Here is a 54639-nt window from a genome sequence, read left to right on the forward strand (position 1 = left end):
ACGGAACTGCGGAAGCAGGGGATGTCATGAGCCGCCCGGAGCAGGACCGGCACCACCGCCTCTCCCCCGCGCGCGTGCTCGACCTCGATCCGCTGCTCGACGACCCGGCCACCCGGATCGTGGTGTGCTGCGGCTCGGGCGGCGTCGGCAAGACCACCACGGCGGCGGCGCTGGGCCTGAGGGCCGCCGAGCGGGGCCGGAAGGTGGTCGTGCTGACCATCGACCCGGCCCGCCGGCTCGCCCAGTCCATGGGCATCGACTCGCTCGACAACACCCCACGCCGCGTGAAGGGCGTCGAGGGCGAGGGCGAGCTGCACGCGATGATGCTCGACATGAAGCGCACCTTCGACGAGATCGTCGAGGCGCACGCGGACCCCGGCCGGGCCTCCGCGATCCTGGGCAACCCCTTCTACCAGTCGCTTTCGGCGGGCTTCGCGGGCACGCAGGAGTACATGGCGATGGAGAAGCTGGGGCAGCTGCGGGCCCGTGACGAGTGGGACCTCATCGTCGTCGACACCCCGCCGTCCCGGTCCGCGCTGGACTTCCTGGACGCGCCCAAGCGGCTCGGGTCCTTCCTCGACGGCAAGCTGATCCGCGTCCTGCTGGCGCCCGCGAAGGTCGGCGGCCGGGCGGGGATGAAGTTCCTGAACGTCGGGATGTCGATGATGACCGGCGCGCTGGGCAAGCTGCTCGGCGGCCAGCTCCTCAAGGACGTCCAGACGTTCGTGGCCGCCATGGACTCGATGTTCGGCGGGTTCCGCACGCGCGCGGACGCGACGTACAAGCTGCTTCAGGCGCCGGGGACGGCGTTCCTGGTGGTGGCGGCGCCGGAGCGGGACGCGCTGCGGGAGGCCGCGTACTTCGTGGAGCGGCTCGCCGCGGAGCGGATGCCGCTCGCGGGGCTGGTCCTCAACCGGGTCCACGGCAGCGGCGCCGCCCGGCTGTCGGCCGAGCGGGCACTCGCCGCCGCGGAAAATCTTGAGGAAGCCCGCATTGTCGATCAGGAGGGCGGGAAAGCTGGAGTTCGTAACTCTCCCGACACAGACGGCAGTTCAGGTTCCCCCACCTCGGACCAGGCCGTCGGACAACTCACCGCAGGCCTGTTGAGGCTGCATGCCGAGCGTATGCAGCTGCTCTCCCGCGAGCAGCGCACGCGTGACCGCTTCACCGCGCTCCACCCCGAGGTGGCGGTGGCAGAGGTGGCCGCGCTGCCCGGCGACGTCCATGACCTCGCGGGGCTGCGTGACATCGGCACCCGGCTCGCGGCCGGCAGGCCGGAGTTGCCCGAGACGCCCGAGACGGCGGAGGAATGACCCCGAGGGGCCCCGAAGGGCCATGACCCCAGGGGTTCAGCTCACCGCCGCGTAGTTCTCGTACACCTCGTCGTCGTCGAGGGGCAGGATGCCGACCCCTCGCTCGTACTCGATACGCGCCGTCTCCAGGAGCCGGCGCCAAGAAGTCACGGTGGGCCGCCTGCGCAGCAGTGCGCGGCGCTCCCGCTCCGTCATGCCTCCCCACACGCCGAACTCGACGCGGTTGTCCAGCGCGTCGGCCAGGCACTCGGTCCGCACCGGGCATCCGGTGCACACCGCCTTGGCCCTGTTCTGCGCTGCTCCTTGAACGAACAGTTCATCCGGATCGGTAGTGCGGCAGGCCGCCTGCGCACTCCAGTCGGTTACCCAGCCCATACCGGCGCCGTCCTCTCCCGAATCGAGGCTCCCCCACGGCGGCAGCGGCATATTCACCGCCGCCAGTTGAGGACGTTACGGAAGGTGGGCACAGCGCAACACCCCCTTCGGGCCCAATCTTGAATGGCCCGAACGGACTATGCGTAAGCGGCAGATCACCCGGGGGAGTGAGGCTGCGACATGCGTGATCATCCCGGCAAAGCGGGACAGTTCAGTTGAGTCACAACGGGCACCAGGTGACACACAAGGCGGATTCGGACACGCTCCCACCAGAAAGTCGGGAACCTCCGGAACGATTCGGGGTCGCCGGACGTATTGATACGTGACCGCACTGCTGTGACAGTTGAGAGCAGCTTAGGCCAAGGCCTGCGCGCGTGTCCGGCGAACGAGAAGGTAGGCGCTCTCTTTGCCGTGCGCTCGAAACGGCTTGCTGTGCGCTCGAAACGGCCACGGGCCGTCCGAAACGGCCCTTGGACTTCGTCGAACGCTCATGAGTACGGATTAGGCTGCCCCCTATGTCGAAGAAGCGCTCCGGTGGTGGTCTGTCCCCCGCCCAGCAGGCCGCGAAGTTCCTCGGTGTCAGCGTGCTCGCGGGTGCGGTGCTGGCAGGCATCGCGCTGCCCGCCTTCGGCGCGCTCGGACTCGCGGCCAAGGGATCGGTGGAGAGCTTCGACGAGCTCCCGGCCAATCTGAAGACCCCGCCGCTGAGCCAGCGCACCACCATCCTGGACGCCAAGGGCGGCACGATCGCCACCGTGTACTCGCGCGACCGCACGGTCGTCGAGCTCAAGGACGTCTCGCCCTACATGCAGAAGGCGATCGTCGCGATCGAGGACTCGCGCTTCTACCAGCACGGCGCGGTGGACCTGAAGGGCGTGCTGCGCGCCCTCAACAAGAACGTGCAGAGCAGCGGGGTCGCCGAGGGCGCCTCCACGCTCACCCAGCAGTACGTGAAGAACGTCTTCGTGGAGGAGGCCGGCGACGACCCGACGAAGGTCGCCCAGGCCACCCAGCAGACCCTCGGCCGCAAGATCCGCGAACTGAAGTACGCGATCCAGGTCGAGGAGGAGCTCGGCAAGAAGAAGATCCTCGAGAACTACCTGAACATCACGTTCTTCGGCCAGCAGGCCTACGGCGTCGAGGCCGCCGCCGAGCGCTACTTCTCCAAGTCCGCCAAGGACCTCACGCTCCCCCAGGCCGCGCTGCTCGCCGGCATCGTCCAGTCGCCGAGCCGCTACGACCCGGTCAACGACGAGGCCGAGGCCACCAAGCGGCGCAACACCGTGCTCCAGCGCATGGCCGAGGTCGGTGACATCTCCCGCGCGGAGGCCGCCAAGGCACAGGAGGCACCGCTCGGCCTGAAGGTCAGCCAGCCCAAGAACGGCTGCATCACGGCCGTGAAGGGCGCCAGCTTCTTCTGCAAGTACGTCGAGTACGTCTTCAAGAGCGACCCGGTCTTCGGCAAGACCAAGGAGGACCGCGCCAAGCTCTGGAACCAGGGCGGTCTGACCATCAAGACCACCCTCGACCCGCAGGCGCAGGAGTCGGTCCAGGCCTCGCTCAAGGAACACGTCAACAAGTCGGACAAGGTCGCCGCCGCGGCCACCCTCGTCGAGCCCGGCACCGGCAAGATCGTCGGCATGGGCCAGTCGAAGCCGTACGGCTACGGCAAGAACGAGACCGAGATCAACTACTCGGTCGGCTACAGCATGGGCGGCTCCAACTTCGGCTTCCCGACCGGTTCGACGTTCAAGCCGTTCGTCGCGGCGGCCGCGCTGGAGGAGGGCCGGCCGGCGAACCAGGAGTACTCGTCGCCGTACCAGATGGACTACCCGAGCCCGGTGCAGACCTGCGACAGCAAGCCGTGGGTCAACCTCAACGGCGAGTCGCTGGAGAACGAGTCGGAGTCGGAGAAGGGCCCCTACCGCCTGCGCAAGGCGATGGAGCTGTCGGTCAACACCTACTTCGTGCAGATGATCTCCGACATCGGCCTGTGCCCGGTGGTCAGCATGACCAACAAGCTCCAGGTCGTGCAGGGCAACGGCGACAAGCTCCCCGAGGTCCCCGCCATCGCGCTGGGCTCCAAGGGCATCTCCCCGCTGACGATGGCGACCGCGTACGCCGCCTTCGCCGCCCGCGGCATGTACTGCACGCCGATCGCCATCGAGTCGATCTCCCAGAAGGTCGGCCAGCAGCAGAAGTCCCTCGAAGTCCCCAAGTCGACCTGCTCGCGCGCCATGTCCGAGACCACCGCGGACACCATCAACCAGCTCCTCAAGGGCGTGGTCGACTCCGGCACCGGCCAGACCGCGGGCCTCACCGACCGCGAGAACGCCGGTAAGACGGGTACGACCGACTCCCGCAAGAACGCCTGGTTCGTCGGCTACACCCCGAACCTCTCCGGCGCGGTCTGGGTCGGCAGCGCCAAGCAGAACGTCGAGATGAAGCGGATCTACATCGGCGGCGAGTACTACGACCTCGTCTACGGCGGCAAGGTCCCGGGCCCGATCTGGAAGGACGCCATGACCGGCGCTCTGGAGGGCAAGGACTCCCCGAACTTCAACTACATCGCCCTCCCGGAGGACAACCCGAGCCGCGGCGACGGCAACGGGAACGGGAACGGCAATGGGAACGGCAACGGCAACGGCAACGGAGACGGGGACAACGGCGACGACAACGGGGGCACGGGCGACGGGGACACCACGTTCCCGGATCCGACGATCTCGATCCCGGAGAACCTGTTCCAGGGGAACAACGGGAATGGTGGGCGGAACGGCTGAGCGGTCGGGCCGGCCAGCTGAGTGGTCGGCGGTCGGCTGAGGCACCTGTCCTTCGACAGCAACGGCCCCTTCACCGTCGTACAGATCTCTCTGTACGACGGTGAAGGGGCCGAACGCTTTGCGAGGTGGCCGTCGGTCAGCCGGCGAGCAGCTTCTTCACGGTCGCGGCGACGCGGCCGCCCTCGGCGAGGCCCGCGACCTTCGGGTTCACGATCTTCATGACGGCGCCCATGGCCCGCGGCCCCTCGGCGCCCGCCGCCTTCGCCTCGGCGACGGCCTGGGCGACGATGTCGTTCAGCTCGTCGTCGGACAGCTGCTTGGGCAGGTACGTGGCGAGGAGCTCGCCCTCCGCCTTCTCCCGCTCAGCGCTCTCGGCGCGACCACCCTGCGCGAAGGCGTCCGCGGCCTCGCGGCGCTTCTTCGCCTCCTTGGCGATCACCTTGAGGACGTCGTCGTCGGAGAGCTCGCGCTTCTCCGTACCCGCGACCTCTTCCTTGGTGATCGCGGTGAGCGTCAGCCGGAGCGTCGAGGAGCGGAGCTCGTCGCGCTCCTTGATCGCGGCGTTGAGGTCTTCCTGCAGCTTCGACTTGAGCGTGGTGGTCATGGGTTTGATTCTCGCAGGTGTACGGCGGGAGGCGCCCGCGCATTTAGCCGCTCAGCCGCGGCTGTACGCGACGGCGGGCGTCTGGTCAAGCACGCGCCCGCGATCTGACACGATGGAGGCATGCGCGCGCGATACGGAGTTCCCTTGGGAATGGCGGCGGTTGGCGCCGCCGGAGTGCTGTACTCGGCGGGATTCGAGGCCCGTTCCTTCCGTCTGCGACGGGTCACGGTCCCCGTCCTGCCCGCCGGGATGCGCCCACTGCGCGTCCTCCAGGTCTCCGACATCCACATGGTCGGCGGCCAGCGCAAGAAGCAGCGCTGGCTGCGCTCGCTGGCGGGACTGCGCCCCGACTTCGTGATCAACACCGGTGACAACCTGTCGGACCCGGAGGGCGTACCGGAGGTCCTGGACGCGCTGGGTCCGCTGATGGAGTTCCCGGGGGCGTACGTCTTCGGCTCCAACGACTACTACGGTCCCCGCTTCCGCAACCCCGCCCGCTATCTCCTGGAGAAGGCGAGCGGCCGTCACGGCCTGAACGGCAACCCCGCCGCCGTGGGCGTCCTCCACAACCCGTGGGAGGACCTGCGGGACGGTTTCGACGCGGCGGGCTGGCAGAACCTGACCAACACGCGCGGTGTCCTGAAGGTCGAGGGCGTCTCGGTCGAGCTGACCGGCCTGGACGACCCGCACATCAAGCGGGACCGGTACGCGGAGGTGGCGGGCGGTCCGTCCTCGTCCGTGGACTTCTCGATGGGGGTCGTGCACGCGCCGTACCTGCGGGTGCTGGACGCGTACGCGGCCGACGCCTACCCCTTGATCCTCGCCGGGCACACGCATGGCGGGCAGCTCTGCATCCCCTTCTACGGGGCGCTGGTGACCAACTGCGACCTCGACACGGAGCGGGTGAAGGGGCTGTCGACGCATACGGCGGAGGGACGGACGTCGTATCTGCATGTGTCGGCGGGGTGCGGGACGAACCGGTTCACGCCGGTGCGGTTCGCTTGTCCGCCGGAGGTTACGTTGTTGACGTTGGTGGGGCGGGAGTAGGGGCGTAGGTAGGTGATGGGGTCGGCGGAGGTGGTCGGGCCGACTGAGCCAGCCGATCCGCTGACCCGTTAACCCGAACGAACCGCCCGTATCGCCCCTTTTGTCGGGCCTGCTTAGCGTGAGGGCATGACCGCCCCGATACCCAGGGACATCCCGGACCTTCCCGCGGTCCCGGGCGTACCCGCGCTGCTGCCCTCCCCCGTCCCCGCCACGGCGGTGGTGGCCCCCGTACGCCGCCCGCTGACCGCCACGTACCGCCTGCTGGTGGCCCTCGCGGCCGCCGCGGCCGTGACGATCGAGCTGATCCTGGGCAGCCCGGCCCGCGTACTGAGCTACTTCTCCATCCAGAGCGCGATCCTGCTGGCGCTGGTGTTCACGGCGTCGGCGAAGCGCGCGTGGAGCGCCCGCCGCCCCCTCCCGGCCGCCCTGACGGGCGCGACACTGCTGTACGCCCTGATCGCGGGCTCGGTGTACCACCTGCTCCTGGCCGACGGGACGACCCCGTTCTCGATGACGGGCGGGACGACGCCCCCGACCGGCTGGCAGTCCCTGGCGAACCACGCCCTGCACACGGCTCTCCCGATCGCGGCGGCGCTGGACTGGCTGTTCCTGACCGCACCCGGCCGCTTCCACCTCCGCCGGGTGGCGACCTGGCTCCTCTACCCCCTGGCCTATCTCGCCTTCTCCTTCACCCGAGGCGAACTCCTCCTCCCCGGCACGCCGGCCCGCTACCTCTACCCCTTCCTCGACGTCGACCTCCACGGCTACAAGAGCGTCCTCGGCAACGCCCTCCTCCTCGGCCTCTCCTTCTACGCCCTCGCCGTCCTCCTCGTCGCCCTCGACCACGCCCGCCCCAACCCGATCCGCCATCGCGCCCACCACCGCGCCAAAACCGGATTTCGTCTCCAGCCACCAGTGGGCTAAAGTAAACGTCGTCGCCGCGACAAGCAGGACAAGCAGCGACATCGGGGTGTAGCGCAGCTTGGCAGCGCGCTTCGTTCGGGACGAAGAGGTCGTGGGTTCAAATCCCGCCACCCCGACAGCCAAAACAGCAGGTGAGGCCCTTACCGAGTCGGTAAGGGCCTCACCTGTTTTTGCGTGCGTGTCTATCTGCGTGACTACGGCTTTGGGTCGCGCTCGAAGATGCTGTCCATGACCACGGCGCCGGTTTGGATCACGGGTCGGATCTGCTTCCGGTAGACCTCCTCCGTGACTGCTGTACCGGAGTGCCCGACAAGCCGGGAGATCTCCTCCAGCGGGACGCCGCGGTCGGAGAGCAGCGACACGAAGCTGTGGCGGAGCTCCCGGGGCGTCCACTCCGCAGCGTCGACCCCGTCGACATCCTTGAGCGCCTGGCGGAAGGCGCGGCGGACGTTGGCGGCGTCGAGCGGCTTGCCGACGGCCGAGGAGAAGACGAGGCCGTGTTCCTCCCAGTCGTCACCGGCGGCGAGCCGACCCCAGCCCTGGTCTTCGAACTGCTGCCAGAGAGCTTCGACGCAGCGCGCCGGCAGGGCGAGGGTGCGCCGGGACTTGCGCGTCTTGGTATCTCCGGTGCGCCGGACCGAGCGCCAGACGGCGATGTGCGGAGGCTGCGGCGGATCGAACTCGGGGCGCCCCTTCAGGAAGACGTGATCCCAAGTGAGGGCGCGCAGTTCCTCGGTACGGGCCCCGGTCAGCAGCGCGACGACGATGTACGCGTACATCGAGGTTCCTGCGGCCCCTTTGAGTACCGCCTCCGCTTGGGCGAAGGTGAGCGCCTTGGACGGGCGACCGGCCTGCCCTTGGGGCACCGAACAGAGCTCGACGACGTTGCGCTTCACCTTGTCCCGCGCCATGGCCCGCTTGACCGAGCGGTTGAGGCAGGAGTGCAGCGACTGGAGGGTGCGCGTGCTCAGCGTCTTGGACTTGGTGGCGAGCCAGCGGTCTACGTCCTCCGCGCTGAGGTCACGGAGCTTGCGAGCGCCCAGCGACGGGATGACATGCTTCTGGCTCAGGAGGGTCGTGGTCTCGACTGTGGTGGGGTCCAGGCCGGCCAGGCCATAGGTGAGCCAGTCCGTCACCGCGTCCTTGACGGTGTAGTTGGTGGGTGCGATGGCGAGGCCGTCTTCGTGGTCCCGCAGCACCTCCTTGAGCTTGTTCTTCGCCTCCGTCTTGGTCTTGCCACTCCCCCGCTTCACGATTCGCTTGCCGCTCGGGTCGAAGCCGAGGTTCGCCGTGGCGATCCAACGCTGTCTCTTCTCGTCCCAGTGCAGGCCGCCGTCACCGCGGCTACGGCGCTTCGTCATCAGGCCGCTTCTCCCATCTGGCCCCGGATGAAGGCGCGTACGGCGGTGTCCGGGATGCGGCGGCAGCCGTCGACCTTGATGGAGGCGAGGCGCCGGGTTCGGATCAGGTCGTAGACCTTGGTGCGGCCGAGCTTGAGCCGCCTCATGACCTCAGGAACGGTGAGCAGTTCGGGCGCGGCTGTGGTCATGCAACGGTTCCTTCCTGGTCGGGGCGGTTGGAGTGGGGTGCTGGGGCAGCCGCTTCGGCGTGGAGACTCGCGGCAAGCCAGGCTTCGGTAGCGGAGAGGCCGGTGCCGGCGAAGACCCAGTGGGCGAGGACGTATGTCGTCTCGGTGCCGGGGTTGTTGACTGCGGCTTGTGCGCGGCGCCATTCGGCGCGGGCGTCTCGGAGGGCGCCGAGGGTGGTGGAGTAGCGGCGGGACTTGGTGGAGAAGTGGCCGCGGAAGCCGAGCATGTGGGCCCAGGCGCGGAGGCGTAGGTGTTCGAGGCTCTTTCGGGCGCCGAGAGTCCAGGCGGTTCGGATGAGGCGGCGGGCGTGGTCGCTGATGTCGAGCTGGGCCAGTTCGGCGGCGAACTTCAGCGGGCGGTCGAGAGCGCCTGTTGCTGTCTCGGCTCCCTTGGTCGCGTACTTGGCGATGTACGCGGCTACGGCTCGTTCGGTCAGTTCCTGGCCGTCGTTGAAGTCGGCGGATCGGATGGTGCGGACGTCGAGTTGGCGGCCGAAGGTGAAGGTGTGGGGGCGGCCGTCGATGGTCGGGCCGTCGACGCGGACCTTGGTTGCGGCGGCCTCTATGGCGTCGGTGAGCAGTTCGGCGGTGGCCCAGGGCGGGGGTGGGGTGTCTCCGCCGCCGGGGCCGTCGAGGCGGATGACTGCGTGGAAGTGGACGGCGCCGCGTTTCTGGTACTCGGCGACCTTGGCGAAGGAGACGCGGGCGTGGTCGCGGAGCCTGCGCTGTGAGAGGCCCGCGCGCTTGGCGACTTCCCGGCGCAGGTAGGTCGAGAAGCGGCGCCAGAGCTGTCCGGCGTGTGCGTTCCAGAGGACGGCTGCTTCGTAGTCGTAGGTGTCGGGGTTGAGGGGGGTGCCGAGTGCTTCGTCGTCCTGGTCGTGGTGGGTGCCGCAGCGGCAGGGGCGGCCGTCGGTGCGGCGGTTGTGGACCGGGCCGAAGCCGGGGGCGGTGAAGGTGGCGAACACGCGCGGATGGACGGCGACTTGTTCGGGGGTGCCCTTGCCGCCGCGTAGTCCGGCGGTGATCAGGTGGAAGGTGTCGCGGCGGTAGACCTCGGCGCAGGCTGGGCAGCGGGTGGTGCGGCGGTTGTTGCAGCGGACGAGGAGTTGGCCGGCGGGGAGGCTGGTGGAGTCGAGGTGGTGGAGGACGGCGCCGATTTCGCCGGTGGTGGTGTCGACGTCGTATTCGGTGCGGTGGCCGTCGAGGCGGATGGGGTGGGTGCAGCCGCCGAGGGTGGAGAGTTGGCGGAGGGTACCGGGGAGGGTGCCCTGTGCGGCCAGGTTCGCGAGTTCCGGGAGTGGGGCCGGAGTGGTGCGGGTGAAGATGGCGATTCTCCTTCTGGCTGACTCGGTCGGGAGGAACAGGCCCCGGGGCGGCGTGATGCTTAGTCGAGCGACGCCGCCCCGGAGGTCAGGCGGGGTTCAGCGCCGGTGCTGGTCGCGGAGCATCGAGCGCAGGACGACGGCGGCCACGGCTACGGAGATGGCCGTGACGGCGACGGCGGCCAGGAGCGCGGTGAGGACGACACCGCCGACGAGGACGGCCGCGACCGTTCCGCTGTTGATGGAGAGCGGCGGGAGCGAGCGGCGTACGGGCGCCGGGTCGGCCGGGGCGTGGGTGTGTGCGGGCGGCGGGGTCGGGTTGTCGGGGTACTTGGGCAGCAGCACGGACGATCTCTCCTCATCTACTCGTCTAGGTATGTGACCCGTTTATGACGTCCACGCCGGTGCGCGTCCCGGACTCGATGGCGGGGGCGAAGAAGGTCTGCGAGAGCCAGAAGCCGAAGAGGGCGATCAGTACGACGACCCAGGTGCGGACGCCGAGGAACTTGACCGCTCCCCAGGCGAAGAGGCCGAGGACGACGACGAGCGGCAGGCTGACGGTCACGGGGTTTCGGGTCCTTTCAGCGGACGGGGCAGCGGTGGGTGCGGGCGGCCAGTTCGGCGGCGGCGCGGCTGTCGTAGTCGGTGGAGAAGCCGCAGCGCGGGGCGGTGCAGGCGGCGGTGTGTTTCTCGCGGCCCCGGCCGTCGTACGAGGTGGCGACCTGGACCGGGCCGATGCGGACGACGTTGCGGAAGCGGCGTTTGGCAGTCATGGGCCTCTCCTTTCAGAGCTGGGCGGCGATGGCTTCGGCCATGGGCGCGGGCACGCCGAGGCGGGCGCGGAGGGTGGGGGTGTCGATCGGTGTGCCGGTGCGGGTGTGGTGGTCGGTGGCGACCTTGCGGGCGTGGTCGACCAGTGCCGCCGGGACCGTGACGGCGGGGCGTTCGGGTGTTGTCTCGATGGCGGGTTGGGTGAGGGGTTCGGGGCCAGGTTCGGGCGCGTCCTCCGGGTCCTCGGTGGCCGTGTCCGGCTGCGGCCGGGTGTGGGCGAGGAGCGTTCCCCCGAGGAAGGCGACCGCGGGCCAGCCCGCGACGAGGATGCGGAGCCAGGCCGGCACCTGGTTGAGGTCAAGGAGTCCGGCGGTGGCGATGTTCGCGCCGAGGGATGCGGCGAGTGCGATGACGAACCAGCACCACGCGGCAGCTTTCGCCGTACCGGTCCGCAGTCGGCGCCAGGCCGCTACCAGCAGCAGGTCGACGCTGATCGGATAGGCCCACGCCTTCCATCCGTCCTGTCCGGCCGCCGCAGCGATGTCGTGGAGGTGGGCGAAGGAAAGAGCTCCAGCGATAACGGCCTGGACCAGGACCGCGTCGACGCGGAGGGGCGGGCGAGCCATCAGGAGTCCGTGCCCGGGTAGCGGGGGCCGGAGTTGGGGTCGTAGCCGGGCGGGAAGAAGCCGGGCGGCGGCTCCGGCAGCGAGGCCGCCAGGGACGGTCCGGCGACGTCGATGAAGTCGTTGTCGGCGTCGAGGGTGGCGGCGTACAGGGCGAGTTGGCCGAGCATCACGACGGTGCGCACGAAGTCATCGCGGGCGGTGCTGCTCATCGGGACCTTCCTGTTTCGGGCATGGGCGGGGTAGGGACGTGGCGCGAGACGGTCACGCCGACCGGGGCGGGGTGGAGGTCAGTCAGTCATCGGGTACGGCCGGAGGGCGGGAGTCGGCGCCTCAACCGGTCGTACGGGCGCGTCGGGCCGGAAGGGCTTGAGCGCCGCCAGGTCAGGCACCAGGTGCGCGGTGTCCTGGCAGATCTCGGCGGCGTCGCCGAGGGAGAGGTACGGCGTGCGGATGCGGGACCAGCCGCCGGAGGTGTCACCGGCGACGGCCAGGCCGGGGCGTTCGGGGGCGATGGCGCAGGCGGCCATGACCGCTTCCGGGGCGATGTCGCCGAGGGCCATCTTGGCGGAGGCTTCGTCGTTGACGCGGTGGCAGACGCGGCCGGTCAGCTGGGCGCGCAGCATGGTGGCGCCCTTGCCGAGTTCGGCGCCGAAGCGCTGCCCGCAGACTTCGAGGTAGATGCCGGCGGCGCGGCCCAGCTGGGCGAGGCGGATGAGTTGGGTGACCATCTCGTCCCGCCGTTCCTCGTCCTTCCTGGTGGCGACGAGGAAGAGTTCGGCGACCTCGTCGACGAACAGCACGATCGGGGTGGGGCGTTGCTGCTCGGGCAGGCCCCAGATGTCGGAGGTGATCTCCTCGTCGGGGATGTCCGGGGCGATGCCCTGCCGGGCCTTGATCAGGTCGTAGCGGTCCTCCATTTCCTGGACAAGCACGGGAAGCAGCTCGGCAGCCTGATCCGGATCGGTGGCGAGGGCCGAGAGCCGGGACGCGAAGGGCGCCAGCTCCACGCCGCGCTTGCAGTCGATGCCGACCAGGGCGACCGGTTGTGGGGCGAGTCCGGTGATCAGGTGGCGTAGGTACATGGACTTGCCGGACAGGGTTGCGCCGAGGGTGAGTTGGTGGGGGATGGTGCGGTAGTCGCGTACGAAGGGGGTGGCGTCCTCGCGGAGGGCGACCGGGATGCGCAGGTGGCCGCTGTCGACCTTGCGGGGCATTCGTACGCGGCGCAGGACGTCGTAGCCGACGAGCCGGAGTTCGACGACACCGGGCTTGACGGTGGTGACATACACGGCGTGAACGCCCCAGGCGTGCCGCAGCCGTTCGGCGGAGGCGGCGACGTCGGCGGGTTCCTGGCCAGGGGCGAGCCGGAGCCGTATGCGCAGGCCGGTCGTGGTGGGCCGGATGACGCCCCGGCGGGGCGGGACGGGCCGTATCTCTCGGTTCGTGGTGGCCCTGACCGCGAGGACCCGCAGACGGGACGGCGCGACAGTCAGGCCGCATGCCTCCATGACGGAGGCGTACGAGCCGAGCAGCCGGGCGGTCGAGACCGGTAGGCCGACGGTGGACCAGTAGACGGCCGGGTGCTTGGCCCGGGCGTAGGCGGCCCCGCCGCCGAGTGCGGCGACAGGACCACCCACCTCCAGGAGCGTTGCTATGTCGGTCATCAGGCAGCGGCCCCGGTCGCGGCAGCCGGGAAGGCGGCCGGGGTGATGGCGGCGGCGCGGTAGGCGATGCCGTGGCGCTGCTGGCCGTTGAAGACGCTTTCCCACGGCCGGGCGATGAGGCCCGGCAGGGAGACGGGCGAGCCGAGGGCCAGCCCGTCCGAGATGCCGCCCTCGGGGATGGTGACCCTAATGAGCGAGGATTCGCCGTCCTCGATGTAGACGACGCCGACGGTCATCAGCGGCTCACCGCTGACGGCGTCGGTGGCCCGCTCGCCGGTCTGACGGTCGCGGACCTTCGGCTCGGGAGCCTCGGTCAGCAGGATCGTCGCGGCGGCGGTCTCAACGCGGATGGTACGCAAGGCAGTTGTCCTATCTACTCGTCTATACATGATGCGTCCTGCGAACCCGATTTCCGGGTTCGCGTGGATCACTCTGCCACTCAACTTGCCCACTCGTCTATACGAGTATGCCTGTTGAGGTGTACGAGTCCGAGAACCGACCCCGCGCACCACCGCAAACCATGACGATCAGGTCGCGGGAAGCTGGTACGACAGCACGTATGCGTCAGCGGCCATCACGGTGTCGCAGACCTCCACGGCGCGCCCCTCGGTGTCGAAGGCGGTCCGGATGAGGTGGATGACGGGTACACCGGAGGCCAGTCGGAGGGTCTTCACTTCGGCCGGCGAGGGCATCCGGGCGCGGATCTCCTCTTCGAAGTGGTCGAGGCGGTGGCCGAGTTCTTCGAGGCGGGCGTAGATGCCGCCGGGGCCGGGGTTGGGTTCGGCGATCTGGGTCCCGCGGGCGATGTCGAGGGGCAGGTAGGAGGTGGCGAACTCGACCGGGCGTCCGTCGAGGAGGTAGCGGCGGCGCCGGGCGAGCACGCGCCGTACGGAGCCGAGCCGGGTGGAGATGTCCTGGCTGGCCTTCTCTTCCTTGACCTCAAGGCTGTCGACCTGGGGGTGACTGCCGACCGTGTCGGCTTCGACGATGAAGGCCGACTTGCCCTGCTCGCGGTGGCGCCGGGCGAACCGGTCGGAGGCGAGGCGTCGCACGGGCGGGCGGGGCCGCACGAAGACGCCCTTGCCGTGCTCGGCGTGCACGAGTCCTTCCCCCTGGAGGATGGAGAAGGAGTTTCGGACCGTCATACGGGATACCCCGTAATGCTCGACAAGGTCTGCTTCCGAGGGCAGCTTCTCGCCTTCCCGGAATCGCCCACGGTCGATGGCCTCACGCAGTTGGTCGGCGATCTGGCGGAAGACCGCACGATCACTCGTGGGGTCGAGATCACCGAGAAGGCCCGAAGAAAGAGGGCTCACGTGTACTCCTTTAGGTATCTAGACGTGTGGGCGAGTCTTGTTGCTACGGTGGAGAGCCTAGCCAGCCGGGAGGGCCGAGGAACGTGAGCATGGACCGTCCGCACTCCGTGAGCGTCGCTGGAGTGATCGTCGACGCCCAGAACCGCGCCCTCCTGATCCAGCGCCGCGACAACGGCAAGTGGGAACCGCCGGGCGGTGTCCTCGAACGCGAGGAGACCATCCCCGAGGCTCTCCAGCGCGAAGTCCTCGAAGAGACCGGCATCAAGATCGCGCTTCCGGCGACCCTGACTGGCGTCTACAAGAACATGACGGGCCTGATCGTCTCCCTGGTCTTCCGCTGCCAGGCCGCCGACGGCACACCCACCACCGGTTCCGAGACCCGCGCGCTGCGCTGGGTCACCCGCGAAGAAGTCTCCGAACTCGCCGACGAGGCGTACGCGATCCGCGTCCTGGACGCACTCGACTCCACCGACGGGACATCCCCGCCGGCCATCCGCGCCCACGACGGCGTGAGACTCGTCTAGCCCGAACCCGCTGCACATGGCGGCCTACCAGCACGAAGGAACTTGTATGCACGAGTATACGAGTAGCGCCCGGGTCTGGGGGCTCACTTGCCCAGGATTTCCGGAAGAGGTGAGCCGGGCTCGCCGCTGGACCCGCGACATCCTGCGAGGGTCGCCGCTCGCGGAGGACGCCGAACTGATCGTGAGCGAGCTGAGCGCGAACGCGATCCTGCACACCGCCAGCGGCCATGAGTCGGGCAGCTTTCACCTGGCCGTGGCGGTATCGGCGCAGGTGGTCGCGGTGTCGGTGACGGATGACGGCTGCACCGGGACGGCCCCGAAGGTCGAGCACCAGGACCAGGAGGCAGAGCATGGCCGGGGCCTGGGCATGGTCAGCGTCATCGCTCACCGGGTGGTGGTCCACGACAGCGACGGTGGCCACACGGTCACCGCGGAACTGTTCACCGACGCACGTATGGGAGGGCACCCGTGCTGACGACGCCCGGACCCCGACGCGGCTTTTGGTGCGAGTGCTGGACACAGGACCTCGCCGAGGAGGAGCGGCCGGCGCTGCTGGCATCCTTCGACGCCTACTCGGCTCCCGAGGCGGACAGATGGGTGGCGGTCACGCTCCGCACGATCTCCCCTGCACTGGATTCTGACGCCTCGGACGTGGCGTGGGCCTGGCTCTCCCAGGGCCGCATCGCAACCCGGCAAGCTCTCTTACGCTGCGAGCCCTGCGCGGTCACGATCACCCAGGACCAGACCCGCATCACATGGACGATTCGACCAGCGATCTTCCTGCCGCTCACGCATCGCCAGGGCGCCGAACTCCCTGCATGCGCCTACAACTTCACGCCCCATGCGACCGAGTGATTTACAGCCCTCTCGATCCACCACCCAAACAGCCCGCCACTGAATCCGCCCTGCCCCAACTCAACCAGCTCAAGGCAGAGACTCAACGGCGCTAGTTCAGGTGCAGTTGTGTCGCATCCAGTCTGCGCAACCCGACCAGGAGCCTTCTAGCATGATTTAGTGTGTATTGAGTCCCTACGGACTGACACTGAATCGACTGGTCTCACACCATCTGCCCACGTACCGCTTGCAAGGTCATAGGTGGATACGTCCGTGGCTCCACGCAGCCAATCGGCCTGCTTCTTGCTCACGATGACAACCACGAGCTGTCGACTCTGGTTCACATCTGTATCTCGACCAACATTCACCGGCGTTGCGTAAACGCCAGGTGAGCTCACCTGCTCTTCTAAAGCGACCACAACCGCCTTGCGTTTGCCAAGGATGCTGCCTACCCACAGCTCCGCGCCCTCGGGAAGATCGCCAGAGACCTTCACTTCAACCCGTGTGCAACGTGGGATCACCGCTGGTCGGCCGTCGCTTCTCGGTATAGGCGAGGTGATCTTGTATGTCGTGGGTCCTGAGGCGTTAGGCATGTGCCGACCCGCCCACGGGACAATGTCGTCCTTGATCGTGTAACCCGTGGCAGACGATGCCAATCCAAAAGCGGCCAAAACAGCGATGATCGGTGTGGATGTCTTACGAACCCGTGCCCACCGGGTCCGCCCGGCAGCATCTGTGCCGCCATCCGGCTCATCGGGCACAGGTCGTGCCTCTGGCTCCTCAGTCGTTGTCACGCTGAACTCCCCCGATACGTGTGGCGAGTTGCAGCGTACGTACCCTGTTCACTCAAGTGACGGAGTGCTCTCCGGATCTAAGACTCGTCTACGCAGATTGCCGGTGCTCCCACTAGATCGGCGTCTTAGACGCTGCCCGACCCTCCCATGACACGCCAAGCGATGCCCATGACTAGGCCGACAAGCAGTGTTAAGCACCAAGCGAGACAAGACACAGCCCCAGCGACCGACTGAGTTACAACTTTCTCTACTAGTTCAAGGCGGCTCGCTCCGCTCCCCGCGCGCGGCCCGGCCCCCGGCCGGGCCTGCGCTCCTGTCTCCGCCCCGCTCCAGCCCGGCCGGCGCCCGTGCCGCGCTCAAAGCCTGCAGCCGCCTGGTGTCAGAGAAGGGGGTACATCGTGGCTGGGGCGGTCGGCTCCACGGCTTTACGGAGCCACTTTGGCGCGAGCCTCGAAGATCACGGCCCCAACGTCGTGCTTCACCGGGCAGGTCCACAGACTGCCCGACGCGCCGGAAGCTTACGGGGCCATGATCACTCGCGCCAAAGCAGCGCCACCCCAAAGCCGCTACGCCGACCTCTGGAGTGCCAGCGTCGCCAGCCATGATGCGAAATCATCGAATCGAGGCAGCTAGATAACTGCTTGCTGGCCCTGTTGAGGCTGGTCCAGCTGTTGCTCTCGCATGCGCTGTTCCGCTCGAAGTCCTTCAACAGCGGTGGCAAACGACTCCATATTCACTTCATCATCGACATTGTTATACGGAGCGATACCCAATTCAAGGGCTGTAATATGCTGCTCCATGCTATCTGCCGTCTGCTGCAGATTGAAAGCCCTCTCGCGAGGCTTAAAGTAACCAGAAGCGGCTGTTACCACAGTGACAATAGCCCCCAGAGCAATCAGAATACCTTTTGCAGGCTGGGGCGGATCATACCATGCCGTGACACCAGAAACGGCCGCCGATCCCATAAAAAGCAACCACTGCATGAAGAGATGCAAACGGCGATAGTGGGCAGACTCAACCCGCAGCCGGGCAATCTCTCCAGGCAAGCGCTCCCTGTATGAGGACTGCCTCTCGATGGCAGCAGGAGTCAATCTCCGAGCTTCGAGAATGCGGCGCTCTTCGGCCAATTCAAGATCGAGCTTGAGACTCCTCAGTGACCTTTTGGCATCCTTCCATGGTGTCTCTAAGCTGAACTCGGCATAGAACTGCACTGCGGTAGCAATCGCAAAGAACATCAGCACGCCACCGAAGATGTTAACGATTGCAGAAGGCACTTCACTGTGCAGCCAGAAGTAGACCTTCCCGATACCCCCCACAGTGACCCAAGAGACTAAGAGAATCGGAGTCCCATAAAGGCCAAATACCTGCAATCTACGGTTCTTTATTCGCTGGGTAAGATCGGCAACATCTCGGCGATGCTGAATTAGCGCGTCGGTGACGCTCACTTCATTAGAGGGAACCTCGATAGCCATATAGAGAACCCTTCCTATGCGTACCGCGAAGACCGAGTGAAGATGATATGCAGTCATCGGTCTCGCCGTGGCAGTTGGCTGAAGGTTGGCTATCCGCGGACAGTGAGGGGCCGCGCGAGGCCCCGCGTTTCGCTGCAAGGCCTCGCCATGAGGTGAACTGACGCGAGGCCTATGACCCCTCGTTGTTCCCACAGCGCGTGAGTACTAGGCACGAGCCGGTGCGTGCCTGCGTCTGAGGCCTGCGAGTCACAACCTAAGTGAGGTGCAAAGGAGCAACCGCGGACAGCGGCAGCTCGTTGGGGACCTTGGCCGCACGAGGCCACCGAGGTCGTCCAATGTCTCGACCCAAGCGCCCCCACACCTCCACCATCCCGCTGCACTCCGGATCGTGGATCTAGAGCTAGGTGCCGACCGTAACTACTCTGCACCCGGCTGACGCCTAGGCGAAGGTGCAATCCTTTGCCGGTTCCGAAGCTTCGGAGTCGAAGAAGCTTTTGACTCTTGCCCTCGCTCAAGGTGGCGTAGCTCATCATCTGGAGCCCAACTTGCAGGTTCGCGCACCTGAAAGAGAACTCTAGAAGCGAGTTTAGAAATCTTACTCAGCCCGGATGAGTCACGAAGGTAGAAGCTTCTTGGCTTGGAATCCAACTCCACGGCCAACCACTCCCGTGCACCCCGATCGCCGAGCGCATCAACCAATGCACTCACGAAAGCATGCGCCTCGAAGAGATTGAGTGTTGTAGCGTCATACGGCTGGACCCCCTTAATCCAGTTATAGTAAGAACGCCTATAACCTCCAGCCATCTCGGCGGCCTTTGAGTCTGTAACTCCAAGCCAACTGGCCAAATCAGAGACAGCCTGAAGCGCCCTCTCAGCCCGACTTTCCTCCCTTTGCCGAGAATTATCGATGTCTAGAGTTCGAATGGAGCGTGCGAGCTCACGATAGATTCTCTCGGAGGATTCGAGTGCAGCCCGGGTCCACCGCTCAGCATCCGGGTGTGGATCTTCCCAAGAAAGAAGTGGAGCCGCCGTAAACCGCATTCTAAATGCTTCCAGGTCACTGAGTGTGCCTACTCCAAGCAGGGAGGGGAACACATCCAGAACCTTTTGAAGGTTCTCCCGGACTGTCACCACAGCAGAAATTGCGGGCGCCAATCCCCTTCTGGGCTCAATTGGGAAACTCCCCATTGCCAGAGGAGTCTGATCGATACCCCAGTCTCGCGCGTAGCTATCCAAGATCTCCGATACGTTGCTCATTTGCCCCCCTAAGCAAAGTGATCGCGCAGAGTCTCGGTGGTTCCCATTTCAAATGCTCGAAGAGAATCCAGATGCAATTGGTCGACAGTATTCATGATTGATTCAACGTCAAATTGACGCGACCCCTGTCGAGCCGAGTCATTATCCAAAACGTATGTGAGCTCACTGCCCTGACCGAGCTGCAATCCGTGACGAATCACCAAGCTGTGATGCGCCGACGGGATCGCTTCTACAACCTGCATCGCCGCACGGAAGGAATCGCCCAGATCCGCATACAGTCTTTCCTGGAACAGCTCCTCGCTGATGAAATTGCGCCAATCAACAGGCGATAGGACATCAGGATGGCTGATCTGATTCACGTATCTCAGGCCGACTCGATGCTCAAGAGCAGGAGCAACATGCTCACCCACCGCTTTCGCGAGTTGAGTCAATCGGTCGCGGAATTGGCTCCACCCGCCATATCGCGTTGTCTCAAGAGAAAAGTGGTCGGGCTGTAGTGATACCGTCCAGGTACCGTCTTGACTCTTAAGCTGCCAAGTCCTCATAGCAGGCGTTTGCGATGCGGAGAACCCAGTGAATTGTCCGACAGCGACGTTAACGCCTTGGACAAGATTCTCTGTCAACTCTGTGGGCCAGTCGAGAGCGCCCTTGATTCTTAGAGCTCGCGATGCGTCGCTTGCTGCATACTCCGTCTCGTGTCTGACCTGGCATACGACCAGGGCCACAGGAGGACTGCTCAGGTGACGGTCCTCCGGTTCGCGCGTGAGCCATCCAGACACTGGCTTCACCTCTGCACCCTTCATCGCGCCTCCACCAGGCCCCCCAGGCTAACTTTCACAAACCTGCACACCTTGACTGTCGCGTCCTGGGTCGCTGGCTGTCAACCGCTAAGGCAATGCATCGCGGTAACTTTCTGTGAATGTTCGTCACTCGTTGCTGAACTTTTGATGAGGCTTAGCCAACGCTGTGAGTCGCCGGTAGTCACTCACAGGCATCTGATCGAGACGTTCGAAGCGGGGGCCAAGGATGACGAGCCCATCGCCGGCGCCCTCTCTCAGTCGATCCACAGCGTTGCGCCACCAGGCCTGGGATGTCGCGCTCGGCGTGCTCCCCTCCGAGAGCAAGACGATCTCCACCCGCCGTGGCTCCAGCCTGCTATCGATCGAGACGGCCCACTCGGCGATCTCGCTGTCCATGAGGTCAGCAGCTCCTCGATCGGCTGTACGCAGATCGCCGAGCATCGTGCGCAACGGGATGGCCACGAACTGGATGAAAGGCGCCCCCATGGCTGGCCGTTCACGTAGCCAGGCGACGGCGCGTCCCACCGCCTCTTGGTCCCTCTCGCTTTCGAAACCTTTCAGGCGCTCTTGCTTTGCAAGCCATCCCTTCTCGACTGGATATTCAAACCTGAGATCTGCAGCCCAGAAGCCTGGTTCATACGTAGACAAAAGGGGAACATGTAGCAGATAGTTATACCTTCCCTGACGTATGAGTCTCCTCTTACCTCCGTCCAAATCGGCGAGGTTAACAATGGGGGACACCTGCACGAAGGGCTTCAACGGGAGCGGAGCATCGGCTTCCGCCAAGTCGCATGTGCCCGTTGTGATCAAGGCCCAGCGAGGGACATCGTCGGCATGCAACTCCATCGGCATCTCGTCTTCGTAGTCCAGGCCGTAGTCACGCGCCGTTTGTGTGATGGCGCAGGCCGGGTCGCCATGAAAAACGAGGGGAGGGCATGGCACTACGTCGCCTTGTGTGAACTCCTCCAGTGCATTCAGCACACCGTGAGGCCATCCCTCGCGCGCTGCTGGCAACCCATCATCGACGAAGCTAGCCATCTAGCCCCCCGGCCTATCAGGCAACTCCAGGCAGGAGTTGAATCACGACCACTTGGCACCCCAAGAGGCACAGAACGTTACGATACTGGACCGACGGGCACACCTGACTCTCCGCCAGTTACACGAGTTGGAGGCAGGGTTAGCAAAAGATCAAGGCGGTGTCTGGCACTCGCGCAGGCCATCCCGAGGCACCTAGAGCGTTGTACAGCTCAGCCAGGATTGTCCTGAGCAGCTTCCCCTGCACCGGCAATCTGCGCATCATCCCCGCACCGGATCGAGCGGCGAACAGCGGGGAATCACGGGGAAGGCAGCCGAGTCCGACGAGGACACGGCTCGGCCGTTCACCGAGGTCAGCGCCCAAACCGGCCGTGAATGATCGCAGCTTCCCAAGCTGATGGATCCACCTGCGAGACTCGTTAGTTCTCGCAGCAGTTGACCCGTCGCCGCCCCGTGCCCTCGCAGGCTCTGCCAGACTCGCTTCATGGGGCGATGTACGGGGGTGACACGGCAAGGACGACCGTGCGGAAACCCGGCTGGATGGAACGGCTACTGCCACCTGCACGGTGGTGGAGGTCGAAGAAGCCGAAGGCCACGTGTCGCGCCTCCTCCAAGGCTTCCGCGAGTACCGGCGCGTTCGGAACCGCAGCCACGAGGTAGGCGGAGAGGCTTGTTCTGGTGGCTGAGGTGGTACTTCATGGCTTGGTTCGAGGCGCTACGTAACGCGGTAAACCGGCACCCATAACCGCGTCGGTTGGGCCGTCCATGGATCGTCCGACGTCGCTCAATAGCGGCCAATGACGACAACTACGACCACCAGGCGCACGGGTCCACCGCACCGGAGCAGCAAAAACTCAGCTCCCCAAGATCTCCGAGCGGTCAGCACGTGTCGTTTAAGTCAGGCCGTTAAGTCAGGCCGTGTGGCGCTGGCGAATGCGGAGCCAGCGCACACCCTTCACGGCGTACGCCGCGGCCATGAGCACGAAGCCAGCGCAGGTGAGCCAGAACCAGGATTCCGCGACTGCGAGACTCAGCACCAGGCCGGCGAAGAGCAGCAGGGAGGATACGACGTCCGGCAGGTTAAGGCGCGCCTCGAAACGCACCGCCGAATCGGATCCGTGTAGTCGGCGGATGACCGGAACGAGGCCGAGGGCCTGCAAGGCGGCCAGACCGAGAGCGAGCCAGACGAACCAGCCGGGTATGTACACGGCGCGCACTGTATCGCCCCCGGAAACGTTGAGTGTCTAACTGCGTGACAACGCCGACGAACAACAGCGGACGCCCGCGAACGTCAGCGGACCATCAAGGCAGGTAAGAGGCGCACCAGTCCATGGCGGAGCGCGTACCCAAGTTTGCTTCGGGACGAAGAGGTCGTGGGTTCAAATCCCGCCACCCCGACAGGGAAGTACTCCTCAGGGGCCTGATCCGCTTAGCGGGTCGGGCCCCTGAGGGGTTTCTGTAGGTCGTTGGGGAGAAGGCTGGGAGAAGATCTTGGGCGGCCTCTCCCAGGGGGTGTCGACGTCACCAACGCCATGCCCTTCTGCCTCAATGGTCATGAGGAGCACGGCACGTGGCGGGCACGCCTGGGCTCTGGCTTGTGTCCGAGGTCGCGCCGGCCGGTCAACTGGATCTCTTCGAGCAGGACTTGGTTCCAGTGGAATGGGTGCCGTGTCGTCGACTCCGCTTCTTCGTAGGCGGTAGCGCGGCCCACCCCAAGGCGTACCGGTCGCGTCCCCTATGTACCTGTGCTGTGCTGGAAGCAGTCGCAGGAGAGTACGCCGATGCGTCACAGCCGGACTTTCGTCGCCGCATCCGCTTCGTCGGTCGGGCCGACCGGAGCGGGGGGAGGGTTGTTGCCGGCGCGGGATCTGGCGGCTTCGTGGTTGCTCGTGGTGTTGATCGCGGTGCCTGCGTGGGTGCTGACGATCGGGCAGGCCCGGGATATGGGGGTCGAGCCGGGGACGATGGGGATGGCGTTGCCGCTGTTCCTGTTGCTGTGGGTGACGATGATGGCGGCGATGATGCTGCCGTCCATGGCGCCGGTGGCGATCACGTGGGTGAGGGGGATCGGGCGGCAGTCCTCCGGGGGGGCCCGCACCGGCCGTACCGTCGAGTTCGTCGCCGGGTATTTGGTGGTGTGGACGGGGTTCGGGCTGCTCGCCTACGGGGCGCTCGCTCTCAGCGGCGGTCTTGTGGACGACCATCCGACCGCCGGGCGCTGGATCGGGTCGGGCGCCTTCCTGCTCGCTGGCCTCTATCAGCTGGGCCCCCTGAAGTACGTCTGCCTGCGGCACTGCCGCGACCCGCTCGGGCACCTCGTGCACTACGCCGGCTTCCGCGGGCCGGTCCGTGATCTGCGGGTGGGTCTGCATCACGGCGCCTACTGCGTCGGCTGCTGTGCCGGGCTGATGGTCGTCCTGGTGCCGCTGGGCGTGATGAACGTGGCGGCGATGGCCGGGCTGGCCGTGGTGATCTTCCTGGAGAAGCTGTCGCCCCGGGGTGTGCTGTTGGGGCGGGTCGTGGGCGTGGCGTTTCTCGTCCTGGCCGTGCTTGCGCCCTTCCAGGACTGGCTCCTGCCGGGGCTGACGGACTCCATGCCGTCGATGGACGATATGTGATCCTCTGGACACGGACACGGCGTCCACCGTCACCAACAGGCCCGGCGGCGACTCAGCTCACGGGACGGGGACGGCCCATCCGGTTCAGGCCCGGCCCTGTGCGGCTCCCTCCGTCTCCTCGCCGCTGAAGACGTACTGCGCCGTCTCCCTGTAGGACGCCTCGTAGTTCAGCCCGAAGGCGTCGGAGCGGCCGCTGGTCCCGCCGACCTCGAATTCGGGCGCGAAGCCGAACATCGCGTTCTTGATCTTCGTTGTGCTGCCGTCCGGGCCGGTCAGCGGCTCGTACGACAGGTCTGTGCGGCCTTCGACCGTGAAGCCGGGCTTGTCGCCGTCCGTGAGCGAGACGCCGGCGCGCTCCATGCCGAGGTACTCGCCGTAGAACTGCGAGAGCCGGCCGAACGGGCCGCCCTCCCGGCCGACAAGGATGCGCTCCAGGGCATCGGCGCCGGCCTGCTCGTCACTGGCCGCAGAGAGGTGAGACGGGAACTGGTTGTAGAACGCGAAGTCCACGCCGGACAGGTCCAGGCCGTCGAGATTGCCGTCGGCCACGTGGAACACGGCCGTGCCCAGGCACTCCGTACCGCCCTTGGTGTCCCGCGGCTGGCTGTCGTACGGGCAACTGCCCAGCGCCGCGCAGGAGCAACCGGCCGTGGGGTGGTCGTAGCCTTTGGCGGCAGGATCTGTTCCGGAAAGGACCCCCCTCGTGATCATCTTTGGTACCAAGGGCTACCTCTACCAGCTCGCCATACTCACGCTCGTCTGCGGGCGGTGCGGCAATCCCGCCGCGCACACGCTGCGCAAGCGGGTCACCAAATTCACGTTGTTCTTCGTGCCGCTGTTCCCGTTCTCGACGAAGTACGCGACGCAGTGCACGTTCTGCGGGGCGGAAGTGAAGGTCGAGAAGGAGCAGGCGGAGCGGTTGCAGGCGCAGGCCGTGGGTGGGCAGCAGGCGTACGGGCAGGCTCAGCAGCAGCCCTACCAGCAGTGAGGGTCACTGACATTGAGCGTCACTGACCTCGTCTGACCGTCACTTGTTCCACGTCTCGTCGTACGGGTCCGCCGGTGTCGCCACCGGGCGTGCGGACGTGACCTTCAGGTACGGGATCGGGCCGTTGTTGACCGGGTCCTTGGTCCGCTGGGGCGTGTACGCGCCGGTGACCTCCAGCCAGGCGTCCGGGCGCAGGACCGGGGGGATCGTGCCGGTCAGGGCGATCTTCACCGGCTGGGCGTCCGCGGCGCAGCAGTTGAGGGCCATGCGGACCAGATAGGGGTGGCCGGCCTGGTCCACGGCCACGAAGCCGGTGATCTTGAGCTCTCGGCCCTTGATCGAGCGGCCGGCGTCGTACACCGCCCGGCCCGCGTAGTCGGCCACCCCCAGTCGCAGCGGGCCCTTCGCGGGCAGGTCCTCATAGCCGTACGGCTGCTGCAGAGCCGTACCCGTGCGCAGGGCGCTGTACGAGCCGAGGGCGGGCGGGGCCACCAGGACCAGGGCGAGGAGGGGGAGGACGAGGAGCCAGGAGACTCGGGGTTCGCGGTGGTGATCGTCGTGAGCAGCATGGCCATCGTGGTCGTCTTGGTTGTCTTCGTTGTCTTGATCCTGCTTCTGGATCGTTTTCCTCTCGTACCACAGCGTCGCTGCCGCCGCCGCGATCAGGACCGCGCCGGACAGCAGGAGCAGCGGGCGCAGGCCTGACTTGACGTAGCGGAGGTAGAGGTCGGTGCTGCCCGCGTGCAGGAGGGCCGCGCCCAGCAGGAACATCACCGCTGACTGTGCGTGCCGGTTCACAGGAGCACCGTCCCGACCGCCACCGACACCAGGACCGCCAGGGTGAAGGTGGCGGGGGCGAAGCGGAGGGCGAAGCCTCGGCCGAAGGTGCCTGCCTGCATCGCGAAGAGTTTGAGGTCGATCATCGGGCCCACTACCAGGAACGCGAGCCGTGCCGTCAGGGAGAACTGGGACAGGGAGGCCGCGACGAACGCGTCCGCCTCCGAGCAGATCGACAGCAAGACCGCCAGTACGGCCAGGGCCAGCACGGAGACGAACGGGTTGCCCGCCGCCGTACGCAGCCACTGCTCCGGTACGACCGCCTTCAGCGTCGCCGCCGCCATCGCGCCGATGACCAGGAAACCGCCGGCGTGCATCACGTCGTGCCGGACCGAGCCCCAGAACGCCGCTCCCCTGCCCTGACCGTCGTACGAGGAACGGGCGGGTGCGCGCAGCCAGTCGGTGCGGCCCAGGCGTAGCCAGAGCCAGCCCATCGCGCAGGCCACGAGGAGGCTCGCGACCAGGCGGGCCAGGACCATCTCGGGGTTGTTGGGGAACGCCACCGCCGTGGCCGTCAGCACGATCGGGTTGATCGCCGGGGCGGAGAGGAGGAAGGCGAGGGCGGCGGCGGGGGTGACGCCTCGGCGGACCAGGGCGCCTGCCACCGGGACCGAGGCGCATTCGCAGCCCGGCAGCACCACGCCTGCCGCGCCCGCCACCGGGACCGCCAGCGCCGGGTTCTTCGGGAGGGCCCGGGCGAAGAACGACGGGGGTACGAAGACCGCGATCGCCGCCGAGAGCAGGACCCCCAGGACCAGGAAGGGAAACGCCTGGACGACCACGGCCACGAACACCGTCATCCAGCTCTGCATCACGGGCGTGGCGAGCGCTCCGCGGATGGGGCCCTGGATCAGGAGCACCAGGAGGAGCGACATGGTGAGCAGGAGGGGGGAGTTGAGGTGGCGGGCCTGTTGTTGGTCGGTGGCCGGGGGCGCGGAGGCCGAGGGGGCCGAGGTCGAGGGGGCGGCCGCCTCGGATGCCGATCCCTCGGATGCCGACGGCTCTGATGCCGATGGCTCGGGTGCCGGTGTCCGCGGCGGCGCGGGCTTGGTGATGGCCACGGGCGCGGTACCTCCCGGCTCGATGTGCGGTGCCTTTCCTCCCATACGAGGATTCTGGCGTCGTTGCTCAACTCGGCGCGGGATCATGGGCCGGAACGGTACGGGCGAGACGGGCTCGGGGGCGGGACATGGCCGACGGCGCCAAGCAGCGGTTCTTCATCAGTTACGCGGGTGTGGACCGGCCCTGGGCGGAGTGGGTGGGCTGGTATCTCAAGGCGGCCGGGCACGATGTCGAACTCGACGTCTGGGACTGGCGGCCCGGGGACGACTTCGTCGACCGGATGGACCGGGCGCTCCGGCACGCCGACGCGGTCGTCGCGCTGTTCTCCAAGGCGTACTTCGATCCGAAGCGGTGGACGCGGGGCGAGAAGAACGCGGCGCTCGCGGGTGAGCGGCGGATCATTCCGCTGGTGGTGGAGGAGCTGGCCGACACCGACCTGCCGCCTCTGCTGTCGTCGCTGGTCAGCAGGGCGATCCACGGGCTGGGTGAGGCGGCCGCGCGGGAGGCGCTGCGGGAGGCCGTGGAGGGGGCTCGGCTTCCGGACGCGCCGCCGGTGTTTCCCGGAGGCGCCACGGAGGGGGCTCCGGCCACGGACGCGGCCTCGGTCGAGGACGGTACGCGGCCCAGGCTCCCCGGCTCCCCCGCCGGGACCGCGCTCGTGTCGAACCTGGGCCGCCGCAACCCCGACTTCTCCGGCCGGGAGAGCGAGATAGCCCGGCTGCGCGACGAACTGCTCAGCGACCGGCAGGCGGTGGTGCGGGCGCTGCACGGCATGGGCGGTATCGGCAAGACACAGCTCGCGCTGGAGTACGCGCACCGGTTCAGCGGGCAGTACGACGTGGTGTGGTGGATCGACGCCGAACAGGCCGGGCATCTGCCCGTTCACTACACGGAGTTGGCCGGCCGGCTCGGTCTTGCCCGGTCCGAGGCGGGTTCCGAGGCCAACGCCCGTGCGCTGCTGGCCGAGTTGCGGGGGCGGCAGCGGTGGCTGATCGTCCTCGACAACGCCGAGCGGCCCGAACTGATCGGGCCCTGGCTCCCCGACGGTCCCGGCCATGTCCTGATCACCTCGCGCAACCCCGACTGGCGCGGTGTCGCCGGCCAGACCGGGCTCGACGTCTTCGACCGCGCCGACTCCGTGTCGTACCTGCGTAGTCAGATCCCCGCCCTCAGTGTCGAGGACGCGGGGCTGCTCGCGCACGACCTGGGGGATCTTCCGCTCGCCCTCGCGCAGGCGGCGGGGGTCGTGGGGAGCGGGATGACCGTGGAGCGGTATCGCGGGATGCTTGCCACGGACGCCGAGCGGATACTCCGGGTGGACCGGGCGCCCGGCTATCCGGTGTCGCTGGCCGCGGCGACCGGGATCGCGCTCGGTCGGCTGGAGGATGAACACCCGGGCGCGGTTGACGTGTTGCGGCTGGGGGCGTTTCTCGGGCCCGAGCCGATCCCGATCAGCTGGCTGGAGACGGCCGGGCCGCGGCTCGTCACGGTCTCCGGCGTCGCCGACGACGTCCTGTGGCCGCGCAGCGCCCTTCAGCCGTTGCGGCGGGCAGGGCTCGCACGGGTCGACCACGAGACCTTCCAGATCCATCGGCTCACCCAGTCCGTACTGCGGGACCGCACCGGGGTGGAGCACGTCGCGGCGGTACGGGACGATGCCGGGACGGTGCTGGAAGGGGCGGTGCCGGGCGATCCGGAGACCACACCGAACTGGCCTGCCTGGGCCACCCTGGCGTCCCATCTCGCCGTGGCCCGTATCGATCGCGTCGGGCGCGCCGAGCTGCGGTCGCTCCTGCTGGACGCAGCCCTCTTCCTCACCCAGAGCGGGCAGGCGCCCAACTCGCGAGAACTGACCGGCGGACTGAGCGCATCCTGGACCGAGGCGCTGGGGGCCGATCATCCCGACACCCTCAGGTGTATGCAGTACCACGCCCACGCGGCCACCGAGGCCGGCGATCCCAACGCGGCCGTGGTGCTGATCCACGACACCTTGGCCCGCCGTCGGCGCCTGCTCGGCGACGACCATCCCGACACCCTCCAGTCCGCCAACGACCTGGCGTACAGCCTGGGACAGCTGCACAGGTTCACGGAGGCGCACGAGATCATGGAGGACACATACCGGCGTCGCCGACGTGTTCTCGGTGAGCACCATCCGCACACCCTTCAGGCCGCGTACAACCTCGCCGCCGCGCTCAGCGACCTTGAGGAGTACGAGGAATCCGGTCGTATGTGCGAGGACCTTTTCCAGCTCTGGCAGCGCGACCTGGGCGACGACCACCCGGACACCCTGCGGGCCCGTAACGGCATCGCCAGCGCGATGATCAACCTGGGCCGGATCCACGAGGGACGGGACATCCTCGAAGACGTGAACAGGCGCCTGAGCCGAGCCCTCGGGGACAACCACGTGTTCGCCCTCAGCGCCGCCGACAACCTCGCCCAGGCCCTGACCAAGCTCGGCGACCATGAGCGGGCCCGCGGCCTGCTCGAAGCCGTGCTCCGGCGCTCGCAGGAGAGCCTCGGTCCCAGCCACCCCAACACCATCGTGACGACCAACAACCTGGCCCACTGCCTCTTCCGACTGCGCAAGTACGCCGAGGCAGTCGAATTGTTCGAAAGGGCACGCAACGACGGGCGCCGGGTGCTCGGTGACGACACCGAATTCGTGCGGTCGATCACCCGGGGCCTGGCCAACACGCTCACGGCCATGGGCAAGTCCTTCCAGGCCCAACGCCTCCTGTCGGCCCAGCGAAAGCAGTCCCAACGCGCCTCTCCCGGCAGGAAGAAGAACAGGAACTGACCCCCGCCCGGCGGAGCCCGTCCTGGAACCACCCTCCCCGGTAAGGCACTCTTTCCCCTTGTGGCGAGCGTTCCTGGGCAAGGTCAGCAGAGTGACACGGCCGCGCACATGGTGGTCTGCGGTGACGACGGGCTCGCGCATCGGCTGGCCGCCGAGCTGCGGGGGGTGTACGGGGAGCAGGTGACGCTCGTCGTGCCGCCCTCGGAGCGGACGGTGCGGCCGCCGGTGGTGGGGCGGGCGCGGGCGGCTTCCGCGGCGTTGCTCGACCGGGTGGTGAGTGCCGCCGCCGGGCGCGCGGGAGTGACCGAACCCGTTGGTGGGGAGCGGGTGTTGGAGGCCGCCGAGGCCACCGAGGCCGTGCTCGCCGACGCGGGGGTGGAGCGGGCCGCCGCGCTCGCGCTCGTGTATGACGACGACGAGACCAACATCCGTGCCGCGCTGACCGCCCGTCGGCTCAATCCCCGGCTGCGGCTCGTGCTGCGGCTGTACAACCGGCGGTTGGGGCAGCACATCGAGGAACTTCTGGATCAGGCCGCCGCGTTGGCCGCCGGCGGTGGCGCGGACTCCTCGGGCTCCTCCTCCGGTTCCGGTTCCGGTTCTGGGTCCGGTTCCGGCCCCGGCTCCGGGTTCGATGCCTCTACGACCGTCCTGTCCGACGCCGACACCGCCGCGCCGGCGCTGGTGGCCAGTGCCGTCGCCGGGACCAGCAAGGTCGTGCAGACCGATGGGCTGTTACTGCGGGCGGTGGAGCGGCCTCCGGGATCCACCGGGGGCGGTGGACTGGCCACGTTGGCCCTGCTCTCCCCCACCGGGAACGGGACCGGTGGGCCCGACGGGGCCGAGCCGGCTGGGGGCGAGCCGGGGCCCGAGCTGCTGCCGGACGCGGCGGCGGTACGGGATGCCGGTGGGCGCGGGACCGTCGTGCTGGAGCAGGTGTCGTACTCGGGGCCGCCGTTGTCCGCCGGGCGCGGTGTCGTGCCGCCGTTCGCCTCGCTGTTCTCGCGGCGGCTGCGGTGGTCGCTGGCCGGGCTGGCGGGGTGCGTGGCCGCGCTCGCCGTCGCGCTGTCGGTGGTCACCGGGGACCATCCGCTCTTCGCCACGTACGAGGTCCTGCTCGACCTCTTCGCCATCAACGACCCCGCCCTGAATCAGCCTCTCGGGCGGCAGATTCTTCAACTCCTCGCCGGGCTCGTCGGGTTGCTGCTGCTGCCGGTGCTGCTGGCCGCCGTGCTGGAGGCGCTGGGCACCTTCCGGAGCGCGTCCGCGTTGCGCAAGCCGCCTCGGGGGCTGGGTGGGCATGTCGTCCTCCTCGGGCTGGGCAAGATCGGTACGCGGGTGCTGACCCGGTTGCGGGAGCTGAACATCCCCGTGGTGTGTGTCGAGTCCGATCCCGAGGCACGGGGGTTGGCCACGGCTCGGCGGTTGCGGGTGCCGGTGGTGCTCGGGGATGTCACCCAGGAAGGGGTGCTGGAGGCCGCGAAGATCCATCGGGCGCATGCGCTGCTGTCGGTGACCAGCGCGGACACGACCAATCTGGAGGCCGTGCTGTACGCCCGGTCCGTGCGGCCCGATCTCCGGGTCGTGCTGCGGTTGTACGACGACGACTTCGCCACCGCCGTGTACCGGACGCTGCGGGCCGCCCATCCGCAGGCCTCCACGCGGAGTCGGAGCGTGTCGCATCTGGCGGCGCCCGCGTTCGCCGGGGCGATGATGGGGCGGCAGATTCTCGGGGCGATTCCTGTGGAGCGGCGGGTGCTGCTGTTCGCGGCGCTTGAGGTGGGCGGGCATCCGCAGTTGGAGGGGAAGACGGTCGGGGAGGCGTTCCGGGCGGGGGCCTGGCGGGTGTTGGCCCTGGACACCGCCGCGGTGGGGGCGGGGCGGCGGGAGGAGTCGGCGGTGGAGGGGGCGTACGAGGAGGTGGGGCAGGCCGGGGCCGGGTCCGGGCTGGTCTGGGATCTGCCCGACACGTATGTGCTGAAGGGGGAGGACCGGGTGGTGCTGGCGGCTACCCGGCGGGGGTTGGCGGAGCTGCTGGGGCGGCGGGCTCGGGAGCGGGCGGGGGCGTAGGGGGCGGCGAGAATTTCCTCGCCCCCGCCGCCCCTACCCGTCCCATCCTCCAGGGGCTGCCGCCCCTTCAACCCCGCCTTATCGGCCCTTGAGGGGCCTCGTCCTCAAACGCCGGACGGGCCCGCAGCCGTTCCCCCAGCTAGCCCCTCGGCGGCAGATGCCGTGCCGCGAAGTCCAGTTCCAGGCGGACCTGCTTGATGCGTTCGTCGACGACGAGGGAGCCGTGGCCCGCGTCGTAGCGGTAGACCTCGTGGGTGGCGCCGCGGGTCTCCAGGCGCTTGACGTAGTTGTCGATCTGGCGGATGGGGCAGCGGGGGTCGTTGACGCCGGCCGAGATGTAGACCGGGGACTTGACCTGGTCCACGTAGGTCAGGGGGGAGGAGGCCTCGAAGCGTTCCGGGACCTCTTCCGGGGTGCCGCCCAGGAGGGTGCGGTCCATGGCCTTCAGGGCCTCCATCTCGTCGTGGTACGCGGTGACGTAGTCCGCCACCGGGACCGCTGCGATGCCGAGGCTCCAGGAGTCCGGCTGGGTGCCGAGGCCGAGGAGGGTGAGGTAGCCGCCCCAGGAGCCGCCGGTCAGGATCAGGCGGTCGGGGTCGGCCAGACCCGTGCTCACCGCCCATTCCCGCACCGCCGCGATGTCCTCCAGCTCGATCAGGCCCACCCGGTGCTTCAGGGCGTCGGTCCAGGCGCGGCCATAGCCCGTGGAGCCCCGGTAGTTGACTCTGACGACCGCGTAGCCGTGGTCGACCCAGGCCGCCGGGCCCGCCGCGAAGGCGTCGCTGTCGTGCCAGGTCGGGCCGCCGTGGATGTCGAAGACCGTGGGGAGGGGGCCGGAGACTCCCTGCGGCTTCTGGACCAGGGCGTGGATGCGGCCGCCGGGGCCCTCGACCCAGACGTCCTCCACCGGGACCGAGCCCGGGGACTTCAGACCGGGCGGGTCCAGGACGACGCGGCCGGTCGTCGAGCGGACCGTCGACGGTTCGGCGGCCGAGGACCAGAGGTACTCGACGCTGCCGTCGGGGCGGGCGGTGGCGCCGGAGACCGAGCCGGGCGGGGTGGGGATCCCGACGAGCTCGCGGGTCGTGAGGTCGTAGCGGAACAGCTCGCTGCGGGCCTCGAAGCTGTGGGCGATGAGCAGGCCGGTGCCGTCCGGGTACCACTCGGCACTCACATCGCCGGGCAGGTCGAGGGCGAGGTCGCTCTCCTCGCCCGTCGCCACGTCCCAGACCAGGGGCTCCCAGCGGCCCCGGCGCTGGTGGCCGATGAGGAGACGGGTGTCGCCCTCCACGGGGGCGAAGCCGAGGACCTCCAGGCCGAGCTCCTCCGTGCCGTCCTTCGTGTCGTCGAGCTCGGCGACCGCCGTGCCGTCGAGGCGGACGACCCGCAGCGCCGAGTGCATCGCGTCGCCGTGCTCGGTGTGCTCCAGGGCGATCAGCGAGCCGTCGTGGGAGAGGTCGCCGACGCCCGCGGACTCGCGGTGGCGGTAGATCTCGACCGGGTTCTCGTCGGCGCGGGCGACGTAGATCGTCGTGCCGTCCTCGTCGGTCGAGCGACCCACGACCGCCGTACGACCGTCTCTGGACAGGGCCAGGCCCGCCGGGTAGGAGGCGTCCAGGCCGGGGGCGGCCAGTTCGCCCTCGCCGCCCGTGAACGGCTGGCGGCGCCAGACGCCGAACTCGTCGCCGTCCTTGTCGTCGAACCACCAGATCCACGCGCCGTCCGGGGAGAGCACGCCGTCCGTCGTGCCGTTCGGCCGGTCGGTGACCTGGCGTTGCCCGCCCGTGGAGCGGTCCCAGGCGTACAGCTCGTACGTCCCCGTCGCGTTCGACACGAACAGGGCGTGGTCCGGTGCGTCCTCCGCCCAGTCGGGCAGGGACACCCGGGGCGCCCGGAAGCGCTTCTCCCAGACCGGCGTCGTTTCGTTCTGCTCGGGCGAGACGGACCCGTTGCTCTCAGTCATGGCCCCATAGTGCCTGGCCCGACCGACAATTCGCTGGCGGGGTCCTCAGCCTGTGGATAACCTCCACCGGTACCCCTTCCCCAGCAGGTCAGGCGGCTTCACATCATGGCCCTCTCCCACCCCTCCGACTGGCGCGACGCCAACCGCGCCAACTGGGACGAGCGCGCCGCCGTCCACGCCGCGAGCGACTTCTACGACCTCGACGGCTTCCGCGCCGGCGCGGAAGCCCTGCGCCACTTCGAGCTGGCCGAGGTCGGGGACGTCACCGGAAAGTCCCTGCTGCATCTCCAGTGCCACATGGGCCTCGACACCCTGTCCTGGGCCCGGCACGGCGCCGCCCGCGTCGTCGGTCTCGACTTCTCCGAGCCCGCGGTGGAGACGGCCCGTGGCCTCGCCGGCGATCTCGGGTTCGGGCCGGACCGGGCGGCGTTCGTCACGGCCGACGTGTACGACGCCGCGCAGGCGGTGCCCGACCCGTCGTACGACATCGTCTACACCGGTGTCGGGGCGCTGTGCTGGCTGCCCGACATCCGGCGCTGGGCCGAGACGGCGGCGGCGCTGGTGGCGCCGGGCGGGTTCCTCTATCTCGCCGAGTTCCATCCGATCACCGACGTCCTCGACGACGAGACCGGCTCACGGGTCGTGCACGACTACTTCGACCCCGACGCCCAGGTGTACGAGCTCTCCGGCACCTACACCGACGGGGGCTCCGGCCTCCTCCACAACCGGACCGTGGAGTGGCGGCACCCGCTCGGCGAGGTCGTCACCGCGCTCGCGACGGCGGGGCTGCGGATCGAGTTCCTGCACGAGCACGACGTCTCGCTGTTCCCGCGGTTCGGGTCGTTCGAAGTGCGGGACGGGTACCACCGGTTCCCGGCGGACCGGCCGCGGATCCCCCTCATGTACTCCCTGCGCGCACGCAAGGACTGACGGGACGGACCGGGCTGCCAGGACCGATTGTCAGTGGCGGGGTGCAGACTCTGTCGCATGACCGATCTGCGCAAGACAGTCGAGACCTTCTGGGCCACCGCGGAGGCGCGGGACTGGGACGCGTTCGCGGGCACGCTGACCGAGGACGTGGTGTACACGCTGCCGCAGACACGCGAGCGGATCAGCGGACGGGAGCGGTATGTGCGGTTCAACCGGGAGTATCCGGGTGACTGGCATCTGCGGATCGAGCGGATCATCGCCGAGCCGGGGCAGGTGGTCACCTGGAGCCACGTCACGGTGGGGCTGGAGGAGATGTACGCCATCTCGTTCTTCACGGGGGACGAGAGCGGGCGGATAGCCGCCGTCACGGACTTCTGGCCGGAGCCTTACGAGCCGCCGGTCGGGCGGGAGCATCTCGTCGAGCGGTACTGACCCCGCGGGCGGGACCGTTCGGGGTGACCCGTACCGTTGAGGTGTGTACCGGTTTCTGCTGACGCCCCGTTGGTGGGGGATCAACGTCTTCGTGCTGATCGCCATCCCCTTCTGTGTGTTCATGGGGTCATGGCAGCTGAGCCGGTTCGAGGAGCGGATGGCCGCGCACGACCGGGCGACGACTCAGGTCGCCACGGACCGGCGGGAGGCCGCGCGGCCGCTCGCCGAGTTGCTCCCCGTGGATCAGGAGACCTCGGGCAAGCAGGTCACCGCGACCGGGCGGTACGGGAAGCAGTTGCTGGTGCCGGGGCGGGACCTGGACGGGAAGCGCGGGTACTACGTGCTGACGTTGCTGATGACCGACGAGGGCAAGGCGCTGCCGGTCGTGCGGGGGTGGCTGCCGGGGGACGCGGACGCCTCCAAGGCTCCTGCCGCGCCCACCGGCGAGGTCACCGTCACGGGGGCTCTTCAGGCTTCCGAGCAGCCCGGGGAGAACGGGGTCAGTGCGCAGGGGGGGCTGCCGGACGGGCAGGTCTCCGCGATCAGTGCGGCTTCGCTGGTGAACCTGGTGTCGTACGACGTGTATCCCGCCTGGGTCACGCTCAACACCGGGGACTCCGGGATGAAGGCCGTGCCCGCGGCGGCGCCTTCGGACTCGGGGCTGAATCTGAAGGCGTTCCAGAACCTCGGCTACACCGGTGAGTGGTTCGTGTTCGCCGGGTTCGTGGTGTTCATGTGGTTCCGGTTGCTGCGGCGCGAGGTGGAGTTCCTGAAGGACGCGGAACTCGGGCTGCTGCCGGAGGAACACGAGGAGCGGGCAACCGTCTGACGGGCGACCGTCTGACGGGCGACCGTCTGACGGGCGGCTGGGGGCGCGAAGCCCCCAGAGGCGGCCCGTGCTACGACGTCGCCAGTACGCCCGTCCAGTACACCGTCCCCGCGCACGCGTTGCTGACCGTCGTCGTCGCCGTCGCCGCGCCGCCCTCGGCGGTGTTGGTGATGGTGACGCTGCCGTCCGCCGTGCCGTCCTCCGTCAGGAGCTGGGTGGAGGTGCCGGTGTCGCCGCCCGTGGAGGTGCCATCCGTGGTGCCGGAGTTCTCCGTGGGGGTCGGGGTGGGGGTGGAGCCGGTGTCGCCGCCGCTGTCGCCGCTGGACGTGGGGCAGGTCTCCGAGGGGACCCAGGCGAAGCGCACGGTGTAGGAGGCGCCGGGCTGGAGGACCAGGGAGGCGAGTTCGAGGGTCGGGTCGGGCAGGGAGGCCGCCGCGTCGCCGGAGACGTGCCGGGCGGAGGAGACCTTGCTCGCGTCCGCCGCGCCCGCCGTCGAGGTGGCCAGCGCGCCCGGGCCCGTGACCGTACAGGCCGCGGTGGAGGAGTTGGTGAAGGTGAACGTGCCGTACACCGCGCCGCTGGTGTCGACCGGGTCGGTGCTGGACGTCCCCGTGCCGAGCTCGGTCGCCGTGCACGCGGGGACGCCGGCCGTGCTGGAGGCCGAGGGACCCGAGGTGTCGCTGCTGCCGTTGCCGGAGCCGGTCCCCTTGTCCTTGTCGTCGCCCTTGGAGTCGCCCTTGCCCTTGTCCTCGACCTTGCCGGAGGTGCCGCCGGAGGTGCTCTCGCCGCCGTCCGGGTCCTTGCCCTGGGTGGCGCCGCCCTGGGCCTCCGAGTAGTGCCCGGCGACCGAAGGGTTGGCGTCGGAGCCGGTGGCGCCGGAGACGTGCAGCAGGGCGGGGACGGCGGTGCCGACGAAGAGCGCGGCGGCCGCCATGCCGACCATGGCCTGCCGCTTGCGGGCCCGGCGAGCGGGTACGGCGGTCCGTAGATGGTCGAGCGTGCCGTCCCGGGGTTCGATCTCCTGGACCGCCTGGTGGAGCATGCGGCGCAGTGCCAGCTCGTCCGAGTCGAGCCCTCCCGAGGGGCTCTGGTCGTCGAGGCCGTGGTTCACAGTTCCGTTCCCAGCAGTTGATTGCGTCGGCTTGTGCTGCGCGTCCGCGCCGCCCGGCTCGTGCCATGAGTACGGCTCGTGTTCGTGCTCGTGCGGGACGTGCAGATGGCGGCGCCCGTCGTTCTCCCGTGACCCGCTCATGCCGTGGCCTCCATGGCGACCCGGAGGGCGGCGATGCCGCGGGAGCCGTACGCCTTCACCGAGCCCAGGGATATCCCGAGGGTCTCGGCGACCTGCGCCTCGGTCATGTCCGCGAAGTACCGCAGGACGAGGACCTCGCGCTGGCGGCGCTGGAGCCCCTTCATCGCCTTGATGAGCGAGTCGCGCTCCAGCTGGTCGTACGCCCCCTCCTCCGCGCTCGCCATGTCCGGCATCGGCTTGGACAGCAGCTTGAGTCCGAGGATGCGGCGGCGCAGGGCCGAGCGGGAGAGGTTGACGACGGTCTGGCGCAGATAGGCCAGCGTCTTCTCCCGGTCGCGGACCCGCTTGCGGGCGGAGTGGACGCGGATGAACGCCTCCTGGACGACGTCCTCGCAGGAGGCGGTGTCGTCGAGGAGGAGGGCGGCGAGACGCAGCAGCGAGCTGTAGTGCGCGCGGTACGTCTCGGTGAGGTGGTCGACGGTGGTTCCGGCGGCTGCCGCGTCCTCGGCGCCGTCACGCTGACTGGGTATGCGGGCCGGCCGCGCTGCGGGCATGGGCGCGATCACCGGCATGCCACCGGGCGTACCGGCCATGCGGGGTCGTACGGCCGCAGGGCGCGGCGGCCGTAGGGCCGTACCGCGCGAGACCGCTGTGAAGTCGAGAACCTCTGCCACGCCAGTTGGACACGGCTACCCCCGTAAGGGTTGTACGCGCCGGGCGTCACTTTTGTGTCGGACGACGAAATACCGAACGCGACGGCCTCCCGTCTTGTGTCAGGCAGCACAACTGACCGTGCGTCAAGCGCCCTCATGCCTACCCGCTCTTCCCCTATGTCCTGAAATGTTTCGGGGCGTCCCCACGCCCCTTCACGCATCCCCGCACCCCCTGAAGGGCGTTCGCAAAGACGCTCCCCGCCCTTCGCGCGGTTGCGGAGAGCGGGGAGGCAAATTTTCGGACGCCGAGGTGGCTCGGATCAAGTGGTCCGGACCATCATCCGCACCACGAGTCGCTCACAGATCCTACAAAGCATCAGACCGCAGGCCAGGGGTTTTCCGGCTCCTTGACCAGCACCCGGGCAACGTCACACGAACTCGGCCGCGACCAGTTCGGCGATCTGCGCGGTGTTGAGGGCGGCGCCTTTACGCAGGTTGTCGCCGCAAACAAAGAGTTCGAGGGCGGTCGGGTCGTCCAGCGCCCGGCGCACCCGGCCCACCCAGGTGGGGTCGGTGCCCACCACGTCGGCGGGGGTCGGGAACTCCCCCGCGGCCGGGTTGTCGAACAGCACGACGCCCGGCGCAGTGGCGAGAATCTCACGTGCCTTGGCCACCGTGACCTCGCCCTCGAAGCGGGCGTGGACGGTCAGCGAGTGCGTGGTGACGACCGGAACGCGCACACAGGTGACCGCGACGGGCAGCTCCGGCAGCCCGAGGATCTTGCGGGACTCGTCCCGCACCTTCATCTCCTCCGACGACCAGCCGTCCTCACGCAGCGAACCGGCCCACGGTACGACGTTCAGCGCGACCGGCTCCGGGAACGGCCCCGTGTTGTCGCCCACGGCCCGCCGTACGTCTCCCGGATGCGTCCCGAGTTCCGTGCCGGCGACCAGGGACAGCTGCTGGCGCAGCGTCTCCACCCCGGCCCGGCCCGCCCCGCTCACCGCCTGGTAGCTGGAGACCACCAGCTCGCGCAGCCCGAACTCGGCGTGCAGCGCGCCGAGCGCCACGATCATCGAGAGGGTCGTGCAGTTGGGGTTGGCGATGATCCCGCGCGGCCGGACCCGGGCCGCGTGCGGATTGACCTCGGGGACGACGAGGGGTACCTCCGGGTCCATCCGGAAGGCGCCCGAGTTGTCCACGACGATCGCGCCGCGCGCCGCGGCGATCGGCGCCCACTGCGCGGAGACCTCGTCGGGTACGTCGAACATGGCGACGTCGACCCCGTCGAAGGCCTCCTCCGACAGGGCCACGACCTCGGCCTCGGCACCGCGCACGGCCAGCTTGCGGCCGGCCGAGCGCGGTGAGGCGATCAGCCGGATCTCGCCCCAGATGTCCGCGTGCTGGGACAGGATCTGGAGCATGACCGTGCCGACGGCTCCGGTCGCGCCCACGACCGCGAGGGTCGGGCGCCGTCCTTCGAGGGCCATCAGCGCCCGGTGCCTCCGTAGACGACGGCCTCGTCGCTGTCGGAGTCGAGCCCGAAGGCCGTGTGCACGGCGCGGACGGCCTCGGGGACGTCGTCGGCCCGGGTGACGACCGAGATACGGATCTCGGAGGTCGAGATCAGCTCGATGTTCACGCCCGCGTCGGACAGCGCCTCGAAGAAGGAGGCGGTGACGCCCGGGTTGGTCTTCATGCCCGCGCCGACCAGGGAGATCTTGCCGATCTGGTCGTCGTAGCGCAGCGAGTCGAAGCCGATGCCCGCCTTGTGCTTCTCCAGGGCGTCGATGGCCTTGCGGCCCTCGGTCTTGGGAAGCGTGAAGGAGATGTCCGTCAGCCCGGTGGAGGCGGCGGACACGTTCTGCACGATCATGTCGATGTTGATCTCGGCGTCCGAGATCGCGCGGAAGATCGTGGCGGCCTCGCCCGGCTTGTCCGGCACGCCGACGACCGTGACCTTGGCCTCGGAGGTGTCGTGCGCGACACCGGAGATGATGGCCTGCTCCACCTTCTTGTCCCCTTGCTCGATGGGCTCGCTGCTGACCCAGGTGCCCTGAAGCCCGCTGAAGCTGGACCGGACGTGGATCGGGATGTTGTAGCGGCGGGCGTACTCCACACAGCGGTGGAGCAGCACCTTGGAGCCGGAGGCCGCGAGCTCCAGCATGTCCTCGAAGGCGATCCAGTCGATCTTCTTCGCCTTCTTCACCACGCGCGGGTCGGCGGTGAACACGCCGTCCACGTCGGTGTAGATCTCGCAGACCTCGGCGTCGAGGGCGGCGGCCAGCGCGACGGCGGTCGTGTCGGAGCCACCGCGGCCCAGCGTGGTGATGTCCTTCTTGTCCTGGCTGACGCCCTGGAAGCCCGCGACGATGGCGATGTTGCCCTTGTCGAGGGACTCCCGGATCCGGCCGGGCGTGACATCGATGATCCGGGCTTTGTTGTGGACCGAGTCGGTGATGACGCCTGCCTGGCTACCGGTGAACGACTGGGCCTCATGCCCCAGGTTTTTGATCGCCATGGCCAGCAGTGCCATGGAGATACGCTCTCCGGCGGTCAGCAGCATGTCGAACTCACGCCCGGCAGGCATCGGGGATACCTGCTCGGCGAGATCGATCAGCTCGTCCGTCGTGTCGCCCATCGCGGAAACGACGACGACCACCTGGTGGCCGTTCTTCTTCGCTTCCACGATCCGCTTGGCGACGCGCTTGATGCCCTCGGCATCGGCTACGGAGGAGCCTCCGTACTTCTGCACGACAAGGCCCACGTGCGCTCCTCGCTCAGTCCCGTATTTGTCGGCTCAGTCTAACGAGCGTCCGAATTTCACTTCCGTAGTACCGCATGCTGAGATTCCGGACACCCAGGTCAGCGCATGCCCACCCGGAGGCCCCGGGAAAAGTGCAGCGCGTCACATGCGATACGTGTGAATTAAATTTCAAGCATTAGGGTGCGGCTGTGCGCGTACTGCTGGTGGAAGACGATGAGCCGGTCGCGGAATCGCTCCGGCGCGGACTGCTGCGCTACGGCTTCGAGGTGGCCTGGGTCACCACGGGCGGGGCGGCACTCAGGCATGAGGAGCCCTACGACGTCGTACTCCTCGATCTCGGCCTGCCCGACACCGACGGACTCGATGTCTGCAAGGCGCTGCGCGAGCGCGGGGACGTGCCGATCATCGTGATCAGCGCGCGCAGCGACGAGACGGACCGGGTGGTGGGCCTGGAGCTCGGCGCGGACGACTACGTCTCCAAGCCGTTCGGGGTGCGGGAGGTCATCGCCCGGATAAGGGCGGTCATGCGGCGCGCCCAGCCCCGTACGGCGTCGGCGGAGCCCGCGGGGCCCGACCGCTACGGCGACCGGCTCACCGTCGACCGCAAGGCCGCGCGGGTCCATCTGGACGGCGTGGAGGTCGCGTTGGCCCCCAAGGAGTACGACCTGCTGGCCTTCCTCACCGAGGAGCCGGGCGCGCTGATGTCGCGCGAGCAGATCATGGAGGCGGTCTGGGACGCGAACTGGTTCGGGCCGACGAAGACACTGGACGTGCATGTGGCGGCGCTGCGGCGGAAGTTGGCCGGGGCGATCAGCATCGAGGCGGTCCGGGGCGTCGGCTTCCGGCTGGAGATCGTCAAGGGCGACAGGACTGACGGGGCTGACGGGGCCTCATGAACCGGCAGCTCATCCGGAGTTACATCCTGCTCGTCGCGGTCGCGATCCTGCTGTTCACCGTGCCGGTCGCCTTCACCCTGACCGACCAGCTGCGGGGCGACACCCGGCTGTCCGTCCTGCGCGAGGCGAACACCATGGCGCTGCTGCTGGGCAACGGCGACAGCACCTCGTGCGAGGCGCTGCACAAGGTGGCCACGGCGTACGACCAGGAGACCCCCGGCATCGTCCAGGTGACCCCGACCAGCACCTGCGACCCGGACCTGCCGGTGCCGAGCTCGGACGCCGCCCTCGACCTGGCCGTGCACCACGAGCAGCAGACGACCGACTGGGGTTCCGCCTTCGTCTGGGGCAAGCACCTGACGGTGACCGTGCCCGCCCAGGGCGACGCGGCCGTACGGATCGTCTACTCGACCTCGGACATGACCACGCGGCTCTGGCAGATCTGGGGCTTCCGCGCCGGTCTCGCGGTGTTCGTGCTGGCGGCGGCCGCCGCGATCGGCGCGATCGCCGCCCGCCGCATCACCGCCCCGCTGCGCGAACTCAACGCCATGGCGAGCAAGTTCAGCGACGGGGACCTGACCGCCCGCTCCCCCGTTACCGGCCCGCCGGAGACCCAGACCCTCGCGCGCACCCTCAACCAGGGTGCGGAGCGCCTGGACACGCTGGTGGCCTCGCAGCGGATCTTCGTCGCGGACGCCTCGCACCAACTCCGTACCCCGCTCACGGCGTTGCGCCTGTCGCTGGACAACATCGCGGACGGGGTGGACGACGAGTTCGTACGGGAGGACGTGGAGCAGGCGACGGCGGAAGTGGTCCGCATGAGCCGTCTGGTCAACGGCCTGCTGGTGCTGGCGCGCGCGGAGGCGAAGGTGACGGCCGCGGAGCCGCTCTCCCTCCGGGACATCGTGGAGGAACGGCTCGCGGTGTGGAGGCCGGCCGCCGACGAGCGCGGAGTCACCATCGCGCTTGGGGGGAGTAGTGCCGACGGCCGGCCGTCTGTGCTGGCCAGCCCCGGCAATCTGGACCAGGTGCTGGACAATGTGCTCTCGAACGCCCTTGAGGTGTCACCGGACGGGGCCACGATCACCGTCCGGTACGAAACCCGGGGCGAGCAGGTCGAGTTGTCGGTCACGGACCAGGGGCCCGGCATGTCCGACGCGGAGAAGTCCCGCGCCTTCGACCGCTTCTGGCGCGGTCAGGGCCTGACCGGGCGCTCCGGGTCCGGGCTGGGCCTCGCCGTCGTCAAGCAGCTGGTGACCGACGACAGCGGGACCGTGGCCCTGGCGGACGCGCCCGGGGGCGGGCTGGTGGTGCGGATCAGCCTTCGGGCATCGCCGAGGAGTGGTGGTTGACGATCTTCCACTCGCCGTTCCGCTTCTCGTACTCGTAGGTGTAGCGGGCCTCGACGAGGCGCTTGGCGCCGGTGTCCGGGTCGGTGAGCGTGAACTCGTAGACGCCGGTGTCCAGGGCGGAGTTGTTGTCGAGGATGTTGATGTGCGTCTCGATCTTCTTGCCGACCGGCTTGTTCAGCAGGAAGTGCTCGAAGTAGTCCTCGATACCGGCGTGGTCGGTACGGACCTTGTTCGACACGGTGGGCAGCAGGACCGCGTCATCGGCGTACCGCTCGGTGACGGTCTCCGGGTCGCGGGTCTGCAGAGCGGCGTTCCAGCCGTCGAAGAGGGCGGCGATCTCGGCCTTCGTAGGCTTCTTGCCGCTCGACCCCTCCTTCTCCGGCCCGGCGACACCGACGCCGGCGGCGAAGGTGCCGACGGCGACGAGGGCACCGGCGGCGACGACGGCTACACGCTTGGTTATCGGACGACGGGTCATCTCATCTCCAGTGCGGGCGAGTTGGGGTTGCTTCCTCCGCTGTCTGCGGTTCCTGTGGAGGAAGTGACTCCAGATTCGCGTGGCACCGGTTAGGGGCCGTCCAGGCGTCGTACAGGGGACGTCAAACGATCACCCAACTCACGTACGGTGACCGCTCGATCACCTTGCGGCACCCCGCTCCCGGACGAGGCTGACCCCCGCCCCGGCCGAGACCACCCCCATGCCCACGGCGGTCATGACCCCCTGCGTGCCGTCCACGACGAAGGGCGCGACCGCGGCCACGACGGCGTTGAAGAGGAAGAGGAACCACAGGACGGGCTTGGAGGAGAGCAGGGCCTTCATGGGATGTCCTTCGCTACGGGGTCGGTGACCTGGCGAGATCAACGATTCCGTCTCACGGCGGCCGTCACGAGGGAGCGCCCTCCCCGAACCGGGGTGGAGTGGGATACACCTTGGGTGTGATGGGGGATCTTGTACTCGCGGGAATCGTGTTGCTCGGCTCGTCGGTGCAGTGGCTCACCGGCATGGGCTTCGCGCTGGTCGCCGTACCCGCGCTCGTGCTGCTGCTCGGACCGGCCGAGGGGGTCGTCCTCGCCAACTGCGCGGCCGGGGCGATCAGTGTCGTGGGGCTGGCCGGCGGATGGCGGCGGGTACGCCCGCTCGCGATGGTCCCGTTGTGCGCGGCGGCGGCGTGCACGGTACCGGCGGGCACCTGGCTGACCCGCCAACTCCCCGAGCCTGTCCTCCTGTTGGTGATGGGCGCCCTGGTGACGGCGGCCGTGGTGCTGGTCATGCGAGGCGCCCGGATGCCTGCGCTGCGCGGGGTGAAGGGCGCGGTGGTCGCGGGCGCGGTGGGTGGATTCATGAACTCCGCGGCGGGGGTGGGCGGCCCGCCTGTGTCGCTGTATGCCGTCAACGCGGGTTGGACGGTAAGGGAGTTCGTACCGAATGCGATGTTCTACGGCGTGGTGGTGAACGCGTTCTCGGTGGCGGTGAACGGGGTGCCCGAACTGGGCGCGGCGAGGTGGGGGGCCGTGGTCGGCGCGATGGTGGTGGGCGGGGTGATCGGGCGCGGGCTCGCGGGGCGGATACCGGAGAAGGGGGCGCGGCTGCTGGTGCTGTCGCTGGCGCTGGCCGGTGGAATCACAGCGGTGGGGAAGGGGCTGTGGGGACTGTGAGGGTTACGAGGATTGGGTGACTGGCAGATCTGTCCCACGGCGAGCTTCGGCCACCTGCGGTTTTCGCCGCTGCGAGTGGGACGGAACTGCCAGTCACTGCCGCTCACCAGCGCCGCACCCTCGCGGCCCGTCTGCCCGTGATGCGCGCCCCGAGCGCGTTGGCGTACTCCCGCGCCGAGGGCGTATGCCTGAGTGGGCGACGGCTATCAGTCCGCGAACTCCTTGAGTGGCTCGGTGTCGAGGGTGATGTTCACCGGTTCCGGGAGCTTGACGGTGGCGCCGAAGGGGAGTTTCTCCTCGTGGCGGTAGCGGCCGTCCTCCGGCTGATTGAAGACGATGACCGAGCAGTCGTCGCGGTCGATGAGGAGGTAGACGGGGATGCCTGCGGCGGCGTAGCCATCGGGTTTGCCGATGCGGTCACGCTGGTTGGTGTCGGAGTCGTAGGACGTGATCTCCACAGCCATGAGAGTGCCCTTCGCCTCCGACCACTCTCCGTGCCCCCTGAGGCCGCCCACCCGGACCAGCACTCCGTCAGCGCGAGCCCGCCCCTTGCGGTAGCGCTCGGTCTTCAACCCGCTCTCCGAGTGCAGCCACAGGTCGGGGCGATGCTGCATGCACACTCGTTGCAGCCACGCGATCATCTCGCGGTGGTTGCCGTCGCCCATGGGCTTGACCACGACCTTCCCGTTGATGAACTCCAGCCGCACGGTCTCCGGGGCTTGTCGTTCCAGTTCCTCGAACTCCTCGACGGACATCTGCGGCTGATGCTCGGTCCTGGGGGTCATGGCGTCGCCTCCTCGACTCCATACTGCCCCGACCGGCATTTCCTGCACGCTCACAGCAGTCCCGCCGCGCGGCGAAGCGCGTCCACGCGCTCGGTGACGTCGATGACCTCGTCGGCGCCCGGCAGGCCGCCGCCTTTGCGCGGGGCGGGGAGGAATGTGTCGGGGACGGGGTCCTGGTACACCCACACCGGCCCATCCGCCTCGACCTCCGCGAGGCATTCGCCGCACAGACCGTTCACGATCTCGGTCGTCCGCTCATCGGCGTCACAGAGGCCGCAGGCCATGAGTACGCGGGTCACTCGGGCGCTGCGGGCGGCCTTCTGCCGGATCTTCGCCTTCTTCGGGGGCATCTTGGTCTCCAGTCGTTTGCGGGCGAATCCGCCCGGATTGCTGACGGTGGGCGGAAGCCCGTCCGTCAGGGCCTTGGTGATCTCCTGTGGAGTGGCGCCATGGTCCAGCCACTGGGCGACGAGGTGTTCGAGGTTCCGGCAGTCCTGGTCGGAGAGCGGCATGCGAGGGTCGGCGGCCTGGAGTTCGGCGAGGGTCTGGTAGGCCTCGCTGGGCTCTTCGACGGGCAGTTCGATGTCGTCCAGGGCGGGCTCGTCCGTCTCTGACAGCTGTTCCTCTACGCGGGCCAGTCCCGGCAGGTGGTCTTCGGTTACGTCCTTGCCGTCCCGGTCCCGCGCGAAGTCCGCCCACCACTCCGGTGACCTGGGGGTTCGTGACCAGTACGTGCGCGTCACCCACCGCATCGAGTTGTCCTCGACGGTGATGTGCTCCTTGATCCAGCGCAGGTGGCCGGCGAGGCCGATGCGTCCCATCGAGGTGCGGACCGCTTGCTGGCCGTACATGGGGTGTTCCGCCGCGATCGCCTTGTAGCCCATCGCGTGGCCCTCTTCGAGATGGTCGACGAAGACGGCGATCTCGCGGTCACGGGGGCTCAGGTGTGCGAAGTCCGGGTCGGCGTGCGGGTCTTCGTCACCGGCGGGGCGTTTGCCGTAACCCGTTTTGGCCATCGGGTGCGACGGGAACGGCAGGGCAGGGCTAGGCTGGGCGTAAGCCACGATCGAGGTTCCTTCGATCCGTAGGTCAGGCCCCGGAGCCGGTGTTGGTAGCACCGACCGGGGCCGAATTATTTGCTTGTTCGCCGCGAACCTAGAGCGGTTTTACTTTCCGGCGCAAGCCGATCACGGAACGTCACCCTTTCGAGGTACGACGCCTCAACTTCCGTTCAGACATGGTTGGTTGGGTTGGATTTCAACCAAACCAAAAACCCAGAAAACCCATGGGAAGAGCTCGGAGCCCGGGGCTCAAGCTCCGGGCTGAGCTGCGGAGATGAACGCCGACCAGGCGGGGGCGGGGATGTGGAGCTCGGGGCTGGAGGGGAGCTTGGAGTCTCGGATGTGGATTGCGGTGGCGAACGCGACTTCGAGGCACTCGCCGCCCTCGTCGTCGCTGTAGCTCGACTTGAACCACTTCAGTTGGTCATTCACGGCGATCCACCATCTCCTCGATGAAACGGGACGACTCTGCGGGGCTGAGAGCCTCCGCGCGGATCATGCTAAGCCGCTCCGCCGTGCGGCTGACGAGATCCGGGTCAGCCGACAGCAGGCCACCCAACTGCCCCTCCGCGTAGGCGAACCGCTCGTGGTCACGGGTCTCCAGCAACACCATGGGTCCCAACAACGCTGCAGGGATGGCCCGTACGAAGGGGAGCACCTGGATAACCACGTTCCGCAGACGGGAGACTTCCAGCAAGCGGCTGAGCTGTTCCGCATCGACCAGGGGACTTCGCAGCGCGGCCTCATAGATGGCGAATCTGAGGGCCACGGGCGGCTTCCGCTCAGTGAGGATCGCTTGCCGCTCCATACGGCCGATGATCCGCTCCTCCACCGTCTCCTCGTCCAGGGGCGGGTAGCGGTTCTCGATCAGAGTCCGTGTGTAGTCCTTCGTCTGTAGCAGCCCAGGGATGTACGTGGCGTCATACGACCACCGGCTGACCGCCTCCTTCTCCCTCTCCACGTACTCCTGTAACCGCGCCGGAAATTTCTCCCTCTGCAGATAATCCTTGGCCGAACTCAGCATCCCCTCCGCCCCGCACATGTCGTCCGCCACGTCCAGCACACGCGGCGTCAGCATCCGGACGCCCTGTTCCATGGCCTTGATCGTGTCCGGTGAGTAGTTGGAGGCGGCGGCCAGTTCCTCACGGCTGACGCTCGCCTTCGTACGCCAGCGCTTGAGCTGGTTGCCGCTGTAGCGCCAGGCCACCGGCGCCGGCGAGTGGGAGTTGTACTGACCTGACACAGGACGCACCTCCGATGGATACACCCCGGCGTGTATCACCTCAGTCACTACCGAGCGTAGCCCTTTCGACGCCACTGTGTGACCATGACGAACGCAATCGACCCCCTTGAGTGGGTCCCCGCCTCCGGTCACCAACTCCGTCTCACCGGGGTCCACTTCGACGCCGTACGGATCGAGGGGGTGCGTGGGGAACAGGTCGCCGCGAGACTCATCGAGGCCACGGACGGCGACGCCGGGCCGATCGTGTGCGAGGTGCTCGGGTTCCGGTGGATGTACTTCTTGCTCGCGCCCGGCGATGTGTGCGCGCACAGCTGGCCGTTGGGGGTGCAGCGGTTCGGCGGGAGCGGGTCTCGGACCGTCACGTACATCGGGATTCCGGCGCTGGACGGGAACACGTGGCCGCTGCGGTGGTACAGCGAACCGACGCCCACCTCCCCGTACGTCGATCACCAAGCACTGCTTGCCGCCTTGGACTGAGAGCGTCATGTGTCGAAGCCCGAGTCCGTCTGGCGGCGCAAGACGTCGAGGAGTCCGGCGTCGACGTCCAGGGCCCCGGTGAGATCCTCTACGGCATCGTCGTAACGAGCCTGGAGCAGCACCTCCTGGAGACCGGCCTCTGTGTCGATCACGTCGCCGAGGTCGTCGACAAGTGCCCCGTGGTCGTCCTCAAGGCTCCGCTCCGCAGCGGCCGACGCAGGCGGGAGCGCATCCGTTTGATGTGCCGCAGTCGGAACATCCAGTCTGCGAAGTCCGCTCAACACCCTTTCCAGCAACGAGGTATTGGGCTGGCCGCCGGCATTTTCGTCACCACCCGGCTGATGAATGGAGACGAGTCCGGCCTCAGCCAAGTCGGCGATGAGGATCCGGGCGACGCCGAGCGGGATGGTCAGCAGTGCCGACACCTCTGCCACCGACTTCACCTCACGGCACAGGTGGCAGATCCTCTGGTGCTCCGGGAGTTGGCCCATCAGCTGCGCCGGACTCGCCGTCGTGAACACCAGGGCCTCGATCGCCAACTGGTATCGCGGACGGGTCCGGCCGCCGGTCATCGCGTAGGGGCGTACCAGCGGGTTCTGTGGGCCGACACCCTGCTGCATCGCTTGGGAGGAGGACGAGGGAGCGATCACGTTCTGGTCGTCGGTCACGTGCCGCTGGTCGGCCATTGCTCCCCCTCTCCGTCCTTGACGTCCTTGAAGTAGTCGGCGACGGCTCGCCGGGCTCTCATGAGATGGGCGCGGACCGTCGCGGGCTCCAGCCCCAACTGCTCGCCGATCTCCGTGGGGGTGAAGGACTGGAACGTGAGGGACAGGACCTGGCGTTGCCGGGGAGGCAATGTCTTCAATGCCTGGAGTACGCGGTGCCTGGTCTCGAACTCTTCGAGCTCGTCGGGGTTGGGCACCAGCGAGGTGGGCTCCGGCAACTCCCCTACGGGAGCCTCCTTTTGGAGGCTCGCCACCCTGCGCACCCACATCCGTCCCGCGGACACGTAGACGTAGGCGCGCGGGTGCTCGACGTCGTCCCAGCGCCTGAACAGCTCGGTCATGCACTCCTGGGCTATGTCGGCGGCAGTCGTCGGCGATACGCCCGTGGTGATCAGGTGCGCGATCAATGGCCTAATCGACTCGCGATAGAACGCGGAGAATGCCTCGACGGTCGCGGCACGGTCCACCATGCGGTGATCGTCGGGTGCCGGGCGGACCTCTTCCCGTTCCCGCCCGACCAGGTGATCAGGCCCTTCTGGCGGATCGATCGTAGTCACGCCGCGCTCTTCTCCCCCGGGCTGCGCGTAATGGTGATGCGAAGGCTGTGGCCGTCGGGGCGTTGCTCCACGACCTCCGCCTGGTCGCTCCCGGCAATCGACCTGGACACCTCGGTGAGGTGTTGTCGCTGCACCTGCTCATGCTTGGTGCGCCAGCGCAGACGCAGCCACAGGGCTGTCAGCAGACAGACCTTTCCGCTGACGACCGAAACGATCGCCAGGACGACGGCGGTCGTATCCATGCCGGTTCCTCTCCCTCGACTGCCGGGGCACTGTGCCCCGGCACATGAGTTGAGAGTCCCGACGGGACGTCACCGTGTAACGACGACACGGGATTTGACACCAGGCCGCACACGCCCACTCGCCGGTCACTTCACCGGGCGCATCCCCAGCGGGCCCGCGATCTCCTCCGCCATCACCCTGCCTGCCTCGAACTCCAGCGTCTCGTCGCCCATGGCCGCCTGGTCCGTGTCCAGGCCGTCCAGTTCCTCCAGGGGCTGGTTCAGGCGGACGTGGGCCACTACCGACTGGAGGGCGCGCAGGGTCGCGGAGGCCGTGGAGCCCCAGTTGGAGAAGTAGGAGAACTGCCACCACCACAGGGCCTCCGTGGTGCGGCCCGCGCGGTAGTGGGCCATGCCGTGGCGGAGGTCGGTGATGACGTCGGTGAGGTCGTCGGAGATACGGGCCGGCACGGGGGCCTTGCGGGGCTCGTAGGGGTCGAAGACCTCGGAGTAGACGTCGATCGGGTCCAGGAGGCGGGCCAGGTTCTCGCGGAGCTCGTCCACGTCGGCGTCCGGGCCCGTGTCGGGCTCGTAGCGCTCGTCCGGGACGATGTCCTCGTGGGCGCCCAGGCGGCCACCCGCGAGGAGGAGCTGGGAGACCTCCAGGAGGAGGAAGGGCACGGCGGAGTCGGGCTCGTCGCCCTTCGCGACCTCCGTGACCGCCACCAGGAAACTCTCCACCTGGTCCGCGATCTGGACCGCGAAGTCGTCCGGGTCCTGCGACGTGGCGTGCAGCGTGGCGTCAGACATCTAGGAGTCGTCTCCCCTCGAAGGCGCGGCCGAGGGTCACCTCGTCCGCGTATTCCAGGTCGCCACCCACCGGGAGGCCGCTGGCCAGGCGGGTGACCTTGAGGCCCATGGGCTTGATCATGCGGGCGAGATACGTGGCCGTGGCCTCGCCCTCCAGGTTCGGGTCCGTGGCCAGGATCAGCTCCGTGACCGTACCGTCGGCCAACCTCGCGAGAAGTTCTCGTATACGCAGGTCGTCCGGTCCGACACCCTCGATCGGGCTGATCGCGCCGCCCAGGACGTGGTACTTGCCTCGGAACTCACGGGTGCGCTCGATCGCCACCACGTCCTTCGGCTCCTCCACCACGCAGATCACCGAGAGGTCGCGGCGGGTGTCACGGCAGATGTTGCACAGTTCCTCCTGTGCAACATTGCCGCAGGTCGCGCAGAAACGGACCTTCGCCTTGACCTCCATCAGGGCCTGCGCGAGACGCCGTACGTCCGTCGGTTCCGCCTGGAGAATGTGGAAGGCGATCCGCTGGGCGCTCTTGGGACCGACGCCGGGCAGCCGCCCCAGTTCGTCGATGAGGTCCTGCACCACGCCTTCGTACAACGGACTGCCGCCCTTCCTGGGTGCCTTGAGTACGTACGGTAGTTGGCGGACGCCCTTCTTCGAAAGGCGGGCCCGGGTCTCAGAACGGCAGGCCGGGGATGCCGCCCCCCAGGCCCTGGGCCAGCGGGCCGAGCTTCTGCTGCTGGAGGGTCTGCGCGTTCTCGTTGGCCGCGTGCACGGCCGCCACGATCAGGTCGGCGAGGGTCTCGGTGTCGTCCGGGTCCACGGCCTTCGGGTCGATCTTCAGGGCGCGCAGCTCACCGGAGCCGGTGACCGTCGCCTTGACCAGGCCGCCGCCGGCCTGGCCGTCGACCTCGGTCCGCGCCAGTTCCTCCTGCGCGTTCGCCAGGTCCTGCTGCATCTTCTGGGCCTGCTGGAGCAGCTGCTGCATATTGGGCTGGCCACCACCGGGGATCACGATCAGCTCCCGCTCTACGTCTGTGTGTCGTCGGCTGTCTTTGTGCTCTGACATGAGCCTACGTGGTCCTCCCAGCCATCGCTCCAGCACTCTTTCGAGTGAGATGACGTCGAGTCCTATACCTGATCAAGGCCCACTTCCGGGCGGAAAAGGAGTGAAAGCCGTCCCTTCGCCACCCATTGGGCGGTAGGAAAGACCCGGCGCGTCAGCATCATGCGTCACAGAGCGTGATCGGCCGTGATCAGTAGGGAGTGCCGGGTGGGTCAGCCGGAGATGCAGCCCGAGGGTCCGCCCGCGGACGGGCGGGGCGGGGAGGCGGCCGGGCCGCGGCCGGGCGACCTGACGGGACGGACGTTTCCCCTCGGGGACTGGGGCGAGCCCGCGCCCCGGCTCGACGAGCTGTACCGGTGGGTGGAGCGCGGGGCGCTCGACACCGCCGCCTGGTATCTCGCGGACCGGGTCTGGAAGCGGCGCGGGGCGCGGGCCCTGCGGGGCGGGGCGGCGGCGGGTGCCGTCGTCGGGGCCGCGCTGCCGCTGCTCGATCTCGCCGGGGTCGTCGGCGGGGTCGCCGCCTGGGGGTATCTGGCGCTGCTCCTCGCGGTCTCGTGCGTCGCCGTGGACCGGTTCTTCGGGGTCACCTCCGGGTGGATAAGGGACGTGGCCACCGCGCAGGCCGTGCAGCGGCGGCTCCAGGTCCTTCAGTTCGACTGGGCCTCGGAGAGCGTCCGGGAGGTGCTGGGGCCGGCCGAGGGGACCGCCGGGGAGGCCGCGGACCGGTGTCTCGGGGTGCTGCGGAGGTTCTCCGAGGACGTGACCGAGCTGGTGCGGGTGGAGACCGCGGACTGGATGGTGGAGTTCCGGACCGGGTCCGCGCCGCTCGGGATCCAGGGCGCGGTGGGGGGCGCGCCGCGGGTGGACGCGAATGTGGTGCAGGGGAGGTTTCCGTTGCCGCCGGGGGCGGGGGGTGCGCGGCCGAACATGCCTCGGCAGCGGCCGCCGGAGGCTCGGTGACGGGGGGCCGTGGGGGGTGCGGTCGTTGTTCGGGTGCGGGTGCGTTGTGGCTGATCGCGCAGTTCCCCGCGCCCCTGGGTAGGCGCAGTCACCCCAGTCTCTATGCCCCGTACTCTGCCCTCCGGCGGAGCATCACCGCGAGCATCAGCAGCAGCATCGCCAGGTGCTCCCACGCCATCGCTGCGTCCGGGGACATCACATCCAGGCTCAGCAGCAGTACGACGACCAGGGCCGGGGCGAACATCGCCGCCGTCATCTCCGCGATGCCCGGCCAGGCGTGACCTCGGCGTCGCATCCAGAACGCCATCCCCGCCGACATGGTGAACGCCATTTCCAGGGTGACCAGTTCGGGGTGGGCGGACATGCCGTACGGGATGTCCGTGAGGGCGAGGGTGCCGCGCAGGGCGCCGCCGAGGATGAGCATGCCGGCGAGCATCGCGAGGATCATCTCGATGTAGTGGCGGGCGAATCCGTGGTGCATGACTCCTCCTTGGGGGTCGTCCTTGGGGGTCGCTCATGCACCTCAGAGTGGCGGGGGCCCGGAGGGCGTCAGTAGTGCCGAGTGCCTACGTCGTCGTATGACATCTGTCATCTCCGGCGGCATCGGTCCCACAATGGCCGCGTGGAGGACGGGGCGGGGCTCACGAGTTTTCGGCGCTACACGTGGTGGGCCGTGCCGGGGACCGTGTTGTGTGTGCTGGTGGTGGCCTATGGGGCATGGGCCTTGGACGGGGATGTGCCGCTGTGGGCGCGGGTGCCGGTGGTGCCGGCGTTGGCCGTGCATGCCGTGGCCGCCGCTGTGCTGCTCGGTGGGGCGATGGAGGAGCGGGCGGCTGGGGTGCGGGCCCTGTCCGGGTGGTTGGTGACCGCTGTACTCGCCGCCGGGGTGCTCGCCGTGCTGCCGTTGGCGCGGCACAACTACGGGCTGTGGGCGGTGGCGCCCGCGGTGACCGTGGCGGTCGTCGCCGCTTGTCTGCCCGCTACGGCCGGGAGGCGGTGGCTGGTCGGGGGTGCCGTCGGGGTCGCGCTCGTTCCCGGTGGGGTCGTGAGTCTGGCTTCCGGGGACGGGGAGTTGGCGTATGCAGCGCTGTTTCCGGCCTGTCTGACCGCGTTCACGGTGTGGACCGTGCTCGGGCCGTTGTGGGCGTGGCGGATCGCGGGGCGGCTGGACCGGGCGCGGCAGTTGGAGGCGGAGCTGGCGGTGAAGGACGAGCGGCTGCGGTTCGCGTCCGATCTGCATGACATCCAGGGGCATCATCTTCAAGTCATCGCGCTCAAGGCCGAGTTGGCGTCTCGGCTCACCGAGGTCGATCCCGTCCGTGCCGCCGCCGAGATGCAGGAGGTGCGGCAGCTGTGTTCGGACGCGCTGCGGGACACGCGGGCCGTGGTGCAGGGGATTCGGCGTACGAACCTGGACGACGAGATCGCCAATGCCACCCGGGTCCTCGCGGCGGCCGGGATCGACGCGCGGATGGACCTCGAACCGGACGCGCTGAAAGCCCAGTTGGCCGATCCCGTGCGTCAGCTCCTCGGGCTCGTCATGCGCGAGGCCACCACCAATGTGCTCCGGCACAGCCGGGCCGCGCACGCCGAGGTCGACTATCGCGTCAGCGGCGGTCGCGCACGGTTGCGGATCGCCAACGACGGGGCCGACGCCCCGCCCGGCAGCGCCGACGGCACCGGCCTTCGCGGGCTCGCCGAGCGACTGCGGGGCGCGGGTGGGGAGTTGACCTGGGCACGGGCGGACGGGGACCGTTTCACCGTGACCGCGACGCTGCCCGTGACAGGGGCCACCGAATGATCCGGCTGCTGCTCGCCGACGACGAGGACCTGCTGCGCGGTGCCCTGGCCGCCCTGCTGGGCCTGGAGGACGACCTCACGGTGGTCGCGGAGGCGGCGACCTCCACCGAAGCCGTACGGCTCGCTCTGGAGCATCGGCCCGACATCGCCGTACTGGATCTCGAAATGCCGCCCACGGACGGGCTGCGGGCCGCCGAGGAGATCCGGGCGGGCCACCGGGACACCCATGTCGTCATGGTCACCCGGCACGCCCGGCCCGCCGTGCTGCGCCGCGCGCTGGCCGCCGGGGTGCGCGGGTTCGTGCCCAAGACCACCCCCGCCGCCCGGCTCGCGGAGATCCTCCGCGACATCGCCGCCGGACGCCGGTACGTCGATCCGGACATCGCCGCATCCGCCCTGAGCGAGGCCGACTGCCCGCTCAGCGAACGGGAGTTGGAGGTGCTGCGGGCGGCCCGTACGGGGGCGTCGGTGGCCGAGATCGCCGAGCAGGTCCATCTCGCGCAGGGGACCGTGCGCAACTATCTCTCCGCCGCGATGTCCAAACTGGGCGCCACGACCCGGCACGCGGCGGCCCATCACGCCTGGCAGCAGGGCTGGATCTAGGGTCCGTCCCAGCTCTTGGGATCCCGTCCTAGCTCTGCGGGTCGGGGAAGGCGACCGGGCTTCTCAGGCCCTTCGTGTTGACCGCGCGGACGCCGAAGAAGACGTTGTCCTTCGAGAGGTCGATCTCGTACGTCGTCACGTCGCCGACCGGGACGACGTGGGTCCACTCGGGGGCCGTCGTCTCCCGCCAG

60 protein-coding genes, 1 tRNA gene and 1 pseudogene (2 of these 62 only partly in view) are annotated in these 54639 nt (G+C 68.4%); 23 read left to right on the forward strand and 39 right to left on the reverse strand.

Annotated elements, in window-relative coordinates; translation table 11 throughout:
- A protein-coding gene (locus ABZ928_RS09410; protein ID WP_361516430.1) for an ArsA-related P-loop ATPase crosses the window boundary here: on the forward strand, positions 1-30 show its 3' portion. Its footprint begins 948 nt before the window's first position; the window shows 30 of its 978 coding nt (coding positions 949-978); its start codon lies beyond the left edge, outside the window; its stop codon occupies positions 28-30.
- Positions 27-1313, forward strand: a complete 1287-nt coding sequence (locus tag ABZ928_RS09415) for an ArsA family ATPase (protein WP_361516432.1) — start codon at positions 27-29, stop codon at positions 1311-1313. Before ABZ928_RS09410 ends, ABZ928_RS09415 begins: the two co-directional genes overlap by 4 nt.
- 36 nt (positions 1314-1349) lie before the next feature.
- Here the strand turns inward: ABZ928_RS09415 and wblA are convergent, their stop codons facing one another.
- Positions 1350-1688, reverse strand: coding sequence for a transcriptional regulator WblA (gene wblA, locus ABZ928_RS09420; protein WP_361516434.1), 339 nt, complete (start codon positions 1686-1688; stop codon positions 1350-1352).
- A gap of 515 nt (positions 1689-2203) precedes the next feature.
- Here wblA and ABZ928_RS09425 point away from each other — a divergent pair.
- Positions 2204-4468 (forward strand): transglycosylase domain-containing protein, encoded by a 2265-nt coding sequence (locus tag ABZ928_RS09425; RefSeq protein WP_361516436.1) that lies wholly within the window; start codon positions 2204-2206, stop codon positions 4466-4468.
- A gap of 136 nt (positions 4469-4604) precedes the next feature.
- Here the strand turns inward: ABZ928_RS09425 and ABZ928_RS09430 are convergent, their stop codons facing one another.
- Positions 4605-5072 (reverse strand): GatB/YqeY domain-containing protein, encoded by a 468-nt coding sequence (locus ABZ928_RS09430; protein ID WP_361516438.1) that lies wholly within the window; start codon positions 5070-5072, stop codon positions 4605-4607.
- Positions 5073-5192: 120 nt separating this feature from the next.
- On the opposite strand from ABZ928_RS09430, the gene ABZ928_RS09435 reads away from it, so the two are divergent.
- The 3 genes from ABZ928_RS09435 to ABZ928_RS09445 all read left to right on the forward strand — a co-directional run bounded on the left by ABZ928_RS09435 (position 5193) and on the right by ABZ928_RS09445 (position 7159).
- Entirely contained in the window at positions 5193-6119 is a 927-nt protein-coding gene (locus tag ABZ928_RS09435) for a metallophosphoesterase (RefSeq protein ID WP_361516440.1), read from the forward strand.
- 126 nt (positions 6120-6245) lie between these two features.
- The gene (locus tag ABZ928_RS09440) at positions 6246-7043 is read left to right on the forward strand and encodes a Pr6Pr family membrane protein (RefSeq protein WP_361516442.1); all 798 of its coding nucleotides are present in this window, start codon (positions 6246-6248) and stop codon (positions 7041-7043) included.
- Positions 7044-7085: 42 nt separating this feature from the next.
- Positions 7086-7159, forward strand: a tRNA-Pro gene (locus ABZ928_RS09445).
- A 78-nt stretch (positions 7160-7237) separates the two neighbouring features.
- Here ABZ928_RS09445 and ABZ928_RS09450 read toward each other — a convergent pair.
- The 11 genes from ABZ928_RS09450 to ABZ928_RS09500 all read right to left on the reverse strand — a co-directional run bounded on the left by ABZ928_RS09450 (position 7238) and on the right by ABZ928_RS09500 (position 14330).
- Positions 7238-8404 (reverse strand): site-specific integrase, encoded by a 1167-nt coding sequence (locus ABZ928_RS09450; protein ID WP_361516444.1) that lies wholly within the window; start codon positions 8402-8404, stop codon positions 7238-7240.
- Complete coding sequence (locus ABZ928_RS09455) at positions 8404-8592, reverse strand: helix-turn-helix domain-containing protein (protein WP_361516446.1); 189 nt, start codon at positions 8590-8592, stop codon at positions 8404-8406. The genes ABZ928_RS09450 and ABZ928_RS09455 overlap by 1 nt, the downstream gene beginning before the upstream one ends.
- Positions 8589-9911, reverse strand: a complete 1323-nt coding sequence (locus ABZ928_RS09460; protein WP_361517600.1) for a replication initiator — start codon at positions 9909-9911, stop codon at positions 8589-8591. The genes ABZ928_RS09455 and ABZ928_RS09460 overlap by 4 nt, the downstream gene beginning before the upstream one ends.
- A gap of 141 nt (positions 9912-10052) precedes the next feature.
- A complete protein-coding gene (locus tag ABZ928_RS09465; RefSeq protein WP_361516447.1) occupies positions 10053-10298 on the reverse strand; it encodes a SpdD protein in 246 nt (81 codons plus the stop codon).
- Between the two features lie 25 nt (positions 10299-10323).
- Complete coding sequence (locus ABZ928_RS09470) at positions 10324-10518, reverse strand: hypothetical protein (protein WP_361516449.1); 195 nt, start codon at positions 10516-10518, stop codon at positions 10324-10326.
- 16 nt (positions 10519-10534) lie between these two features.
- Positions 10535-10726, reverse strand: coding sequence for a mobile element transfer protein (locus ABZ928_RS09475; RefSeq protein ID WP_079305971.1), 192 nt, complete (start codon positions 10724-10726; stop codon positions 10535-10537).
- 12 nt (positions 10727-10738) lie between these two features.
- The gene (locus ABZ928_RS09480) at positions 10739-11350 is read right to left on the reverse strand and encodes a DUF2637 domain-containing protein (protein ID WP_361516451.1); all 612 of its coding nucleotides are present in this window, start codon (positions 11348-11350) and stop codon (positions 10739-10741) included.
- On the reverse strand, positions 11350-11559 hold the full coding sequence (locus ABZ928_RS09485) for a hypothetical protein (RefSeq protein WP_361516453.1): 210 nt from the start codon (positions 11557-11559) through the stop codon (positions 11350-11352). The genes ABZ928_RS09480 and ABZ928_RS09485 overlap by 1 nt, the downstream gene beginning before the upstream one ends.
- A gap of 78 nt (positions 11560-11637) precedes the next feature.
- Positions 11638-13014 (reverse strand): FtsK/SpoIIIE domain-containing protein, encoded by a 1377-nt coding sequence (locus ABZ928_RS09490; protein ID WP_361516455.1) that lies wholly within the window; start codon positions 13012-13014, stop codon positions 11638-11640.
- The gene (locus ABZ928_RS09495) at positions 13014-13373 is read right to left on the reverse strand and encodes a hypothetical protein (protein ID WP_361516457.1); all 360 of its coding nucleotides are present in this window, start codon (positions 13371-13373) and stop codon (positions 13014-13016) included. Before ABZ928_RS09495 ends, ABZ928_RS09490 begins: the two co-directional genes overlap by 1 nt.
- Positions 13374-13541: 168 nt before the next feature.
- Entirely contained in the window at positions 13542-14330 is a 789-nt protein-coding gene (locus ABZ928_RS09500; RefSeq protein ID WP_194078495.1) for a GntR family transcriptional regulator, read from the reverse strand.
- A 107-nt stretch (positions 14331-14437) separates the two neighbouring features.
- Between ABZ928_RS09500 and ABZ928_RS09505 the strand changes: the two genes are divergently transcribed.
- Genes ABZ928_RS09505 through ABZ928_RS09515 form a run of 3 tightly spaced genes read left to right on the forward strand, consistent with a single transcriptional unit; the run spans position 14438 to position 15709 of the window.
- Complete coding sequence (locus tag ABZ928_RS09505; RefSeq protein WP_361517602.1) at positions 14438-14854, forward strand: NUDIX hydrolase; 417 nt, start codon at positions 14438-14440, stop codon at positions 14852-14854.
- A gap of 46 nt (positions 14855-14900) precedes the next feature.
- A complete protein-coding gene (locus ABZ928_RS09510; protein WP_361517604.1) occupies positions 14901-15329 on the forward strand; it encodes an ATP-binding protein in 429 nt (142 codons plus the stop codon).
- Positions 15326-15709, forward strand: a complete 384-nt coding sequence (locus ABZ928_RS09515; RefSeq protein WP_361517606.1) for a hypothetical protein — start codon at positions 15326-15328, stop codon at positions 15707-15709. The genes ABZ928_RS09510 and ABZ928_RS09515 overlap by 4 nt, the downstream gene beginning before the upstream one ends.
- A 1402-nt stretch (positions 15710-17111) precedes the next feature.
- Here ABZ928_RS09515 and ABZ928_RS09520 read toward each other — a convergent pair.
- The 4 genes from ABZ928_RS09520 to ABZ928_RS09535 form a co-directional block, all read right to left on the reverse strand.
- Positions 17112-17954 carry a DUF4231 domain-containing protein gene (locus tag ABZ928_RS09520; RefSeq protein WP_361516459.1) on the reverse strand — a complete coding sequence of 281 codons (843 nt, stop codon included), beginning with the start codon at positions 17952-17954 and terminating at the stop codon, positions 17112-17114.
- 1265 nt (positions 17955-19219) lie between these two features.
- A complete protein-coding gene (locus ABZ928_RS09525) occupies positions 19220-20014 on the reverse strand; it encodes a TIGR04255 family protein (protein WP_361516461.1) in 795 nt (264 codons plus the stop codon).
- A 123-nt stretch (positions 20015-20137) separates the two neighbouring features.
- Positions 20138-21049 carry a hypothetical protein gene (locus ABZ928_RS09530; RefSeq protein ID WP_361516463.1) on the reverse strand — a complete coding sequence of 304 codons (912 nt, stop codon included), beginning with the start codon at positions 21047-21049 and terminating at the stop codon, positions 20138-20140.
- 908 nt (positions 21050-21957) lie between these two features.
- Positions 21958-22254, reverse strand: a complete 297-nt coding sequence (locus ABZ928_RS09535; protein WP_361516464.1) for a hypothetical protein — start codon at positions 22252-22254, stop codon at positions 21958-21960.
- Between the two features lie 573 nt (positions 22255-22827).
- Between ABZ928_RS09535 and ABZ928_RS09540 the strand changes: the two genes are divergently transcribed.
- Positions 22828-23664 (forward strand): DUF2182 domain-containing protein, encoded by an 837-nt coding sequence (locus tag ABZ928_RS09540; RefSeq protein ID WP_361516466.1) that lies wholly within the window; start codon positions 22828-22830, stop codon positions 23662-23664.
- Positions 23665-23748: 84 nt separating this feature from the next.
- Here the strand turns inward: ABZ928_RS09540 and ABZ928_RS09545 are convergent, their stop codons facing one another.
- On the reverse strand, positions 23749-24375 hold the full coding sequence (locus ABZ928_RS09545; RefSeq protein ID WP_361516468.1) for a DUF1326 domain-containing protein: 627 nt from the start codon (positions 24373-24375) through the stop codon (positions 23749-23751).
- Here ABZ928_RS09545 and ABZ928_RS09550 point away from each other — a divergent pair.
- The gene (locus ABZ928_RS09550) at positions 24368-24652 is read left to right on the forward strand and encodes a zinc-ribbon domain-containing protein (RefSeq protein WP_361516470.1); all 285 of its coding nucleotides are present in this window, start codon (positions 24368-24370) and stop codon (positions 24650-24652) included. The genes ABZ928_RS09545 and ABZ928_RS09550 overlap by 8 nt on opposite strands.
- 39 nt (positions 24653-24691) lie before the next feature.
- On the opposite strand, the gene ABZ928_RS09555 is transcribed toward ABZ928_RS09550, so the two are convergent.
- Together ABZ928_RS09555 and ABZ928_RS09560 are read right to left on the reverse strand one after the other, a co-directional pair.
- Complete coding sequence (locus tag ABZ928_RS09555; RefSeq protein WP_361516472.1) at positions 24692-25450, reverse strand: TIGR03943 family protein; 759 nt, start codon at positions 25448-25450, stop codon at positions 24692-24694.
- On the reverse strand, positions 25447-26550 hold the full coding sequence (locus ABZ928_RS09560) for a permease (RefSeq protein WP_361517608.1): 1104 nt from the start codon (positions 26548-26550) through the stop codon (positions 25447-25449). The genes ABZ928_RS09555 and ABZ928_RS09560 overlap by 4 nt, the downstream gene beginning before the upstream one ends.
- 128 nt (positions 26551-26678) lie before the next feature.
- On the opposite strand from ABZ928_RS09560, the gene fxsT reads away from it, so the two are divergent.
- Together fxsT and ABZ928_RS09570 are read left to right on the forward strand one after the other, a co-directional pair.
- Complete coding sequence (gene fxsT / locus ABZ928_RS09565; protein WP_361516474.1) at positions 26679-29348, forward strand: FxSxx-COOH system tetratricopeptide repeat protein; 2670 nt, start codon at positions 26679-26681, stop codon at positions 29346-29348.
- Between the two features lie 108 nt (positions 29349-29456).
- On the forward strand, positions 29457-31415 hold the full coding sequence (locus tag ABZ928_RS09570) for an NAD-binding protein (protein ID WP_361517610.1): 1959 nt from the start codon (positions 29457-29459) through the stop codon (positions 31413-31415).
- 139 nt (positions 31416-31554) lie between these two features.
- Here the strand turns inward: ABZ928_RS09570 and ABZ928_RS09575 are convergent, their stop codons facing one another.
- On the reverse strand, positions 31555-33378 hold the full coding sequence (locus tag ABZ928_RS09575; RefSeq protein WP_361516476.1) for a prolyl oligopeptidase family serine peptidase: 1824 nt from the start codon (positions 33376-33378) through the stop codon (positions 31555-31557).
- Positions 33379-33483: 105 nt separating this feature from the next.
- Here ABZ928_RS09575 and ABZ928_RS09580 point away from each other — a divergent pair, with 105 nt between their 5' ends.
- The 3 genes from ABZ928_RS09580 to ABZ928_RS09590 are packed head-to-tail and all read left to right on the forward strand — an operon-like array spanning position 33484 to position 35569.
- The gene (locus ABZ928_RS09580) at positions 33484-34308 is read left to right on the forward strand and encodes a class I SAM-dependent methyltransferase (protein WP_361516477.1); all 825 of its coding nucleotides are present in this window, start codon (positions 33484-33486) and stop codon (positions 34306-34308) included.
- 57 nt (positions 34309-34365) lie between these two features.
- Positions 34366-34740, forward strand: coding sequence for a nuclear transport factor 2 family protein (locus ABZ928_RS09585; RefSeq protein WP_361516479.1), 375 nt, complete (start codon positions 34366-34368; stop codon positions 34738-34740).
- Positions 34741-34783: 43 nt separating this feature from the next.
- Positions 34784-35569 carry an SURF1 family protein gene (locus ABZ928_RS09590; protein WP_361516481.1) on the forward strand — a complete coding sequence of 262 codons (786 nt, stop codon included), beginning with the start codon at positions 34784-34786 and terminating at the stop codon, positions 35567-35569.
- Between the two features lie 70 nt (positions 35570-35639).
- On the opposite strand, the gene ABZ928_RS09595 is transcribed toward ABZ928_RS09590, so the two are convergent.
- The 4 genes from ABZ928_RS09595 to ABZ928_RS09610 form a co-directional block, all read right to left on the reverse strand.
- Positions 35640-36821, reverse strand: a complete 1182-nt coding sequence (locus tag ABZ928_RS09595) for a hypothetical protein (RefSeq protein WP_361516483.1) — start codon at positions 36819-36821, stop codon at positions 35640-35642.
- Entirely contained in the window at positions 36818-37495 is a 678-nt protein-coding gene (locus tag ABZ928_RS09600) for a SigE family RNA polymerase sigma factor (RefSeq protein ID WP_361516485.1), read from the reverse strand. Before ABZ928_RS09600 ends, ABZ928_RS09595 begins: the two co-directional genes overlap by 4 nt.
- Before the next feature lie 407 nt (positions 37496-37902).
- Positions 37903-38964 (reverse strand): aspartate-semialdehyde dehydrogenase, encoded by a 1062-nt coding sequence (locus ABZ928_RS09605; RefSeq protein WP_361516487.1) that lies wholly within the window; start codon positions 38962-38964, stop codon positions 37903-37905.
- A complete protein-coding gene (locus ABZ928_RS09610) occupies positions 38964-40241 on the reverse strand; it encodes an aspartate kinase (RefSeq protein WP_361516489.1) in 1278 nt (425 codons plus the stop codon). The genes ABZ928_RS09605 and ABZ928_RS09610 overlap by 1 nt, the downstream gene beginning before the upstream one ends.
- A 188-nt stretch (positions 40242-40429) precedes the next feature.
- On the opposite strand from ABZ928_RS09610, the gene ABZ928_RS09615 reads away from it, so the two are divergent.
- Positions 40430-41137, forward strand: coding sequence for a response regulator transcription factor (locus ABZ928_RS09615; RefSeq protein WP_361516491.1), 708 nt, complete (start codon positions 40430-40432; stop codon positions 41135-41137).
- Positions 41134-42489 (forward strand): HAMP domain-containing sensor histidine kinase, encoded by a 1356-nt coding sequence (locus ABZ928_RS09620; RefSeq protein WP_361516492.1) that lies wholly within the window; start codon positions 41134-41136, stop codon positions 42487-42489. The genes ABZ928_RS09615 and ABZ928_RS09620 overlap by 4 nt, the downstream gene beginning before the upstream one ends.
- Here ABZ928_RS09620 and ABZ928_RS09625 read toward each other — a convergent pair.
- Entirely contained in the window at positions 42455-42967 is a 513-nt protein-coding gene (locus tag ABZ928_RS09625) for an SgcJ/EcaC family oxidoreductase (RefSeq protein ID WP_361516494.1), read from the reverse strand. The two genes, ABZ928_RS09620 and ABZ928_RS09625, sit on opposite strands and share 35 nt — an antisense overlap.
- A gap of 159 nt (positions 42968-43126) precedes the next feature.
- On the reverse strand, positions 43127-43309 hold the full coding sequence (locus ABZ928_RS09630; RefSeq protein WP_361516495.1) for a hypothetical protein: 183 nt from the start codon (positions 43307-43309) through the stop codon (positions 43127-43129).
- A 119-nt stretch (positions 43310-43428) separates the two neighbouring features.
- Here ABZ928_RS09630 and ABZ928_RS09635 point away from each other — a divergent pair, with 119 nt between their 5' ends.
- Positions 43429-44145: a sulfite exporter TauE/SafE family protein gene (locus tag ABZ928_RS09635; protein WP_361516497.1), complete on the forward strand. Its 717-nt coding sequence runs from the start codon at positions 43429-43431 to the stop codon at positions 44143-44145.
- 206 nt (positions 44146-44351) lie between these two features.
- On the opposite strand, the gene ABZ928_RS09640 is transcribed toward ABZ928_RS09635, so the two are convergent.
- From ABZ928_RS09640 to ABZ928_RS09655, 4 genes are all read right to left on the reverse strand, one after another.
- Positions 44352-44930: a Uma2 family endonuclease gene (locus tag ABZ928_RS09640; protein ID WP_361516499.1), complete on the reverse strand. Its 579-nt coding sequence runs from the start codon at positions 44928-44930 to the stop codon at positions 44352-44354.
- A 50-nt stretch (positions 44931-44980) separates the two neighbouring features.
- On the reverse strand, positions 44981-45946 hold the full coding sequence (locus ABZ928_RS09645; RefSeq protein WP_361516501.1) for a hypothetical protein: 966 nt from the start codon (positions 45944-45946) through the stop codon (positions 44981-44983).
- A 294-nt stretch (positions 45947-46240) separates the two neighbouring features.
- On the reverse strand, positions 46241-46423 hold the full coding sequence (locus tag ABZ928_RS09650) for a DUF397 domain-containing protein (protein WP_361516502.1): 183 nt from the start codon (positions 46421-46423) through the stop codon (positions 46241-46243).
- A complete protein-coding gene (locus tag ABZ928_RS09655) occupies positions 46416-47198 on the reverse strand; it encodes a helix-turn-helix transcriptional regulator (protein ID WP_361516504.1) in 783 nt (260 codons plus the stop codon). Before ABZ928_RS09655 ends, ABZ928_RS09650 begins: the two co-directional genes overlap by 8 nt.
- Positions 47199-47312: 114 nt before the next feature.
- Here ABZ928_RS09655 and ABZ928_RS09660 point away from each other — a divergent pair, with 114 nt between their 5' ends.
- Entirely contained in the window at positions 47313-47711 is a 399-nt protein-coding gene (locus ABZ928_RS09660; protein WP_361516506.1) for a hypothetical protein, read from the forward strand.
- A gap of 260 nt (positions 47712-47971) precedes the next feature.
- Here the strand turns inward: ABZ928_RS09660 and ABZ928_RS09665 are convergent.
- The 6 genes and pseudogenes from ABZ928_RS09665 to ABZ928_RS09690 form a co-directional block, all read right to left on the reverse strand.
- Positions 47972-48307, reverse strand: a pseudogene (locus ABZ928_RS09665) (DUF742 domain-containing protein); the annotation flags it as partial.
- A 68-nt stretch (positions 48308-48375) separates the two neighbouring features.
- Positions 48376-48906: a sigma-70 family RNA polymerase sigma factor gene (locus ABZ928_RS09670; protein WP_361516508.1), complete on the reverse strand. Its 531-nt coding sequence runs from the start codon at positions 48904-48906 to the stop codon at positions 48376-48378.
- An 83-nt stretch (positions 48907-48989) separates the two neighbouring features.
- A complete protein-coding gene (locus tag ABZ928_RS09675) occupies positions 48990-49235 on the reverse strand; it encodes a hypothetical protein (RefSeq protein WP_361516510.1) in 246 nt (81 codons plus the stop codon).
- Positions 49236-49361: 126 nt separating this feature from the next.
- Positions 49362-50024 (reverse strand): DUF5063 domain-containing protein, encoded by a 663-nt coding sequence (locus ABZ928_RS09680; RefSeq protein ID WP_361516512.1) that lies wholly within the window; start codon positions 50022-50024, stop codon positions 49362-49364.
- The gene (gene recR, locus ABZ928_RS09685; RefSeq protein WP_361516514.1) at positions 50017-50616 is read right to left on the reverse strand and encodes a recombination mediator RecR; all 600 of its coding nucleotides are present in this window, start codon (positions 50614-50616) and stop codon (positions 50017-50019) included. Before recR ends, ABZ928_RS09680 begins: the two co-directional genes overlap by 8 nt.
- Positions 50617-50695: 79 nt before the next feature.
- Positions 50696-51034 (reverse strand): YbaB/EbfC family nucleoid-associated protein, encoded by a 339-nt coding sequence (locus tag ABZ928_RS09690; RefSeq protein ID WP_361517612.1) that lies wholly within the window; start codon positions 51032-51034, stop codon positions 50696-50698.
- A gap of 258 nt (positions 51035-51292) precedes the next feature.
- On the opposite strand from ABZ928_RS09690, the gene ABZ928_RS09695 reads away from it, so the two are divergent.
- Entirely contained in the window at positions 51293-52045 is a 753-nt protein-coding gene (locus ABZ928_RS09695) for an SLATT domain-containing protein (protein WP_361516515.1), read from the forward strand.
- Between the two features lie 100 nt (positions 52046-52145).
- On the opposite strand, the gene ABZ928_RS09700 is transcribed toward ABZ928_RS09695, so the two are convergent.
- The gene (locus ABZ928_RS09700; protein WP_361516516.1) at positions 52146-52526 is read right to left on the reverse strand and encodes a hypothetical protein; all 381 of its coding nucleotides are present in this window, start codon (positions 52524-52526) and stop codon (positions 52146-52148) included.
- 141 nt (positions 52527-52667) lie between these two features.
- Here ABZ928_RS09700 and ABZ928_RS09705 point away from each other — a divergent pair, with 141 nt between their 5' ends.
- Positions 52668-53846: a histidine kinase gene (locus ABZ928_RS09705; RefSeq protein WP_361516517.1), complete on the forward strand. Its 1179-nt coding sequence runs from the start codon at positions 52668-52670 to the stop codon at positions 53844-53846.
- Positions 53843-54448 (forward strand): response regulator transcription factor, encoded by a 606-nt coding sequence (locus ABZ928_RS09710; protein ID WP_361516519.1) that lies wholly within the window; start codon positions 53843-53845, stop codon positions 54446-54448. The genes ABZ928_RS09705 and ABZ928_RS09710 overlap by 4 nt, the downstream gene beginning before the upstream one ends.
- A 28-nt stretch (positions 54449-54476) precedes the next feature.
- On the opposite strand, the gene ABZ928_RS09715 is transcribed toward ABZ928_RS09710, so the two are convergent.
- Positions 54477-54639, reverse strand: partial view of a M28 family metallopeptidase gene (locus ABZ928_RS09715; protein WP_361516521.1) — the end only. Its footprint extends 1172 nt past the window's final position; 163 of the gene's 1335 nt are visible here — the last part of the coding sequence; the start codon falls outside the window, past its right edge; the stop codon is at positions 54477-54479.

It is taken from the genome of Streptomyces sp. NPDC046909 (assembly GCF_040644695.1).
In the GTDB taxonomy this organism is placed as follows: Bacteria; Actinomycetota; Actinomycetes; order Streptomycetales; family Streptomycetaceae; genus Streptomyces.

Excerpts from the sequence above, each read along its gene's own strand:
- ABZ928_RS09430 (WP_361516438.1), bottom strand. The coding sequence starts at position 5,072 with ATGACCACCACGCTCAAGTCGAAGCTGCAGGAAGACCTCAACGCCGCG.
- ABZ928_RS09540 (WP_361516466.1), top strand. The coding sequence starts at position 22,828 with ATGCGTCACAGCCGGACTTTCGTCGCCGCATCCGCTTCGTCGGTCGGG.
- ABZ928_RS09450 (WP_361516444.1), bottom strand. The coding sequence starts at position 8,404 with ATGACGAAGCGCCGTAGCCGCGGTGACGGCGGCCTGCACTGGGACGAG.
- ABZ928_RS09485 (WP_361516453.1), bottom strand. The coding sequence starts at position 11,559 with ATGAGCAGCACCGCCCGCGATGACTTCGTGCGCACCGTCGTGATGCTC.
- ABZ928_RS09520 (WP_361516459.1), bottom strand. The coding sequence starts at position 17,954 with ATGGCTATCGAGGTTCCCTCTAATGAAGTGAGCGTCACCGACGCGCTA.
- ABZ928_RS09630 (WP_361516495.1), bottom strand. The coding sequence starts at position 43,309 with ATGAAGGCCCTGCTCTCCTCCAAGCCCGTCCTGTGGTTCCTCTTCCTC.
- ABZ928_RS09490 (WP_361516455.1), bottom strand. The coding sequence starts at position 13,014 with ATGACCGACATAGCAACGCTCCTGGAGGTGGGTGGTCCTGTCGCCGCA.
- ABZ928_RS09625 (WP_361516494.1), bottom strand. The coding sequence starts at position 42,967 with ATGACCCGTCGTCCGATAACCAAGCGTGTAGCCGTCGTCGCCGCCGGT.
- ABZ928_RS09635 (WP_361516497.1), top strand. The coding sequence starts at position 43,429 with ATGGGGGATCTTGTACTCGCGGGAATCGTGTTGCTCGGCTCGTCGGTG.
- ABZ928_RS09545 (WP_361516468.1), bottom strand. The coding sequence starts at position 24,375 with ATGATCACGAGGGGGGTCCTTTCCGGAACAGATCCTGCCGCCAAAGGC.
- ABZ928_RS09475 (WP_079305971.1), bottom strand. The coding sequence starts at position 10,726 with ATGACTGCCAAACGCCGCTTCCGCAACGTCGTCCGCATCGGCCCGGTC.
- ABZ928_RS09575 (WP_361516476.1), bottom strand. The coding sequence starts at position 33,378 with ATGACTGAGAGCAACGGGTCCGTCTCGCCCGAGCAGAACGAAACGACG.
- ABZ928_RS09525 (WP_361516461.1), bottom strand. The coding sequence starts at position 20,014 with ATGAAGGGTGCAGAGGTGAAGCCAGTGTCTGGATGGCTCACGCGCGAA.
- ABZ928_RS09510 (WP_361517604.1), top strand. The coding sequence starts at position 14,901 with ATGCACGAGTATACGAGTAGCGCCCGGGTCTGGGGGCTCACTTGCCCA.
- ABZ928_RS09480 (WP_361516451.1), bottom strand. The coding sequence starts at position 11,350 with ATGGCTCGCCCGCCCCTCCGCGTCGACGCGGTCCTGGTCCAGGCCGTT.
- ABZ928_RS09585 (WP_361516479.1), top strand. The coding sequence starts at position 34,366 with ATGACCGATCTGCGCAAGACAGTCGAGACCTTCTGGGCCACCGCGGAG.
- ABZ928_RS09710 (WP_361516519.1), top strand. The coding sequence starts at position 53,843 with ATGATCCGGCTGCTGCTCGCCGACGACGAGGACCTGCTGCGCGGTGCC.
- ABZ928_RS09435 (WP_361516440.1), top strand. The coding sequence starts at position 5,193 with ATGCGCGCGCGATACGGAGTTCCCTTGGGAATGGCGGCGGTTGGCGCC.
- wblA (WP_361516434.1), bottom strand. The coding sequence starts at position 1,688 with ATGGGCTGGGTAACCGACTGGAGTGCGCAGGCGGCCTGCCGCACTACC.
- ABZ928_RS09415 (WP_361516432.1), top strand. The coding sequence starts at position 27 with ATGAGCCGCCCGGAGCAGGACCGGCACCACCGCCTCTCCCCCGCGCGC.
- ABZ928_RS09580 (WP_361516477.1), top strand. The coding sequence starts at position 33,484 with ATGGCCCTCTCCCACCCCTCCGACTGGCGCGACGCCAACCGCGCCAAC.
- ABZ928_RS09605 (WP_361516487.1), bottom strand. The coding sequence starts at position 38,964 with ATGGCCCTCGAAGGACGGCGCCCGACCCTCGCGGTCGTGGGCGCGACC.
- ABZ928_RS09570 (WP_361517610.1), top strand. The coding sequence starts at position 29,457 with ATGGTGGTCTGCGGTGACGACGGGCTCGCGCATCGGCTGGCCGCCGAG.
- ABZ928_RS09640 (WP_361516499.1), bottom strand. The coding sequence starts at position 44,930 with ATGACCCCCAGGACCGAGCATCAGCCGCAGATGTCCGTCGAGGAGTTC.
- ABZ928_RS09620 (WP_361516492.1), top strand. The coding sequence starts at position 41,134 with ATGAACCGGCAGCTCATCCGGAGTTACATCCTGCTCGTCGCGGTCGCG.
- ABZ928_RS09675 (WP_361516510.1), bottom strand. The coding sequence starts at position 49,235 with ATGGATACGACCGCCGTCGTCCTGGCGATCGTTTCGGTCGTCAGCGGA.
- ABZ928_RS09440 (WP_361516442.1), top strand. The coding sequence starts at position 6,246 with ATGACCGCCCCGATACCCAGGGACATCCCGGACCTTCCCGCGGTCCCG.
- ABZ928_RS09645 (WP_361516501.1), bottom strand. The coding sequence starts at position 45,946 with ATGGCCAAAACGGGTTACGGCAAACGCCCCGCCGGTGACGAAGACCCG.
- fxsT (WP_361516474.1), top strand. The coding sequence starts at position 26,679 with ATGGCCGACGGCGCCAAGCAGCGGTTCTTCATCAGTTACGCGGGTGTG.
- ABZ928_RS09670 (WP_361516508.1), bottom strand. The coding sequence starts at position 48,906 with ATGGTGGACCGTGCCGCGACCGTCGAGGCATTCTCCGCGTTCTATCGC.
- ABZ928_RS09425 (WP_361516436.1), top strand. The coding sequence starts at position 2,204 with ATGTCGAAGAAGCGCTCCGGTGGTGGTCTGTCCCCCGCCCAGCAGGCC.
- ABZ928_RS09680 (WP_361516512.1), bottom strand. The coding sequence starts at position 50,024 with ATGTCTGACGCCACGCTGCACGCCACGTCGCAGGACCCGGACGACTTC.
- ABZ928_RS09700 (WP_361516516.1), bottom strand. The coding sequence starts at position 52,526 with ATGCACCACGGATTCGCCCGCCACTACATCGAGATGATCCTCGCGATG.
- ABZ928_RS09455 (WP_361516446.1), bottom strand. The coding sequence starts at position 8,592 with ATGACCACAGCCGCGCCCGAACTGCTCACCGTTCCTGAGGTCATGAGG.
- ABZ928_RS09530 (WP_361516463.1), bottom strand. The coding sequence starts at position 21,049 with ATGGCTAGCTTCGTCGATGATGGGTTGCCAGCAGCGCGCGAGGGATGG.
- ABZ928_RS09595 (WP_361516483.1), bottom strand. The coding sequence starts at position 36,821 with ATGAGCGGGTCACGGGAGAACGACGGGCGCCGCCATCTGCACGTCCCG.